Genomic DNA, 56,144 nt, shown 5'->3' on the forward strand with positions numbered 1-56,144 from the left:
CGCGGCGGGCATCATCGTCTCCAACCACGGCGGACGCCAGCTCGACCTCGTCCCCGCCTCCCTCGACGCGCTCCCGGCCGTGCTCGCCGCCGTCGCCGGACGCGTCCCCGTCGTGCTCGACGGCGGCGTCCGCAGCGGAGGCGACATCGCACTGGCCATCGCTCTCGGAGCGTCCGCCGCCGGCATCGGCAGACCCGTCCTGTGGGGGCTCGCGGCCGGCGGCGACCAGGGCGTGCGGCGAGTCCTCGACGTGCTGCGCGACGAGTACCGGCACGTCCTCACGATGTGCGGCGGCGAGCTGACCCCGGACATGGTGGTGGCGAGGTGCTGAACTGGTTGCCCGCACGGGTGGTCGCGTTGCGCGCCAAGGTCTTCGAGAAGGTCAACGGTGACAACGCCATCACGTTCCCCAACTCCCAGGTCGGACCCGACCGCTTCCAGGAGCTCTACGGCCACCCCGCCGCCAACGGCCGCAGCAAGGGCGCCGGGCTCTCCGACCTCTTCTGGTACTGGCTCTCCCCCGGCCCCGAGGTCCACCAGGAACACCTCGAAGCCGGACCGCGCTACGACGACGTCGCCCGTGCGACCCGCACGTTCCTCGCCGGCCCCAGCGACGACCTCGCCGCCGCCGCGACCCGCTGCACCGCCAAGGTCCTCGACGAGGTCCTGCGCGGCCGCGTCACGCACGTCCGGCTGCGCGAACTGATGATGCCCGTGTGGGCCGAGTACTTCTACGAGCTCGTGTTCGGCGAACCCTGCCCTCGCCACGCCCGCGACCTGATCGTCGCCCACGCCACCGACGTCGTCACCTCCTTGAAGTGCACGGGTTTGAGGCATCCCGCCCGCCGCGCCCGCCTCACCCGCTACCTGAAGGTGCGGCTCGCGGACGTCCGGCACCCGTTGCCCGCGACGCTGACCGAGGACGAGCAGGTCCACTACCTGCAGGGCACCTACTTCAACACCGCCGTCGTGCAGATGGCCGAGGCGATGGCCCACCTCCTGCTCGCGCTCGCCCAGCACCCGGCGGCAGCCCGGCGGATCGGCGACGACCGCTACTTCGCCCACGTGCTCGACGAAACGTTCCGGCTCTACCCGCTCTTCGGCATCGCCCACCGCATCACCACCGACGACATCGTGCTCGACGAGCACACCTCGTTCCCGGCCGGATCGGTGCTCTGCTTCAGCTACCCCGCCTACCACGCCACCGGCTACACCGATCCCGAGGCGTTCGACCCGAGCCGCTGGGAGAACACCGCCGCTCGAAACGTTCACCACATCCCGTTCGGCGTCGCCGCCAACCGCCCCTGCCCCGCCTGGCGCCTCTCCCCCCTCGTCATGCGCGCCTCCGCCCGCGAGGTCCTGCGCCGCGTGAGCCTGCACTCCACCGTCACGCACACCCGCTCGTTGCCCAGCCGCGGCCCGTGCCTGCTCGTCCGCGACGGCCCCGCACCCCGGTGGCGCCTGCGGTACCTGCGCCTGCGCGACCGATGGGAAGACCTCTGGCGCAGCGTCGTGCAGCTCGTCCTCGGCACCGCGATGGTGCTGCACGCCCACCACCTCCGGCCCGCGGGCCGCTACTTCGACACGCACGACACACAGGGTTGCCCGGTCCGGCACTGATCCCCAGGAGATCCCGGTGAACCAGATCCACTTCGCGTTGCAGGTCTTCGCCGCACTGGCCGTCGTGCTCGTCGCCACCACCGTGTGCGGGCGCCTCGCCATGCTGATCAAGCAACCCAGGGTCGTCGGCGAGATGATCGCCGGTGTGCTGCTGGGCCCCGCCCTGCTCGGCGCCGTCGCCCCCGGCGTGCAGGCCCAGCTCTTCCCCGCCGACGTCAAGAGCACGCTCTACGTGCTCAGCACCATCGGCCTGACGTTCTACATGTTCCTCGTCGGGTCCTCTTTGGACCACGGCCTCACCACCGGGTCCAACGCCCGCAAGGCAGGCGTGCTCGCCGTCTCCGGCATCGTCCCGACGTTCCTGCTCGGCGCCGGCGCCGCCGTGCTGTTCTTCGACACCCTGAGCCCCGAAGGCTCGAGCCTGTGGGTGTTCATGCTGTTCGTCGGCGGTGCCCTGTCCATCACCGCGTTCCCCATGCTCGCCCGGATCCTGCAGGAACGCGGCATCGCCAACACCCCGATCGGCGGCCTCACCCTCGTCGCCGCCGCCATCGACGACGCCGTGGCGTGGGGGTTCCTCGCCCTGATCATCGCCGTCGGCGCCTCCGGCAGCCCGTCCGGCGCCCTGCGCACCATCATCGGCGCGGCGATCTTCGCGGCGCTCATGCTCACCCTCGGCCGCAAGTGGCTCGCGAAGCTCGGCGAACGGGCCGAACGCGACGGCAAGCTCAGCCGCGACATGATGGCGATCATCCTGCTGGTCGTGCTCGTCGCGGGCTGGTACACCGACTGGATCGGCGTCTTCTCGGTGTTCGGCGGCTTCATCACCGGCCTCGCGATGCCCAAGTCCGCCGTGGTCCGCCACGAGCTCGAAACCAAGCTCACCGACCTCAACTCCATCCTGCTGCTGCCGGTGTTCTTCGCGTTCAGCGGCCTCAACACCCAGGTCTCCGGGTTCGGCTCCGGTGGCGCGCTGTGGTTCCCGCTGGCGGTGATCATGCTGGCCGCGTTCGCCGGCAAGTACCTCGGCTGCGGGCTCGTGGTGCGCGCCCAGGGTTACTCGTGGCGCTACGCGTCCGCGGTGGGCGGCCTGATGAACGCGCGCGGCCTGATGATCCTCATCTTCATCAACATCGGCCTCGCCTACGAACTGGTGACACCCGAGATGTTCGCGATCCTCGTCGCCGTCGCGATCGTCACCACCGCGGCCGCGATGCCCATCTACCGGGCGTCCTTGCCCGATCATCTGGAGGCGGCCGCGGACGTCCGCACCCCGGCGAAGGTTTCTTCTTAGTCTGCACTGAAGCTATAGGGCTTATATTTGCTCGCGGCGGGACCCGGCGTTCCGCCGCGAGGTGTGTGTGGCAGTGATCAAGGACTTGGTGGCTAGGCTCGCCTGATGGACACCAGCCGGCAGACGCGTGTGCGTCAGGCGTTCGACGACTTCTTCCAGCCGAAGGCGCCGGCCGGGGACTGGGTGCTGGACCTGTTCCGGCGCACCGCGGACACCGTGCCGGCGTACAAGAAGCTGTTGCAGGCCAACGACATCGATCCGCAAGAGATTCGGACGCAGCAAGACCTGCAACGTCTGCCGCTGCTCGACAAGGCCACCTACCACGAGCGGTACCCGCTGCCTGAACTGTGCCGCGACGGCGAGCTCACGACGTCGGACATGATCGCCGTGTCGTCCGGATCCAGTGGCAGGCCGACGATCTGGCCGCGGGCTCTGGAAGACGAGTTGCACACGGCCCGCAGGTTCGAGCAGGTGCTGGTCGACGGGTTCAAGGCCGACGTGCGCACAACGCTGGCCGTGGTGTGCTTCCCGCTCGGCACGTGGGTCGGCGGGTTGTTCACGCAGGCGTGCGTGCGGCACCTGGCGGCCAAGGGGTGTCCGATCACGGTCGTGGCGCCCGGCAACAACAAGGCCGAGATCCTGCGCGTGCTGCCGGAGTTGGCGCCTCACTTCGAGCAGGTGGTGTTGCTCGGGTACCCGCCGTTCGTCAAGGACGTCATCGACAGCGGCGAGAACTGGGCGGCGCACCGGGTCAAGCTGGTGCTGGCCGGCGAGGTGTTCAGCGAGCAGTGGCGGGACCTGGTGGCGCGGCGAGCCGGCATCGCGGATCCGGTCACGGACGTCGCTTCCCTCTACGGCACGGCGGATTCCGGGGTGCTGGGGAACGAGACGGCTCGGTCGGTGAGCATCCGGCGGTTCTTCGCGGACCACCCGGACGAGGCCCGGGAGGTGTTCGGGGACTCGCGGTTGCCGACGCTCGTGCAGTACGACCCGGGCAGCCGGTTCTTCGAGGTGCACGACGGGACGCTGGTGTTCAGCGCGGACGGCGGGATTCCGCTGCTGCGGTACCGGATCGCCGACGAGGGCGGGGTGATCGGGCACGAGCAGATGCTGGAGATCTGCTCCCGCAACGGCTTCACCCCGCAGGACGGGCCGGAGCTGCCGTTCGTGTTCCTGTTCGGGCGGTCGTTGTTCACGGTGTCGTTCTTCGGCGCGAACGTCTATCCGGAGAACGTGACGGTCGGGTTGGAACAGCCCGGCATCAGCGAGACGGTCACGGGCAAGTTCGTGATCGAGTCCGTCGAGGACGAGGATCGGGACCGGCGGCTCCGGGTCACCGTGGAGACCGCACCGGGCCGGGAAGCCGACGCTCACGAGATCGCCGAGGCGGTGCGGGCCCAGTTGCTGAGGCTCAACAGCGAGTTCGCGCACTACGTGCCGGTCGAACGGCAGTTGCCCGAGGTGGTGCTGCGGCCGCACGGCGATCCGGAGTACTTCCCGGTCGGCGTCAAACACCGGTACACCCGCCGGGCCTGAAATGGTCGGCGAAGTGGCACCCCCGGTAACGTTGTGCGTGGTGACCTGAGCCTGGGGAGGTTGCTGTGTTGCGCATCCACTTTTCCGACGGTGATCTGGAGCGGACGCAGGTAGCGGAAGGGGTGGACCCGCTCTGGGAGATGGTGTTCAGCAGGCTTCGGCTGACCGAGCCGGACAGCGGCTTGTTGTTGCAGCCGTGGCTGCGCGACGTCCGCCGCAACGGCGACCGGCAGGTGATCACGTCGGGCGTCCGGATGCTGTCCGTGCTGGCCCCGAAAGGCCCGTACTTCCCCGACTTCCTCACCCCGCCCGAGGGCGCGAACGGCCTGGGGAGCGCGCTCGCCGCGATCCGGTCGACCCCGCGGCAGCGGTTGCGGCGGGAGTTCGGGCGGCTGGCGGAGGTGCGCCCCACACCGTCGTGGACGCGTCCGCTGGCGGCGGGTGACGGCGAGTCGCTGCTCGGCCTCACCGAGGCGCTCGCCCGCTACCACCGCGCGGTCGTCGAGCCGTACGCGGACGTGATCGACGAGGCCGTCGAGACCGACCGCGTGCACCGCAACGGCACCGCGTCCACCGCGGAGGACCTGCTGAAGGGCATGTGGCCGTTGATGAACTGGCGGCCGCCGGTGCTGGAGGTCCAGTACGCGCACGACCGGGACCTGCACCTGAACGGCCGCGGGCTGCGGCTGGTGCCGTCGTACTTCTGCCGCCGCACGCCGGTCGCGTTCGCCGACCCGGGCCTGCCGCCGACCATCGTGTACCCGCTGCACCACGACTGGACCTGGCAGCGGCAGCTCAGCAGCGGACGGCGCGACGAGCAGGCGCTCTCGGCGTTGCTCGGCAGCACGAGATCGGCGGTGCTCGCGGCCGTCGGCACCGGCGCCACCACGACCGAGCTCGCGGAACGGCTCGGCGCGTCCCCGTCGGCGGTCAGCCGGCACACGTCGGTGCTGCGGGAGGCCGGGCTGCTGACGACCGAACGGCAGGGGTTGTCGGTGCTGCACCAGCGCACACCGCTGGGGTCGGCGCTGCTCGGCCAGAGCTGAGGGCGCCGGGACGTGTCTGGAAGTCGGCTGCGGCACCGGTGTCCACACCGCGCGAGCAGGCGGCACGTTGATGCGCGTCGGAGTGCACCCGTGTTTTGTGGACGGTTCAGCGAGGGTGGGACGCCGACTCCCGTCGTGCTCGCCGTCGCGACCACCAAGCCACCGCGCACGCCCCCACCGCACCCGCGGTGAGCAGCACGTGGAGCGCACCGCCGAACCGCGTCGCGAACGTCAGGTCCGTGCGCAGCGGCACGGTGCCCGTCATCAGGTCCTCGGTGAACATGCCGGTCGACCGCACCACGCTGCCGTCCGGACGCACCACGGCGCTCACGCCGCTGATCGCCGCGACCACGACCGCGCGGCCGTGTTCGATGGCGCGCAGGCGGGCCATGCCGAGCTGCTGGTAGGTCATCTCGCCGCGGCCGTACCAGGCGTTGTTCGTCGGCACCACCAGCACCTGGGCACCTTCGGCGGTGCTTTCGCGCAGCACGTAGTCGTAGGCGACCTCGTAGCAGATGCCGACGCCCACGCGGGTTCCGGCGACGTCCAGCACGCCCGGTGAGCTGCCCGCGTCGAGGTCGGGCTGGTCGGCGAACGGGGTGAAGATCCGGGCCAGCGGGCGCAGCGGGATGTGCTCGGCGAACGGCACGAGCTCCTGCTTCGCGTACGACTGGCCGGGGCCGCTCACCGGGTCCCAGGTGATGACGGAGTTCTGACCGTTGCGCAGCGCGCTGACGAGGGTGGGGACGCCCAGGTCGGCGATGGCGGCGTCGATCACCGGGTCGCGGTCGCGGGTGCGGGTCGCGCTTTCCGGCCACACCACCAGGTCCGGGCGCGGTGCGGCGCCGCCGCGGATCTGGGCGGAGAGTTCGGCGGTCCCGCGCAGGTGGTTGGCGCGCAGGGTGGCGTTCTCGGAGAGCAGGCCGAGGCCCAGGTCCGGGGCGTTGCCCTGCACGACGGTGATGGTGCGCTGGCCCGTCTGGGCCTCCACGGAGATCAACGGCGTCACGGCCAGGGCGGCGACGACCGGAACGAGGGCCCACGCGCGGGTCCAGCGCGGCAGCCAGGCGGCGAGGCCGAAGCCGGTGAACACCACGGCGAACGTCACCAGCGGCGCGCCCCCGAGCACGGCCAGGCGCGCGAACGGGCTGTCCACCTGACCGAACGCGACGCGGCCCCACGGGAAGCCGTTGAACGGGATCAGCCCGCGCAGGGTCTCCTGCAACACGAACAACAACGTCGCCCACACGGGTGCGGCGGGCAGCGTGGAGACCAACGGGAAGAGCGCGCACACCCCGCTGATGAACAACGCCATCAAAGCGCTGAGCACCAGCCACGGCCACGGCCCGAAGTCGTCGCCCAGGAAGTGCTGGATCCACCACAGGTGCGGTAGGAAGAACGCCAGCCCGAACGCGAACCCGAGTCCGGCCGACCGGCGCGCGCGAACGCCGCGCAGCACCAGCCACAGCACCACGAACGCCGGCACGGCGAGCCACCACACCACCCGCGGCGGGAAGCTCAGGGCAAGTGCGCCACCGGCGAGCAGAGCGGCGCCGTAGCGCCCGAGATCATGCTTGCTCAACGGAGACCCGAGACACCCGGCGCAGCACCAGGTACGCGCCACCGACCAGGGCGATCCCGACGACGTAGGCGGCCACCAGCTCCGGCACGCGCCCGCTGAAGTTGCCCGCGAGCGGCGGCACCAGCAGCGCGAACACCCCGGCGAGCACGGCCACGCGCGTCCGCCACGCGCCGGAGGGCAGGCAGGCTGCGAGCGGCACCAGCGCCCACAGCAGGTACCAGGGCTGGACGACCGGCCCCAGCGCCACGATCACGCTCATCATCAACCCCAGCGACGTCACCTCGGAGATCCGTCCGCGCAGCTGGCGGCCGACCAGCACCACCACCGCGCCGAGGATCAGCACGAGCCCCGCGATCCGTGCCGAGGAAATCATGACCTGACCGGTCTGCGGGCCGAACACCGCACCCGCCAGATAACCGGGCCAGTTCGTCGGCGCCATCCAGCTGTTCACCTTCGAGGGCGTGCCGAGCGCCTGCACCCAGCCGAAACCGGTCTGCCCGGCCAGGGACGTCACGACCGACACGACCACGAACGCCGCCAGCATCGCGAGCCCGGAGGCCACGAGCCGCACCCATCCCCCGCCGAGCCGGCGGGCCAGCGCCGTGCCGACGACCGCGAGCGCCACCAACGCCGGCAACTTGACCTGCGCGCCCAGTCCGATGAGGACGACCCCGGCCGCGTACTGCCACCAGCGAATTTCGGGCAACGCGTGCAACGCCACGACAGTGCCCGACAGCATGAGGCCGAGCATCAACGCGTCGTTGTGGACACCACCGATGAGGTGCCACAGCACCAACGGGTTCATCACGCCCAGCCACAGCGCCGTGTTCTCCCGCACCCCGGCCATCTCGGCCAGCCGCGGCACCGCCCAGACCACGAGCAGCAGTCCGGCCACCGCCGCGAGCCGGTACAACCCGATGCCCGCCACGGGGTGGCCGCCGGTCACCCCGGTGATCGCCCGTTCGATCGTGCTGAACAGCGGCCCGTACGGCGACGGCGTCTCCCGCCAGTACACGCCGACGCGTGCGACCGCCTCCGCACTCGCGCCCACGGCGGGGCTGACCACGTTCGGGTCGAAGCCGTTGCGCGCCACCTCGCCCTGCGCCAGGTAGCTGAAGACGTCCTGACTGAACAGCGGTGGCGCGACCAGCAACGGGCCGCACCACCACGCCAGCGTGCGCCGCAGCCAGGACGCGTCCGGCCGGGAGCGGCCGAGCAGCGCCCACGTCAGCACGACCAGCCCGGCACCCGCGATCGCCACGCCCAGTGCCACCGCGCCCGCTCTCGCGCTGACCGCCCAGGCACCGGCGGTGAGCAGCAGCGCACCGCCGAACCCCGCCCAGCGCAACAGCTCCGGGGTGTCGGTGGTGGTGGGACGGAGGGTGACGGTCTGCACGGGGTAGACAGTGCTTTCCGGACGGATCGTCACGCGTCCGGCTGTGGTCGCGTCCCGGGTACTACTTCAGGATGATCTTTTTTCAACCCGCGTCCTCGCTCAACTTCCGGCGAAGTCGTGCGTCATCCACACGGTGCCTTTCGCGTCGCGGACGACGACGATGCCGATGCGCGTGGACGACCTGCTGAGGATGTTCTTGCGGTGGCCGTCGTTCGGCGGCTTCTCGTCGATCATGCCCTGGGTGAGGCCGAGCGCCATCTTGGAGATCGACTCGACGTCGTCCTTGACCGGACCGCCCATGCCGACGTTCTCCGCGACGGAACTCCACTTCACGCCGGCCGCGCTGCTGCGTTCACCCAGGCCGCTCTCGCCGGGGCACTGGTGTGACAGGCCGCAGTCGTTGCTCATCATCGCCCTGGTGTGCCGATCGGCGGCCACGACCAGTGCCGGATCGACCGACAACGGGGGCAGGCCGGCCGCGGCACGGGTGTCGTTGATCAAAGCCAGGACGCGTTCCTCGGCTGTCGCGACCTTGACCTGCTGCGGGGCCTGCGTGGTCGTGGTCGTCGTCGTAGTGGTCGTTGCAGTCGTGGTGCCGGCCGACGACGACGTGGGTGCCGCGCTCGACAGTTCCGTGGAGGACACGAGAGTCGTCGGCGGCGGGGTGTTCGGCACGGCGATAGCCGCCGGTGGGTCGGACGGGAACAGCACGATCGTGCCGACCACACCGACGAGCGCGCACACTGCGGCCGCGCCCGCCACCGCGAGCACCGGCTTTCCGGCGAGCTTCGCGAACACGCCCACCGGTTCGGCGAGGTGCGCCGGCGCCTCGACGGCGTGCGCCACGAGTTCGGGCGTCACGTCGCCGAGGTTCTCCAGCAGGCGCGGCAGGTAGGCGGCAGGGACGACGAGCAGCGCCGCACCGGTGAGGATCCGCTCGACCGGCATCGCGTCGTCGACGCCGCGGCCGCACCGCCCGCAGTCGTCCACGTGCCGCAGGAGTCGCTTGCGCCACAACGGGGTGGGTTCGCCGTTCCAGCCCTGCGCAGCCCGGTCGAGGCCGGCGCAGCGCGGTTCCACCGACAGGGCGCGCACCAGGTGCCGGATCGTTTCGAGGCGGCCCTTGAGCCTGCTGACCCGCACGGTGACGGCGTGCGCGCCCAGGTCGAGCGCGTCGGTGACCTCGGCCCTGGTGAGCTGACCGACGCGTTCGAGCGTCCACAGCGCCAGCAGTTCGCGGTCGGCCGGGTCGAGCCACCGCGCGGCCTCGTCGACCTCGCGGCGTTGCTGGGCGAAGTGCAGGCGGGACAACGCGGTCTCCACGAACTCGGCGCCGGGGTCGGCCCGGTCGTACTCCTCCAGCGGCGCGGGGGCGAGGTCGCGGCGGCGGTGGTGCTCGCGGACCTGGTTGATCGTGACGGCCACCAGCCAGGACCGGAACCGGTCCGGTTCCCGCAGCGCGTCGATGCCGCGGATCACGCGGACCATCGTCTCCTGCACCACGTCGTCGACCTCGGCGTCGGCGTGCAACGCCCGGCCGGCGACGTTGTAGACCAGCGGCAGGCACCCCGCGACCACGGCGTCGAGCGCCGTCCGATCACCGGTCCGCGCGGCCTCCACCTGCTCCGCGTCCACCTGCCCCAGCCACTCCCGACCCGTCACTTCCGCACCCTTCGCCGACCGAGTTCCTCTACGCCATGGGAGACCGGCGAGTCTCACCTCAGGTCACAGAAACAGGGGCGATAGGTGATCCAGGTCACACAGCGACGACCGCCACTCCGGTCCGCCCGCCGTCGACGTCCAGCACGATGCCGTGCACGAACTCCGCGTCGTCGGAGGCCAGGTAGACCGCCGCTCGCGCGATCGCGTCCGGCCGTCCCGCCTCCCCCGCGGGCGTGCCGCGCATCATCACGTTCGAGACGCCGCGGATCTCGTCGTCCCACTCGTCCGAGGCGATGACGCCCGGCGAGATGGCGTTGACCCGGACGCCCCGCGAGCCGAACTCCGACGCCCACGCGCGGGTCAGCGTCTCCATCGCACCCTTGGTCGAGCTGTACACGGAGCCGCGGTGCACGCCGAGGCGGGTGATCCACGAGCCGAGGTTGACGATCGTGCCGCCACCCGCGTCGATCATGCCGGGGACCAGGGCCTGCGTCAGGAAGAAAGGCGCCTTCACGTTGACGTCGTAGATGCGGTCGTACGTGTCCTCGTCGGTGTCGAGAGTGCCCGGCGACGGGTAGATGCCGGCGTTGTTCACGAGGACGTCGACACGGCCGCCGAGCAGCGACCGCGCCTCTTCGGCGAGCGCCCTGCTCGCGGCGAGGGAGCCGTCGAGGTCGGCGCGGGCGAAGTCGGCCTTGCCGCCGTCGGCGCGGATCTGCGCGACGACCTCCGCGCCGCGCGCCTCGTTGCGGCCGGAGACGACGACGTGCGCGCCTTCCTGGGCGAAGGCGATCGCGATCGCGCGGCCGATGTTGCTGGTGGAACCGGTGATGAGGGCGGTCCTGCCCTGCAGTCGTTGTGCCATGCGTTCGAAGCTAGGAGCACAATTTTGGACCCGCAAGTCCAGAACTTCAGCTGCGGAGGTGGTCGACGAGCACGTCGAGAACGGCCTCGAGGTGGGCGGCGCTGCCGGTCGAGCGGAGCACCTGCACGCCGCCCTGGATGCCCGCGATCAGCGCCGCCGACATGCGGTCGGCGTCCACCCCGGCCCGCACCAGGCCGGCCTCCTGCATGTCCAGCACTCCTCGGCGCAGCTCGGCCTGCCACCGGGCGAGCAACGTGCTGATCACCTCGTGGGCGCCCGGCGTGCCGCCCAGTTCGTTCATCAGGACCCCCAGCGGGCAGCTGCGGCCCTGGGCCCGGTAGCGCGCCACCACGGCGTCCCGCCAGCGTTCCCACGCGGTCCACGAGGTCAGCGCGCCGAGGTGCGGGCGCTGGTCGGCGAGCACCCGGTCGGCCTCGAACCGCGCGACGGCGAGGAAGAGCTCCTCCTTGCCGTCCGGGAAGTAGTGGAAGATCTGCCCCTTGCTGGTGCCCGTGATCGCCCTGATGTCGTCCAGGGTCACGCCGCCTGCGTCGTCGCTGCGCAGGTGCGCGGCCGCGCCCTCGATGATGCGTTGCCGGGTCGCCTGGCCCTTCGCGGTGAGCTTCACGAACCTCAAGGTAAGGCTTTCTAGACCAGCCGGTCCACTCCTACAATCGATCTCATGATCATCCAACCGGGGCATCCGTGCTGGGTCGAGCTCGCCACGAACGACACCGAACGCAGCACGCGGTTCTACGAGACCGTGTTCGGCTGGAAGCACCACTGGACGCGGGACGACGCGGGGCGGGACTACGCGGTCGCGCTGCTGGACGGCGAGCCCGTCGCCGGTGTCCGCCCGCTGGACCGCGCCACCCTGGACTGGACGCCCTACCTGGCCGTCGCCGACCTGGCCAGGACGAGCGACCGGGTGCGCGCGCTCGGCGGCAAGGTGCTGGAGTCCGACCCGCGGACCGTCCCCGGTCTCGTGGCCAAGGTCCTGGTCGACGACCCGAGCGGGGCGACCGTCGGGATCGCCCAGCCCGTCGACGGCGGAGGGTTCACCGCGGGCGTTCCCGGCGCGCTCGTGTGGCTCGAGTTCGTCACCCGCGGCCCGCGCCAGGCCGACCCGTTCTACCGCGCGCTCTTCGGCTACCGGCAGCAGCAGGTGGGCGACGGCAAGGCAGTCGACCACGTCGTCTACTCCACCGGCGGCGACACCGTGATCGGCCGCGTCCGGATGGCACCGGACACCCCCGCCACCGTGCCCCCGCGCTGGATCGCACACTTCGCCGTCCCGGCCGGCCTGGACTTCACCGAGACGCTCAACCGGGCCCGCACCGCGGGCGCGCGCCTGCGGTTCCAGCCCTACCCCTCTCCCCTGGGCCAGGTGGCGGTGCTCGCCGATCCCACCGGCACCCGGTTCGCGATCATCGACCCGGACCTGGCCTCGGACTGGGACACCGCCTCACCGGCCGACGACCCCTACGACGACTAAACACTGCCCGGAAGCCCCAACCACTTCCACCCGAGCCGACTTCACGTTTTCCTGCCGCACGCGGGGCCCTCGCGTGCGCTCAGCGCGAACGAAAGCTCCCCGCGTGCACTCCGGCAACGTGAAACGCGCTCGCGAAGCGAGCGTGACCACGGGCAGGACTGCTGGCCGTGTGCATGGGTGTGCTGACAGTTTCGTTTGGTGAGAGGCGCGGGCGGGCGATCCGCGGACGGTGCCGCCTCGACGGCCTCGTTCCGGGCGTGTTCGGGCGTTGCGGCGGCGCCGTCCGCGGATCCCTCGCCCGCCACCGTCTCCCGACGGAATCGTCAGGCACCGCCTCACCGGCGAGCGACCTGCGGACATGCTCTGCCAGGCCGCGATCACCGCCTCGCACGTCGGGCGCGGCCGCCAGCCGAGCACGTGGCGAGCTCTGTCGCTCGACACGACCTTGACGAACCCGAGGCGGAGGCCACCGGCTCGCTGCGGCCGGCGCACGGCGCGTGACGGCGCTCAGGTCACGGTCGTGACCACCGCGGCGGCCGTGACCGCGGCGGTCGCCGCGGCGATCCCCGCCGCCGTCCTGGTCACCGCGGCGCTCACGGCCTCCGCGCCCCAGTTGCCCTTCTCCAGCTCCTTCGCGCGCCTGCTGACCTCGCCGGACCACGCGAGCGGCGGCCGCAGGACCGGGAGAGCGCCGCTCGCGGACAGCAGTGCGGTCAGCGCGGCCGTGCGCGGGTCCGGCGCCTCACCGTCGACGAGCACCGCACGAATGCGCTGGCGGACCTCCTGCTCGTGGGTGGCGTCGAGGGCGGGCGGCGCTCAGCGAGTACGACGGACGCCCCGGCGCGGTCCGCGACGCCGTGGTCGAGGCGTGGTCGGGCGGGCAGGGGCAACTCCGCGCCGAGCACGACGCCGCCGTGGACAACGACGAGCTCCCCCAGCCGTTCGACGTCGGCCAGGCGCTCTTCGAGATCCTGGCCGCGGGCTTCGCGCTCAATTCGGCCGTGCAACTGGGGCACGACCCGGCGGCCGCGGTCCACGCCCGCCGCGCGATGGAACGGGCCCTGACCCAGACCTGAAGCCTGCGACACAGCGCCGCCCACCCGTTGTGCGGCACGGTGACACCGATGCTTGGCTTGATCCATGCGCAGCGTCTCCGTCTCCGCCGTCGTGCCCGCGCCCGCCGCCGGCATCTTCGACCTGCTGGCCGCCCCGGCGAAGCACCCGCTCATCGACGGCTCCGGCACCGTCCTCGCGCCGCGCGAGGGCGCGCCAGAACGGCTCGCGGTCGGCAGCACGTTCGGCATGGACATGAAGATCGGGGTCGGCTACCGCATCGAGAACACCGTGGTGGAGTTCGAGGAGGACAGGCTGATCGCGTGGCGGCACTTCAACGGCCACCGCTGGCGCTGGCGGCTCACCCCGCTGGCCGACGGCGGCACGGAGGTGACCGAGACGTTCGACTGGTCGACGGCGCGCGTACCGCTGCTGCTGGACCTGTCGCCGATCCCCCGCCGCAACAAGGCTTCGATGCGCCGGTCGCTCGAGAGGCTGGCGGCGCTGTTCGCCTGATGCCGGACTTGGGCGCGTCGTGACGCACGACGCCGAGGGCGACGAGTTCCTCGCCGCCTGACCGCCAGGGTCGTCCGGCGGGGTCTGCGCGGGCAGTTTCCTGGGAGCGTTCCCACTTCCGACACCTCACTCCCAGGACAGCGCCACACCTGGGCGAACACCGTTCTCTTTGCCGCCTAACAACTAGAGCACCGCGTCTCACGGTCCCCGCGATGACACTTGACACTCCTCCACGCGGTATTCACACTCCCGTAACCTGGGAACGCTCCCAGGATCCGCCGCCGTCGCCCGAGGAGTCATCCGTGTTTTCCCGCCGCTGGGTCACCGCGGCGGTCTGGGTCGTCCTGTCCGCCACCGTCGCTTCCTGCGGCGCGGACAGATCCGCGAACCGGACCGCCGATGGCAGGACCGAACTGACCATCGCCACGTTCAACGAGTTCGGCTACGAGGAGCTGTTCGCCGAGTACGAGGCGGCCCACCCGGACGTCAAGATCGTCCAGCGCAAGACGGGTCAGGGCGCTCCGCACCACCAGAACCTGTTCACGAAGCTCGGCGCGGGGGCCGGGCTCGCCGACGTCGAGGCGGTCGAGGAGGGCTACCTCAGCCAGGTCATGGCGAAGGCGGACCAGTTCCACGACCTGCTGAAAACCGGCCCGCGGGACGTCACGCCGGACCGCTGGCTCAAGTGGAAGGCCGACGCCGCGACGACGAGAGACGGCAGGCTGATCGGCTACGGCACGGACATCGGCCCGCTCGCCATGTGCTACCGCAAGGACCTCTTCGCCGAGGCCGGCCTGCCGTCCGATCCCGACGAGGTCAAGCGGCTGTTCTCCAGCTGGGACACCTACTTCGCCGCGGGTGACCGGTTCGTGGCCGCGGTGTCCGGTGTCGCCTGGTTCGACAGCGCCGCGCAGATCTTCAACGCCATGCACAACCAGCACGACGTCGGCTACTTCGACACCTCCGACACGCTCGTCGTCGAGTCCAACCAGGACATCCGCGACGACTGGGCCGCCGTCACGAACGCCGTGGCGAGGGGGCAGTCGGCGAAGCTGCCCGCGTTCAGCGCCGAGTGGAACACCGGCTTCAAGCTGGGCAGGTTCGCCACGAAGACGTGCCCGTCGTGGATGCTCGGCGTCATCGAGGCCCAGGCAGGACCGGAGAACGCCGGGAAGTGGGCCGTCACCGACGCGTTCCCCGACGGCGGCGGCAACTGGGGCGGCTCCTACCTGACCGTGCCGAAGCAGAGCGAGAACCCGGACAAGGCGGCGGAGCTCGCGGCGTGGCTCACGGCCCCGGAGCAGCAGATCAAGGCGTTCCAGGCCAGGGGAACCTTCCCCAGCCAGGTCGACGCCCTGGAGAACAGGACGCTGCTGGAGCAGGTCAACACCTACTTCGACAACGTGAAGGCGGGCGCGCTGTTCGCCGCGCAGGTGCAGAAGGTCAAGGCCGCGCAGTACAAGGGGCCCGCCGACGGGCAGATCCAGGAGAACGTGTTCGGCCCGGCCCTGCAGTCGGTCGAGCAGGGCAAGAACCCGGCCGAGGCCTGGAACACCGCGGTGAAGGAGGCGAAGAAAGCGGCCGAATGACGGGTTCGAGTCGAATCGACCGTCGAAAGTGGACTGAGTTCCGGCCGCCGAGTTGACCCCCGCCCCGGCCCCTCGGATTCTGGGAGCGCTCCCAGAATCCGAGGGGTGCGAGTCGGCGGAGGAGACCAGATGAGGCGGCGGCAGAGAGTCCTGGGCGCGGTGGTCGCGGCCGTGGTGGCGGCGAGCGGGGTGGTCGCGCTGGGAACGGTGGGCCACTCCACCGCGCTCGCCGCGGGCGGCACCGGCACCGGGTACCTGCACACCAGCGGGAACAAGATCCTCGACAGCACGAACGCGACGGTCCGGCTGACGGGGATCAACTGGTTCGGCATGGAGACCGACAACAAGACCTTCCACGGCCTGTGGTCCAGCCGGACGTGGCGCCAGCAGCTCGACCAGATGGCCCAGCTCGGCTACAACACGTTGCGCGTGCCGTTCTCCAACGACGCCCTGAAACCCGACGCCAAGGCCACCGGGATCAACGACTACACCAATCCCGACCTGGTCGGCCTGTCGCCGTTGCAGATCCTCGACAGGGTGATCGAGTACGCCGGCCAGAAGGGGATGCGCGTCATCCTCGACCGCCACCGGCCGACCAGCGCGGGCCAGACCGCCCTCTGGTACACGGCGGGCGTGCCGGAGACCACGTGGATCAACGACTGGAAGGCGCTCGCCCAGCGCTACGCGGGCAACACCACGGTCATCGGCGCCGACCTGCACAACGAGCCGCACGCCGAGGGCACCAACCCCGCGGCGACCGGGTCGTGCTGGGGCTGTGGCGACACCGCCCGCGACTGGCGCCTGGCCGCCGAACGCGCCGGCAACGCGATCCTGGGCGTGCAGCCGAACTGGCTGATCTTCGTCGAGGGCGTGAGCTGCCCGAGCGGCGGCCTGTCGAACGTGTGGGACGGCGACCCGTCCAACGACGAGGACTGCGGCTGGTGGGGCGGCAACCTGTCGAGGGCGGGCCAGTTCCCGGTGCGGCTGTCCGTGCCGAACCGCCTCGTCTACTCCCCGCACGAGTACGCCACGTCGGTCTACGCCCAGCCGTGGTTCAGCGCCCCCGACTACCCCGCCAACATGCCGGCGATCTGGGACAGGTACTGGGGTTACCTGCACCGGCAGAACATCGCGCCGCTGATGATGGGCGAGTTCGGCACCACGCTCGCCAACCCGGTCGACAAGGTGTGGCTGGAGAACCTCATGGCCTACACCGGCACCGGCGTCAACGGGATCTCGTTCACCTACTGGTCGTGGAACCCCAACAGCGGCGACACCGGCGGCATCGTCGGTGACGACTGGACGACCGTCAACCAGGCCAAGCAGTCGATCCTGCAGCCGTACCTCATCCCGCCCACCGGCGGCGGCCCCGGCCCCACGACGACCACGACCGGTGGCGGCAACGGTGCCTGCAGGTCCGCCTGGAGGCTCGACAACTCCTGGCAGGGCGGCTTCCAGGGTTCTCTGACCGTCACCAACACCGCGACGAGCGCCGCGAGCCCGTGGCAGGTCGTGTTCACCCTGCCCGGCGGAGCAACCGTGGCCAGCGGCTGGAACGGCACCTTCACCCAGTCCGGCACGACGGTCACGGTGACGGCGCCGACCCACAGCCCGTCCCTGGGCGCGGGAGCGTCGGTGTCGCTCGGCTTCACCGCCAACGGTGCGGCGGGTGCTCCCTCCGCTGTCACGCTCAACCAGGCGGCCTGCACCACCTGACGCCCACCAGGGGTGTTGACTGGGGATCATGCTGCCCTGGGACGCACCCCTGGCCGGTCGGCTCGACCGGCACACGATCTCCTCCGAGCTGCTGCGCGGCAACCCGCTCGGCGACCCGCACGAGCGCCCGTTGTGGGTGTACGTGCCGCCGGGCTACGACGAGAGCGCGGAACGGTATCCGGCCGTGTACATGATCCAGGGTTACACGGGCCATCTGTCCATGTGGGAGAACCGCATGCCGTTCCGCCAGCCGTTCGTGGAGACGGCTGACGCGGTGTTCGCCGAGGGAGCTCCGGGCTGCGTAGTCGTGTACGTCGACGCGTGGACGTCGTACGGCGGTTCGCAGTTCGTCGACTCCCCCGGCACCGGCCGCTACCACTCCTACCTGTGCGACGAGGTCGTGCCGTGGGTGGACGCGCACTACCGCACGATCGCCGACCGCGAGTCGCGGGCGATCGCGGGCAAGTCGTCGGGCGGGTTCGGCGCGATGATCACGCCGATGCTGCGGCCCGACCTGTTCGGCGCGCTCGCCACGCACGCCGGTGACTCGCTCTACGAGCTCTGCTACCTCGCGGACTTCGGCAAGGCGGCGCGGTCGCTGCGCGGCTACGACCACGACATCCAGCGGTGGTGGGCGGACTTCCGCTCGCGCCCCGCCTTCACCCAGCCCGCGGACATGGACCTGCTCGGCGTCCTCGGGGTGGCCGCGTGCTTCTCCGCCGACGACGACGGAACGCCGCGGCTGCCGTTCGACCCGGTGACCGGCGCGCCGGTTCCCGAGGTGTGGCAACGCTGGCTCGACTGGGACCCGGTGCGGATGGTGTCGGGGCACCAGGACGCGATCCGGTCGTTGCGGGCGGTGTGGATCGACGCCGGGACGCGCGACGAGTACTACCTCGACCTGGGCGCCGAGGCGTTCCGGCGGGAGATCGCCGCGGCGGGCCTGCCGGACGAGCGCGTCCACTTCGAACTGTTCGACGCGGGCCACGGCGGGATCGACTACCGCTATCCGCTTTCCCTGGCGTGGCTGGCGGACAGGCTCGCCCGATGATCCGAGACGTGACGTTGCGCCCGGTCGAGGAAGCCGACTTCGACGCCCTGTTCGAGTTCATGCGCGATCCCGAGTCGGTGGCGATGGCCGCGTTCACCGCCGAGGACCCCGACGACCGCGCGGCGTTCGACGCCCGCACCCGCCGCAACCTCGCGAACCCCGGGACCACGAACCGCGTCATCGTGGGCGACGGCCGGGTGGTGGGCTCGATCGCGAGCTTCGTGATCGAGGGCGACACCGAGGTCACCTACTGGATCGACCGCTCGGTGTGGGGCCAGGGCGTCGCCGGACGGGCACTCGCGTTGCTGCTGCGGGAGGTCACGGTCCGGCCGATCCACGGCCGGTGCGCGAGCGACAACGAGGCCTCGAAGCGCGTGCTGCTGAAGGCCGGCTTCGAGGTCGTCGGCACGGACACCGGGTTCGCCCCGGCCCGCGGCGCCGAGATCGAGGAGACGATCCTCAGGCTGAGCTGAACTTCTCCGTCCCCAGCACGCCGAGCAGCTGGATCTTCTCGAACGACTCGGTGCGCGGCGGGGCCGTGAGCACCAGCAACGCCTGCGACTGGTCCTCGGTGAACAACGCCTGGCAGTCCACCTCGATCTCGCCGAGCTGGGGGTGGAGGAGCACCTTGTGGTCCTCGTACCGCTTGGCGACCTCGTGCCGGTCCCACAGCTCGGCGAACTCCGCGCTTTCCTTGCACAGCACGCGAACCAGCTCACCGGCGCGGGACTTCGGGCCCATCGAGGCGTAGGCGGCGCGCAGGTTCGCGACCTGGGTGCGGCCCTGCCGGTCGCGGTCGTGCTCGGGGTAGATCAGGCGTTCGTCGGGGTCGGTGAACCAGCGGTAGACACCGCTGCGGGCGTGGCCGGTGAAGCGCGACGAGTCGCCGTACAGGGCTTCGGCGAAGCGGTTCTGCACCAGGACCTCGCCGAGGTTGGACAGGATCAGGGCAGGCGTGTCGTCGAGGCGGTCCAGCACCCGCTGCAACGCGGGCGCGACGTGCGTGGCGGTGGCGCGGGGCGACGGGGCGTTGCGGCCACTGACGCGGAACAGGTAGTCGCGTTCGTCGTCGCTCAGCCGCAACGCGCGGGCGAGCGCGGTGAGCATCTGCTCGCTGGGCTGAGGGCCGCGTTGCTGTTCCAGGCGCGTGTAGTAGTCGGTGGACATCGCCGCGAGGGCGGCCACCTCCTCGCGGCGCAGGCCCGGTGCCCGCCGGCGCGCGCCCACCGGCAGGCCGACGTCCTCCGGCCTCAGCTCCTCGCGGCGGCGGCGCAGGAAGGCGGCGAGTTCCTCACGGTCCATGCCTTCCAGTATCCGGGGTGCGGCCGGCTGAACCAGGGATCGCCGATCCCCCGACAAGGGCTCTCTGCCGCGGGTTCCGGAATCACCAGAAGCTCAGTGCCATGGACATCACCGGAAACACCGTCTTCATCCCCGGCGCCACCAGCGGCATCGGCCTGGCGCTCGCCCTCGCCCTGCGGGAGCGCGGCAACACCGTGATCGTGGGCGGCCGGCGCACCGAACTGCTCGAGCGGATCGCGGCCGAGCACCCCGGTGTCGAGACCGTCCGCATCGACACGGCCGACGCCACGAGCATCGCGGAGGCCTCGAAGGACGTCCTCGCACGCTACCCGCAGACCAACGTGCTGATCACCATGGCCGGCGTCATGCGGGCCGAGGACTGGCACCGCCCCGAGTCGTTCCTGGCGTCCGCCGAGGACACCGTCACGACCAACGTCCTCGGCCCGATCCGCCTGATCGCCGCGTTCGTCGAGCACTTCCAGACGCTGCCGGACGCCACGATCATGACCGTCTCGTCCGGACTCGCCTTCACCCCTCTCAAGATCACGCCGAGCTACAACTCGTCCAAGGCCGCGATCCACATGCTCAGCGAGACCCTGCGGCTCCAGCTCGCGGACACGTCCGTCCAGGTCCTGGAGCTGGAACCGCCGTCGGTGCAGACCGATCTCATGCCAGGCCAGGCGGAGAACGAGCACGCCATGCCGCTGGCCGAGTACGTCGCCGAGGTCATGAGCATCATCGAGACCCAGCCGGACGCGCGCGAGATCCAGGTCGAGCGGGTGAAGTTCCTGCGTTACGGCGAGGCACGCGGCGACTACGACCAGGTCGTCGCGATGCTCAACGCCGAAGACCCGCACGGCAAGTGATCACTGCGCGCCGGGGCAGGCGCCGGTCGAGGTCTGCCCCGTGCGGAGGAACCGCACCGCCTTGTCAGCGCAGTCGATGCCCCACAACGAACCGTGCGTGGCGTCGTCCACGGTCAGCAGCTCTCCGCCGATGCGCTGCCGCATCTGCACAGCCCAGAAGTGCGGGGTGACTGTCTCGTGGCGGTGCCCGACGAGCTGCACCGGGCTGGTCGCGCGCTTCAGGTTCCACGGCGTGGCGGGCAACGGCCAGCCGGCGCACCAGTTGCCGTAGCCCGCGCCGTGGCGGAAGAACGGGTAGGTCTGAGCGCGGTGCTGCTCCTGGCGCCACGCCTGGTCGACGGTCGGCGCCTGGCCCTGGTCGTTGCACAGGACGGCGCGTTGCATCAGCAGCCCGCCGTACCAGACCGGGGTGAGGCCGAAGCCCTCCAACTCCGGTTCCTCGCCGGTCAGCGGCGGCACCCCGCCGTCGCGCAGGGCGACGAGCGACTCGGCGACCTGCGGCCACGCCGTGCGCTTGTAGGTGAGCATCGAGCGGACGCTCCCGCCGGTGTAGGTGCGCGGCTTGCCGCCTGGTGGGGTGATCGTGACGGGACTCGCGTCGAGCTTCGCCACCAGGCCGGCGATCGACTTCGTGACCTCTTCGCGCGACCTGCCGAGGCGGACGGTCCCGTCCCGGTCGGCGAGCCAGCCCGCGAGCACCTCGTAGTTGGCCTGCTTGGCCCCGGCCGCGCCGAGGTTCAGGGTCTCCAGCGTGAAGTCGGCGGGCATGACGGAGTCCAGCAGCATGCGGTCGACGCGGTGGTCGTGGTGGCTGCGGTAGACGGCGCCGAGCGCGGTGCCCCAGGAGATGCCGAAGAAGCTGATCTTCCGTTCGCCCAGGGCGGCCCGGATCAGGTCCATGTCGTCGGCGACGGCCCTGGTGGAGAGGTTGGCCAGCAGTTCGCGGTCGTAGCCGACACAGCGGGCGTTGGTGTTGGCGTTGCGGGCGTGGTCCTGCCGGAACCGTTCTTCGGGGCTCGCCTTCGGGTCCGGCTCCGGGCCGTCCTGCGGGGTGGCCTCGCACTCGACGCCACCGCTCGACCCGACCGCGCGCGGGTCGAAGCCGATGAGGTCGTGGTCGGTGTTCAGGTCGGCGAACTTCGTCCTGAGCACCGCGGCCGGCATGTCGATGCCCCGGTTGCCGGGACCGCCGGGGTTCATCAGCAGCACGCCACGCCGTTTGTGCCGGTCGGTGGCCTTGATGCGGCTGATGGCGAGGTCGATCTGACGGCCGTGCGGGCGGGCGTGGTCGACCGGCACGCGCACCGTGGCGCACTCGGAGCGGGTGTCCTCCGGATCCCAGTGCTGCTGGACCTCGCGGCACGGCTTCCAGTCCAGTGTGGACGATGCCTGGGCCGGTGGGGCGGCGAGCAGTGGAGCGGCGAGCACGACCACGGCCGCGACCTTCAGTGCGTTCGACATGGTTCGAACGTAGACAGCGGACGGGGGTGCCCGGATCATGCGAACGAATGAGCCGCGCACCCCTCGGGCCAGCTGATCAGATGAGGCGCACGTACTCGCGGAACGTCATGGGCTCGCGACCGATCAGGGCCCTGAGCGCCTGCGCGTCCGCGGCCGTGGTCGAGCCGTGCCGCGCCACCCTCGCGGCCACCTCGGTGATGTGAGCAGCCATGTCCGGGTTGACCACGTCCTCCACGGTGGACAACGCGACCAGCTCCCGCCGCCACTGCTCCGGCTCGACCGGCTCGAACCGGACGGGCTTGCCGAGGTGGTCCGCGAGGATCGCCGCGATCTCGTGGTGGCTCAACTCCTCCGCGCCCCGCGGGTAGCAGATCGGGCCCGCGAACCGTTCGGGGTGCAGGAGCGCGGCCACGGCGAGTTCCGCCGCGTCCCGGCCGTTGATCCAGGACACGCCGCCGTCACCGAAGCAGTTGCGGAGCACGCCCTCCCGCGCGACGGACCTCCCGTGCAGCGCCGGCACGTTCTCGTGGAACGCGGCCGCGATCCGCAGCACGAGCACGTCGAGCCCCGCCCACTGGAGGACCTCCTCGGCGAGCCACTGGTCCCGGCCGCGATCACTGGGGTGGGCGGGGTGCGCCGGGCCCATCGACATCACGACCACACGCGTGCCGCTTCCCCGTGCGGCGGCGGCGAAGTTGGCCGCAGCCGGGATCACGCCGGCGTCGATCGGATACGTGAAGTAGGCCTGGTCGACCCCTTCGAGCGCGGGCGCGATGCTGCGGCGGTCCCGCAGGTCGCCGATGACGACCTCCACGCCCAGTTCTTCCAGCGCTTCGGTGCGTTCGCTGCGGGTGCGGGCGAGGACGCGCACGTCCCTGCCCTCTTCCTGGAGCCGGCGCACCACGTGGGCGCCCGTGCCGCCGTGCCGTCCGGTGGCTCCCGTGACGAGGATCAACTCTTCGCCTCCTGGATCAGGCACGTGCTCGTGGCGGTGGCGAGCAGCCTGCCCGCGCCGTCGACCAGCCGTGCCTCGGCGATCGCGGTGCGCCTGCCCCGGTGCACCACGGTTCCGACGCAGGTGATCGTGCCGGTGTCCGTCGTGATCGGACGGACGAACCGCACGGCGAGGTCGAGGCTCGTGCAGCCGGTGCCGGCCGGGAGCGTGGAGTGCACGGCGCACCCCGCCGCGGAGTCGAGCAGCGTCGCGTGGACGCCGCCGTGCACCGAGCCGATCGGGTTGTAGTGGAACTCGGCGGGGTCCAGCGTGAACGCCACCGAGCCGCTGTCCACCGACACCAGCCGCATCCCGAGCGCGTCGGCGATCGGCGGCGCCGGAAGTTCCCCCGCGGCCACGGCTTCGAGGAAGTCCAGCCCGGCCCGTTCGCGCGCCTTGCTCGCCGTCTGCCCGGGATCGGACCACGTGAACGTTCTGCTGCGCTCCGTCACGCGACGTTTCCCCTCATCAGCCACGCCGGGCCCTCGGCGTACGCGCTCGCCTCGGCGAAGAACGCCCCGAAGTACGGGCCGCCCGCGTGCGCCTGGAACGCCTCGACGTCGGCGTAGACCTCGTTGAGGTAGAAGAGGTCCGGGTTCTCCTCGTCCGCGATGACCTCGAACCGCAGCGAACCGGGCTCGTTGGCGAGCGAGTCCTCGGCGGTCGTCTTCGCGACCTTCACGAAGTCCTCGCGGTGTGCGGGCTGGACGGTGAACGACACCAGGAACTGGTACATGGCGGCCTTTCGGGGGTTCTCATCGAGTTCATTCACTGAACTAGCCGAACCGTAGCACGATAGTTCAGTGAATGAACTACAGTGGGATGCATGGCACTGCCCAGCACCTACGCGGACCGCAACTGCTCACTGGCGCGAGCGCTGGAGATCGTGGGCGAGCGGTGGACGTTGCTGATCGTGCGCGACGCCTTCTTCGGTGTGAGCCGGTTCGGCGACTTCGCGACCCAGCTCGGCATCCCGCGCGCCGTCCTGACCAACCGGCTGAAGTTCCTGGTGCAGGAGGACGTCCTGGCGCACGTCGGCGGCGAGTACCGCCTCACCGCCAAGGGCCTGCGGCTCTGGCCGGTCCTGCGCGCGATGATGGCGTGGGGCGACGCCCATTACTCCCCCGGCGGCGCCAAGCGCACGTTCCGGCACGAGGCCGACGGCGGCACGCTCGACCCCCAGAACCGCTGCTCGGCGTGCGGCGGCGTGGTCCCGATCGCCGAGACGAGCGTCGAACCCGGCCCCGGCTACACCGCCCCCGACACCGACCCGGACCCCGTGTCGGCCGTCCTCACCCAGCCCCGCCGCCTCCTGGAGCCCCTCACGTGACACCGCTCGACAACGCCCCGTTCGCGGCCCTGACCGGCCCGCACGCCCACTTCGCCGAGTCCAGGGGCGCCGCGGTGCGCTATCCGGCGGACATGTCCCCGTTCACGGGCCTGCCTTCGACCCCGTCACCCGCCGACTGGGCCGACCTCGCCGCCCTGGCGCCGCACGCCGTCGTGACCGGCCACGAACCACCGCCCGACTGGCACGTCGACACCCGACTGCCCCTGTTGCAGTTCGTGGACGACGGCATCGCGGCCGCACCGGAACCCGAAGCGGTCGTGCTCGGCGCCGCCGACGTCCCGGAGATGCTGGCGCTGGCCTCGTTGACCAAGCCTGGCCCGTTCCTGCCGCGCACCGTCGAGATGGGCACCTACCTCGGCATCCGCCGCGACGGGCGGTTGGTGGCGATGGCGGGCGAACGACTGCGCGTGCCCGGCTACACGGAGGTGAGCGCGGTCTGCACGCACCCGGAAGCCCGCGGCCAGTCCCTCGGCACCCGGCTGTTGCTGGCGGTGGCTGATGGCATTCGTGCTCGCGGCGAGACGACGTTCCTGCACGTGCTGGCGTCCAACACCGGCGCGATCCGGCTGTACGAGCGGCTCGGGTTCCGGCAGCGGCTCAGCACGGAACTCCTGATCCTCACGCACACCGGCCAGGCCCTGTTGTAGCGTGCAGAGCACATGATCGCTCTTCAGCGGTCCTCTCTGAAAAGAAGTCGCCTGGATGATCCAGGATTCTCTTGTTCTCCTCGCCGATTCCGGCGATCAAGACGCGTTCCGCGAACTGACCAGCGAACTGCAGCACCGGGGCGGGGCCATCGCCGCCGACGTTCCGCCGCTCCTGCCCCACCTCGTGCGGTGGGCCGTGGATCCCGACCACCCGTTCCGGGTCGAGGCGATCCGGCTCGTCGCACAACTCGCACGCACGGCCCACAGAGCACGTCCCGAGTTCGTCGACCCGGCCTGGGCCGAGGAGTGGCAGGGCGCCGTGTCGCGGCTGCCCGGCCTGCTGGACGATCCCGATCCCGTCGTCCGCCGGGCGGCCGCGTTCGCCCTGGAGCACGCCCCTGCGGCGACGGCCTCGCTCCTGCTCGCCCGGTTCCGGGTCGAGCCCGACGCGGCGGCCCGCCTCAACCACGTGACAGCGGCCGGACGGCTGCTGCGCGACACGGACGGCGAGTGGCCGGCGGACGTGATCGACTGGCTGTCGTCGTTGCCGCACCACGAGGACAGCACGCTGCGGTTCGCCGGCGTGCTCGCCGCGCGGAGGTGCGGGCTGGGCGGCCGGGACCCGCGACACGTCGACGAGGTCGTCTCTTATCTGTCCACATCGGACTTCGCGGTGTGGCAGGACATCGGACCCGGACGGCGGAGCTTCGCCGTGATGACGGCGATGACCGAGGAGGTGTTCGACGACGACCGGGACGGCCGCACCCGGTTGACCGCCGCACTGGTGGACCACCCCGATCCGGTACGACGCCGGTGGGCGGTGAACGCCGCGGCGGCGGTGATGAACCGCTGGCGCTCCCCCGTTCCCGCGCTGCTCCCGCTCATCGCCCACCGTCTGTCCGATGAGGACTCCCGGCTGCGGGGTTCGGCCGCGAGGATCCTCGCCTCCGCGGGCCAGGCCGCCGCGCCGTGGCAGCCCGAACTCGTCGCCGCCTGCGAGGACGAGCCCGAGGTGGCACGGCCCGCACACATCGCGCTGGCCAGGACCGGAGCCCCCGAGGCCGCGGACCTGGTGGCCGATCTCCTCGACTCGCCGGGCGACCTCGGGGTCGCCCGCGACTTCGGCGCGCCGGTCTCGTGGGTGATCGAGGTGCTCCTCCTGTTGCCGCCCACCACGCTGCTGCCGGCGGTGCGGCGACGGCTGAGGGAGGCGGTACCGCACGTGGAACAGGGCGACTACCTGCGGGTGCTGGCGAACTGGGGCCCGGCCGCCAGGGAGGCGTTGCCGGACATCGCGTCGTTCCTCGGCACGAGAGCGGAGCGCTACGCGGTCGACGCCCTCCTTGCGCTGGACTGCGAGGAAGCCCTCGAACTCGTGCGGCCGATCGCGCTGAAGAGCCCGCCGGCGCACGCCGCGGAAGCGCTGCTGCGGTGGCGGCTGACCGGAGAAGTGCACGACCTGCTGCACGACCCGGCCGTTGTCGGCTGGGAACGCGTCGAGGCGCGGCACGCGTTGTGGCGCATCACCGGCTCCGAAGAGGACGGGCGCTCGTTCGCCACGGCCGTGCGCCGTGCGGTCGAGGTGACGCCGGTACTCGGCACGTACCACATCGGGCAGATCGCGAACCTCGCGTCACTCGGCCCGCTCGCCCGCCGAGTGGTGCCCGCGCTGCGGCCGTTGCTCGCGACGGACGTGCGGCCCACCCGGTCGATCCCAGATGATGATCTGCTGTGCGCGACGGTCCGAGACGTCTTGGCCGCCGCCGGTAGCGTGGGCGCATGCCACAGATCACCGTCGAGTACTCCCCCGAACTGAGCGAGGCTTTCGACCGCCGCGCCTTCGCCCTCGCGCTGCACCGGACCGTCGGGCCGCTGGTGAGCGCGGAGGTGGCGGCGTTCAAGACGCGGTTCCGCGCCATCGAGGAGTCCGTGATCGGGGACGGGTCGCCGGCAGCGATGATCCACGTCCGGGTCGGGTTGCTGACGGGGCGGTCGGTCGAGCTCAAGCAGGAGGTCGGGCGGGTGAGCATCGGGCTCGCACGTGATCACCTCAAGCCCGTCGAGGGGTTGCCGACGCAGGTGACGCTGGAGGTCTACGACCTCGATCGCGAGCCGTACCAGAAGATCGTGCTCTAAGGCAGGATCCCGGCCGCGCTCGTGCAGTACTGCCAGAAGGCGACGACGTCCTCGGACCGGGTCGTGGGCAGCAGGTGGGTCGGGCGCTCGCGGCGGTCGTGCCAGAAGCGTCCGGCCGGCTGGGCCGTCGCGGCCAGCCAGAGGATCGTGTCGGCGCCTTCTTCCGGGGTGCGCAGGAACGTCTTCGTCAGGCGGTGGAAGCCCGGCAACGAGCTCGCGACGCCCGGCGTGTCGGCCCAGCCGGGGTGCATGGCGTGGACCGCGATCTCGTCCTGGGCGTAGCGGGACGTCAGCAGCGGCGCGAGGGTGACCTGCATGCGTTTCGTGCGGGCGTAGGCGGTCGCGCCCCGGTAGGTGCCGGAGCGGTACTCGGGGTCGTCGACCGGCAGGCGCTGGGTGTACATGCCGCCGGACGACACGAAGATGACGCGGCCGCCGGCCAGCTTGGGACGGAGCAGGTCGGTCAGCAGCAGTGGACCGACCACGTGCGTGGCGAACGTCAGCTCGTGGCCGTCAGAAGTCTCCGTGCGTTCCGACGGAAGCACGCCGGCGTTGTGCACCAGCACGTCCACGCGGTCGAACTCCAGCGAGGACGCGAACTCGCGCACGGAGGCCAGGTTCGACAGGTCGCAGTGGCGGACCACGACGGTCGCGCCGGGGACGGCGGCGAGGACGTCGGCTCGGGCGGTCGCGCCTTTCAGCTCGTCGCGCACCACCAGGACCACGTCGGCGCCGAGGCGCGCGAGACCCAGGGCGGTGGCCTTGCCGATGCCCGACGCGGCGCCCGTCACGACGGCGCGCCTGCCCCGCAACGACGGCAGGTCGTCCCAGCCCCGGCGGCGGAGCAGCAGGCCCCACCTCGAGTAGCCGGGGACCACGAGGCGGTCCGCGACAGTGTCGAGCACGCCGAGCAGTGCGCTCACCGCTGTGTCTCCTCGCCTTGAACTCAGCTGTACCGCAGGGGTTTCCTCGCCGGGGCCGCCAGCACACGTGACGCCAGCCACGCGAGGCCGTCGGCGGTGGCGGCCGGGGTGCCGGTCGGCTGCACGACGTGGCTGAGGACGGTGCGGGTCATGAGGTCGATCAACACCTCGACCTGCTCGGTGCCCAGGCCGGTGTCGTAGGACTCGACCCGCGCGACCAGCACCGCCTTCACATCAGCCAGCAACGTGTCGGAGTGCGTGGTGAGCAGCGGGACGAGTTCGGTGTCGGCGCCGTGGGTCGCGGAGGCGATGGCGCGGACCAGCAGGTTGCCGCGGGCGAGGTCGAGGACGTCGCGGACGGCGTCGTGGACCGCCTCGACCAGGTCGGCAGGGTGGCGGTCGAACGCGGCGCCGATGGCGGTCAGGAACCGGTCGAGCTCGTGCGCCAGCATCGCGTCGGCCAGCGAGTTCTTCGAGCCGATCTCGTTGTAGACGGTCTGCCTGCTGACGCCGACCTGCTCGGCGAGCCGCGTCATGGTGACCGCGGCCCAGCCGTCGCGGGCGGTCAGGTCGATCGCCGCCTCGATGATCGGGCGCCTGCGACCGGCGGCCGCGGGAGAAGCCATGAGACTGATCCTAGGCGGCGGTCGCCCGGCCCGGCGCCACGAAGTCGATCTTCTCGCGGACTCCGCAGTCCGGGCAGCACCAGCTGTCGGGGATGTCGGCCCACGGCGTGCCCGCCGGGAAGCCCTCCCGGGGGTCGCCCGTCTTCTCGTCGTAGACGTAGCCGCAACCCGGGCACATGCCGCCCGCCGTCGCGTCGCCGCGCGTGTCGTCGGCGACCGCCTCGCCGGCATCGGTGCCTCCGTAGCGGGCGAGGACCTTCGAGCGCTTGCCCGGCTGGATGTTGGCGCGGCCGATGTCACCGCCGAAGTGCGCCTGCACGCGCGGGTCCATCACGCGCCGCCACACCGGTGGCACGAGGGCCAGCAGGATCATGCCCGCGTAGCCGGTCGGCAGCACCGGGGACTCCGCGAAGTCGCGCAACGTCTGGTAGCGGCGGGTCGGGTTCGCGTGGTGGTCGCTGTGCCTCTGCAGGTGGTACAGCAGGACGTTGGTGGCGATGTTGTTGGAGTTCCAGCTGTGGCTGGGGTCGACCCGCTCGTAGCGGCGGCGGCCGGGTGCGCCGACCACCTGCCGCAGCATGCCGTAGTGCTCCATGTAGTTCACGACCTCGAGCAGTGAGAACCCGATCACGGCCTGGACCAGCAGGTACGGCACGATGCCCGGCCCGAGCCACACGATCATCGCCGCCCACAGCACCGCCGACATCAGCCACGCGTTCAGCACGTCGTTGCCCAGCCGGTACGGGTGCCGGTCACGACGGCCGTAGCGCTTCACCTCGAGCCGCCACGCCGACCTGACCGACCCGAACACCGTGCGCGGCCAGAACCGGTAGAAGCTCTCGCCGACGCGGCTGCTCGCCGGGTCCTCCGGCGTCGCGACCCGGACGTGGTGGCCGCGGTTGTGCTCGATGTAGAAGTGGCCGTAGAAGCTCTGCGCGAGCGCGATCTTCGACAGCCACCGCTCGTGGCTCTCCTTCTTGTGCCCCAGTTCGTGCGCGGTGTTGATGCCGATGCCGCCGATGCAGCCGATCGACACCGCGAGCCCGATCTTGTCGACGACGCTCAGGTCACCGCGCGCGATCAGCCAGAACGCGAACACGAACCCGACGTACTGGATCGGCAGGAACAGGTACGTGATCCAGCGGTAGTAGCGGTCGTTCTCCAGCCGTTCGATCACGTCGTCCGGCGGGTTGCTGCGGTCGAGCCCGGCGAAGAGGTCGATCGCCGGGACGATCAGCAGCACCACGATCGGGCCGATCCAGAACCACACGCCCCAGCCCGTGACCGCGTGCATCCCGATCGCGAGGAACGCCAGGGACGGCACGACCAGTCCCAGCAGCCACAGGTACCGCTTGCCGTCCGTCCACTGCTCGGTCGAGCCGACGGGCACCGTTGCCTTCGTGTCGCTCATGCCACACTCCTCAGGAGGTTGACAGAACGGTAGGGCACGTAAAGCTGGTTTGACAATAGACGCCTATTTGTAAACCGCGAACAGCGTGGTGGAGCGGCGCCGGTACGCGACGGCCGTGATGCCGACCGACACGGACACCCCCGTCAGCACGGCGTTGAGCGCGGCGGCGAGGTCGTGCGCGGTCCGTTCGGGAGAACTCCCCCGCCACACGACCACCTCGGCACGGATCTCCTCACCGGACGTCAGCTCGACGCTGTGCACGGCCGGGTGACACAGGACGGTCTGCTCGACGAGCGACAGCCGCTGGTCCTCGGACAGCGGCGTGCGCAACGGGACCACTCGGCTGGGGCAGCTGGACAACGGAACTCCTCGGGCTGGTGCGGGGGGGTCTGCACCGGTGCAGACCACGGCAACCGCCGTTTCGTCACGCCCATTCACCGGATCGGGGTACGGCGCGGGTCGGGGTGCCGTCCGGAAGGGGCTCCACGCCGAGCAGCCGCAGGTAGGCGAGCACCGGCTGGGAGTGGCTGTGCAGGTTCGCGACCGGATAGGCCTGCATCGCGAGGCCCGACTCCGGCAACGCCCACGTCTCGCCCGGCCGGTCGCTCTCCGGCGCCAGGTAGCAGTCCGGACCGGACAGCGTGCCCGTCCACACGTCCGGATAGGCCGCCGTGTGTGCGTGCAGCGTCATGCGGTGCCACTCGTCCCACGCCAGCTCCGGGTCGTACCGGGAAGCCGCCCAGATCAGGGTCATGTTGACCGACGCCCACACCTGTCCCTGCGTGCCAACGGCTACCGGCCAGCGGTGCCGGGCGCCCAGCGGCGAACCGGCCCGGCAGGTGTCGTCGATGGTCGCGAGCAGGCCGCGTGCCTGGTCCGGAGTCGCTGCGCCGCACAGGATCGCCCACGGCTGCACCTCCAGCCACAGGTCGCCGTCACCCACGACGCTGCCGGGGCCGTGCGCGCGCCGGAACCACCTGCCGTTCCACTCCCCCGTGACCAGGGTGCGCAGGGCCTCTGCACGTTCGCGTGCCTCCTGAGCGGTCGCGGTGTCGCCCAGCCGATCGGCGAGGCCCGCGTAGACCGGCAGCACCCAGGCGGCCATCGCGGAGTTCAGCACCGACCCACCGCGCTCGACCATCACCTCTCTGTCCACTCCGGACTCCCGGATGGCGAGGTCGTTCCAGTCGGCGTTGAGGATCCGGACGTGGCCGTGCTCGCCCGTGCCCACGACGTCGGCGAAGAACCTGAACTGGCGCCGGAGGTTCTCGGCCAGCGGCACGGGTTCGGCGTCGTGGCCCGGGTGGTACCGGACGGGCCGGCCGAACGCTTCGAGGTCACCGGTCGCGGCGGCGTACTCGGCGGCGAGCCAGAGCGCCCAGAGGTTCAGGTCGGACGGCCGGAAGACCTGCGTCCACGGTTGTTTGCGGCCGTCGAGGGCGTACGGGAGGTCGCCGTCCGGGCTGCCCCAGGCGCAGGTGTTGCGCAGCACGGACAACGCGAGGTCCGGTTCGCAGTGCACCAACGGCAGCGCGTGCTGCAACGGATCCCTTGCGGCGCCGTTGAAACCGTGCCGGAACGAGTACGCACCGCCCTGGTTCAGCGTGTGCCCGCCGAGCACGCCGTCAGCACACGCGCCCCCCGTCAGCAACGCCACGTGCCAGCTGATCTCGGGCGTCCGCCCGGTGGGGAGCCGCTCGCGCAACGCGGCGAGGCTGTTGGTGTACAACGGTTCCGGGTCGATCGGGCCGTCGAGGAGGCCGAAGCGGAACCACGCGGTGGTCCCCGAGCCGACCGCCACGGTGATCTTCAGCGGCCCGTCGGTGGTGTCCACCCGCTCGCCGCCGATGTGTTCCAGCGCCACGACGGCCAGTTCCGGCGGGGCGTCGCCGTGCACGGGGCCGAACTCCAGGTCGACCTCGCGCTGGCGCACCAGCCATTCCTCGGTCACGTCGGTGCCGGCGGACACGTCGACCCTGATCAGCACCCACGGCACGTCGCCTTCCGGGCACAGCACCGTGCGCGTGCCGTGCTCGCTCGTGAGCCGGGCGAAAGTGGGGCCGAGCAACGGTTTCCCGTACCCGCCGCCGGTGCGTTCCGCGAGCCAGCGGCCGCCGAGGTGCTCGTCCCACAGCCCGAGGAGCCCGTCTCCGTCGGCGGCGAGGGTGATCCGGCGGTTGCCGAGGTGCACCCGGTGCGTGGCCGACGGCGGGTCGATGATCGGGTCCCACGGCGTCGGGCCCGCCCGGTAGTCGAACGCGGGCAGGCCCTCGGCTGTCGTCCACTCCCCGAACGCGCTCACGCGTCCGAGCGTTCCGCCGTCACCCCGGCGCGGGCAATCGGCCGATCAGCGCCAGAACCTGCGCCGGCGCTCCGGTTCGGCCTTCTCCGCCCCTGCGAACTCGCGCAGCACGCGCACCGCCCGTGTCCACAGCTCGTCGGTGTCGCCACCGGCCGTGATCGCGGCGATCAGGTCGTGCACCGGCTGGAACTCCGCGCCCTTGCGGGACGCGAAGAGCGTGCCGAGGCGGCTGGCCAGATCGGCGAGCAGGTCACGCCGTTCCCACGCGGGCAACGCCACGTCACTCTCCAGCCGCTGCACTTCCCGCGCTACGACGTCACCCAGGTCGTCCTGCGGAGGCGGCGGCGGAATGCTCGCCGGAGCCGCCATCTTCGGCATGGCGGGCCGGGCGGCCGCACGGGCCATCGGCGCGCCACCGGGACTCATCCCGTCCATCATCATCGGAGCCGCCGCGAACGGGGCCGGTGCCGCCGCGAACGGAGCGGGCATGGCGCCGCCGAAGCTGCGCACCGGCATCGGCGTCTCCCAGCCGGCGGGCTGTTCGACCGGCTGGGTCACCCGGTGCACCGTCCCGTCCGACACCACCCGCTCGTCGACCGCGACGAACGCGGTGAAGCGGCACAGCACGCCGTACTTCAACGACGTCGCGATGATCTGCGGTTCCACCGTGCTGTCACCGGTCGCGTACCGGTCCTCCAGGTCGCGCAGCGCCGCACGGGCCCACTGCGACCGGACGGCCTCCGCCGTGTGCTCGGTGACCGCGACCGTCTCGTGCCACTCCGAACCGTCCCGCGTCCTGCCGCGCACGTTGAACTCGGCCGGCTTCCCGGAGTACCGCCCGAACGCCACCAGCGGCACGCCGGGGTAGATCGCCGTGGGCGGCTTCGGCAGGTCGGAACCGGGCTCGACCACGACGTCGGTGACGACCGGCGCGCCGATCCGCCGCTGGATGTGCGTCATCGCCTCGTCGAGCCGGTCCTCGCTCTCGACCAGCTCGCACCGTCCGGCGCCGACCGCGGCGAGCCTGCCGAGGAACCCGGCGTTGACGGCCGTGTCGATGCCGACGGCGTGGATGCGCGTCCGGTTGATCAACGACGAGATGTCGCGCAGCATCTGGTCCTCGTTGCCGACCTGGCCGTCCGTCACGAGCACGAGCACCGGGTCGCGGCCCTGCGCCACGTCGGACAGCAGGGTCAGCCCCTGCCGGAGCGGCTCGAACATCTCCGTGCCGCCGCGCGCGTGCACCTTCGCGAGGTGCTCGACCGCGCGGAACCGGTGCCGATCGGTGGCCGTGACGAGGCCGTCCCCCAGCTCGGCGCGTTCGATCTCGTGGTCGAACGTCAGCACGGCGAACGTGTCGTCGTTCGTGAGCGTGTCGACGATCCGCGCGGCCGCCCTGCGCGCCGCGACCATCTTCCAGCCGCCCATGCTGCCGGACCGGTCGAGCAGCAACACGACGTCACGCGGCCTGGTCCTCGTCCCGGACTCGGGTGGCAGCACCGTCAGCTGGTACGTCCCCTCGTCGCCCTCGGCGTCCGGCACGCACACGACGGCGGAGCTGTTGCCCCGGTAGGTGAGCCTCAGGACGAAGTCGCGGTCGACCTTCTCCCCCGGCCGCACGGACACGGTGCTGCCCTCGGTGACGACGGTGTGCAGGCTGGACCGCACCTCGCCCAGTTCCAGTCCACCCGCGTCGACGTCGACGTCGATGCTGAGCCGCACGGGGTTCGGGAAGCCCGGCAGCAACACGGGAGGCGAGATCCGGGACGCGTCCGGCACCAGATCGGTGTCCTGCGCGTGCCCGTCCCCGACCGACGGCACCGGCAACGGCTGCCCCGGCACGTACCGCGGCGCCACCACCAGCGGGAACCGGAACGTGCCCGCGCCGTCCTCGAACACCAGCGGCCCGGTCATCGTCAGCTCGACGGTGACCCGCTCGCCCGCCGGGATGTTGCCGACGCGCATGGTGAAGACGTCCGGCCGTTCCTCCTCCACGATCGACGCCCGCTTACCGGCCGCGATCGCGTCGTCGTAGGTCTGCCGTGCCTGGGCGCGTTCCTGCAGGTCGGCCACGACCGTGCGGTCTCCGGCGGTCATCTTCATGCCGGTCACGGCGGCGCGGTCGGGCAACGGGAACACGTAGGTCGCCTCGAGCGCGGTGTCGTAGGTGTTCACGAACCCGGTCGTCAGCACCGTGCGGCCGATCAGGCCGGTGATCCGCGTGCGCACGTCGAGGCGTTCGAGCGGCAGGTTGCCGCGGTCGGTGCGCAGCGCGCCGAGACCCGCGTCCTCGGTCGTCCTGCCGATGCGATCGGCTTCCGCTTCCTTCATCGGGGCGACGGAGATGGTCATGGCAGGTCCCTTTCGGTGAGCAGGCCGCGGGCGGCGAGGAGGTCGAGCAGTGGCTGGGCGGCTTCAGCGATGGCGGCGCGGTCGGCTTCGGTCGGGGTCGCGGGCAGGAGCAGGACGGCACCTCCGGGGAGGGGAACGCCGGTCAGGAGGGGCGGGTGGGCGGGGTCGGCAGGAGCGGGCGGGGGTGCTGTGGCGGGCACAGCGGCGGCAGGCGCGGGAGCAGGCAGGTCAGCGGCGGGAGCGGGCGGGGGTGGCGTGGCGGGACCGGACCCGGGAGGTGCGGGGGCGGGGGCGGGCAAGCCTGCAGCGGCGGGAGCGGGCGGGGGTGGTGCGACGGGAGCAGGCGCAGGTGCTGCGGGTGCTGCGGGTGCTGCCCAGAACCGCGGCCTGACCTCCGCCGCCGGTGCCGTGTCGCCTGCGGCGTCTGAACCACCCGCGCCACCCGCGTCGAGCAGGTGCGCCGGCACGCGGGCGATCGCCATCAGCGTCGTCTCGGTGGCGCCCGTCAGTTCCAGCTGGATGTCCGCCAGCGTCCTCCCCTCCGACTGCAGTCGCTTCACCGCCACCAGCTGGAGCAGGTGGCGCTTCTCGTACAGCGCCGTGCGGCCGCGCATCGCCGACGGTCTGTCGACCAGGCCCGTCGTCGCGTACCAGCGGACGGCCCGCCGGTCGGGAACGTCCCGGACGCGGCCGTTGGGCGCGCCCGAGTACTCCGCCGACAGTGCGGCGGAGACGCGGTCCAGCAACTCGTCGAGCGTCCACACCCCTCGATAGTGACACTGTCATCGTGACAGTGTCAACGAGAAAACCTGATGATGTTCACGGCCGGTAGCCGGGTAGGGTCCGGCGGGTCCGCGTGCCCCTGCAAGCCCATCGACGAGGACGGAGAGCACGAGTGACCACGGACGAGGTCGGCACCCTGACCGACCACAGCGCCGCGTTAGGCCCGTTGAAGACTCAGAAGGCCCAGATCCAGTACGCGCTCGAGCACATGCCGCGCGGCTGCACGGTCGATGACGTCCGGCGGTGGCTCAGCCGCCAGGGTCAGAAAGTTCCAACCAGGCCGTACGCGACGCCGATCGTGAACGAGTGGCGTGCGCGCAACGGTGTCACCGACACGGCCGGTCAGGTCGTGCTGACGCCGGAACTGATCGCGCAGCTGGACCAGCAGCCCTCCCCCGAACCCGAACCCGAGCCCGAGCCCGAACCCGCTCCCGCGCCGGAACCCGGACCGGCGAAGCCCGCCGGCGCCAAGGGGTTCTACCTCGTGGCGCTCATGAGCATCGGCGTCAGCGTCGACACCTCGTGGCGGTTCTTCGAGCAGCGGCTCGGCATCACCGACGTCGTGGAACGGGTCCTGCTCTTCTCCGTCATGGAAGCGGCGCTCATCGCGTGCGGCTGGGCGATGCGCGGCGGCGTGCGGCAGAACGGACGACCGGGGCCGGCCAGGCTCGTGGCGTGGGCGCTGACGGCGTTCGCCGCGTTCGCCGCCTTCAGCCTGTCGGGGCCGATCGCCGGTGCGGCACGGGTGTTGCTCGGGCCGGTGCTGGGGCTCGTGATGCTGCACCTCGCGCTCGGCATCGAGATCCGGGCCGCCCGGCGGCGCACGACGACGTGGACGCGCATCGGCCGTGAGGTGCGGGAGCGTTTCCTCTCGCTGCTGGGTCTCGGCGACGACGGCCGCGACGCCCTCGCGCGCACCAGGGACAAGGCCGCGCTGCGGGCCGCGAAGCTCGCGCTGGCCGGCAAGGGCACGCCGTGGCGCAAGGCCCGGCTGCGCAAGGCGTTGCACGCGTCGAACGTGGCGCACGACCCGCGGCAGAAGGACAAGATGCTGCGTGAACTCGGCGTCCTCCAGCACGCCGACAAGCTCGCTCGGACGAACCAGCCCGCGCCGTGGTGACGTTCACCGACGACACGACGCAGGCCGCGGAGATCGCCGCGTTGATCAACCGCGTGTACGCCGACGCCGAGAAGGGCATCTGGCTCGACGGCGCCGAGCGCACCAGCGAACAGGAGGTCGCCGGGCTCGTCGCGGCCGGTGAGATCGCGGTCGTGCGCGAGCAGGGCAGGCTCGTCGGGTCGGTCCGGATCCACGAACTGGAGGACGGCGCGGGCGAGTTCGGCATGCTCGTCGCCGCCCCCGAGGAACGCGGCACCGGCATCGGCCGCCGCCTCGTCGAGTTCGCCGAGAGCTGGGCGCGCGAGCGGCAGCTGGCCGAGATGCAGCTGGAACTGCTCGTCCCGCAGGACTGGCAGCACCCGGTCAAGGAGTTCCTGCGCGCCTGGTACACCCGCCTCGGCTACCGAGTGCGACGCCGCGACGACCTGGCGCAGGCGTACCCGTTCCTGGTGCCGCAGCTCGCCACCCCGTGCGACTTCCTGGTGTTCCGCAAGGATCTCACTGGGTGAACGCTCAACGAGAACGACACAGCCGCGAGGTACCGTCCCGCTCCTGAGCCGAGAGCCAAGAGGGGGACCTGTGCGCCGTCGTATCCGTGGCACCGCCGTTGCCGCGATCGCGCTGACCATGGTGGTGAGCGCGTGTGCCAAGGACAACGGTGGTACGAACGCCACCACGCGAACCGGGAGCGCCTGCGAGTTCGCGACGCCGCCCGCCGCGCCCACCACGTCGCAGGCCGCCGCCACCGACAGCAAGAAGGTCGACGGCAGCGCGTTGAAGATCGGCCTGGCCTACGACATCGGCGGCCGGGGTGACGCGTCGTTCAACGACCTCGCCGCCGCCGGGTTCGACAAGGCGATCGCCGACATGGGCGTGAAGAAGGAGAACACCCGCGAGCTGTCCGCCGCTCCCAACGAGGACGAGACGGCGAAGCAGACCCGTCTGCGCCAGTTGGCGAGCGAGGGCTTCAACCCGATCGTCGGCGTCGGCTTCGCCTACACCGAGTCGCTCAAGGTCGTGGCGCCGGAGTTCCCGAACGTCCAGTTCGGCCTGGTCGACTCCGCCGTGGAGGGCGTCTCGAACGTCACGCCGCTGGTGTTCGCCGAGCAGGAGGGCGCGTTCCTCGCGGGCGTCATCGCCGCCTACCAGAGCAAGAAGTGCCACATCGGCTTCATCGGCGGGGTCGACATCCCGCTGATCCAGAAGTTCGAGGCGGGCTACGTCCAGGGCGCGAAGACCGCGGCGCCGAAGATCGCGTTCGACAAGAAGTACATCACCCCGGCCGGTGACTTCACCGGTTTCCAGGACCCGCCCAAGGGCCAGGAGGCCGCGAAGGGCCTGATCGACAAGGGTGCCGACGTCGTCTACCCGGCGGCGGGCGCGTCCGGCATCGGGGTGTTCGCCGCGGTCAAGCAGGCGGGTGTGCTGGCGATCGGCTGCGACGCCGACCAGTACAACCAGCCCTCGCTCGCCGCGAACCGCGACGTCATCGCGGCGTCCAGCCTCAAGCGCGTGGACGTGGCCGTCTACGACTTCTTCCACGCGGCGGCGGGCAACGACCTCGCGTCGCTGCCGAAGGTGTTCGACCTGAAGTCGAACGGCATGGGCTACGCGACGTCCGGCGGCAAGGTCGACGCGACGTTGCAGGGCATCGTCGAGGGCTACAAGGCGCAGATCATCGAGGGCAAGATCAAGGTCAACGACAAGGTCTGACGCCTACCGCGCCCGCCCGGCCGCCACCGCGACGCCGACCTGGGCCACGCCGAGCACACCGACCAGGACGAGGGACATCGTCCACGTCCCGGTGTGCTCGGCGAAGTACCCGGCCAGCACCGGGCCGAGCGCGGCGAGCAGGTACCCGAGCGACTGGGCCATGCCGGACAACTGCGTGGTCCCGTGCTGTCCCCGGCCGCGCAGGCTGATCAGCGTGAGGGCGACGACCAGCGCCGCACCGGAACCGAGTCCCGCGACCACCGCCCACACGACGCTCCACGCCGGGAACGCCAGCAGCCCGGCCACGCCGATCACCATGGGGACGCTGGCCGTGACCGCGGCCCTGACCAGGTCGTCCCCGCGCCGCATCAGCCGGGGGATGACGAGGCCCGACCCGACGCCGACCAGCTGGTAGACGAACAGGTGCAGCCCGGCCCGCTCGGCCGGCACGCCTGCGGAGATCTCGATGGTGGGCAGCCACGTGACCATGACGTAGAACGTCGTGGACTGCAGCCCCATGAACGCCGTGACCAGCCATGCGTTCGGCTGCTTCCACACGCTCACCGCCGCGTGCCCCGTGACGGCGGCCTCGGCCGGACCGCGCCGCCACGCGCGCACCACCCAGATCCCGGCGACGACGAGCGCGGGCACCGCCCAGAACGCCAGCGCACCGCGCCAGCCCGCGGCGTGCGAGAGCGGGACGGCGACGGCGGACGCGATCGAGGCCCCGACGGTGATGCAGGCCGAGTACACACCGGTGGCCAGCGACACGTGCTCGCGGTAGTCGCGCTTGACGATCGTCGGCACCAGCACGTTGCCCACCGCGATCGCACAGCCCGCGACCGCCGTTCCCACCCACAGCCCGACGTCACCGGCGACCGCGCGCGACGCCGCACCGATCGCCAGCACGAGGAGCGCCACCAGCAGCGTGCGCTCGGCCCCGAACCGCCGCGCGGGGTGCTGCACCAGCGGCGAGACCACCGCGAACGCCAGCAGCGGCAACGCTCCCAGCAACCCCTGCGCCCCTTCGGAGAGCCCCGTCTCTCCCCCGATCTGCGGCAGCAGCGGCCCGAGGGACGTCAGCGCGGGCCGGAGGTTGAGCGCGACCAGGAACACCAGCGCGACCAGCACCGCCGCCGGCACACCCGCCCGCACGGCCGACGTGCGCGCGTTCATCGAGCACCCTCCGCAGAACGTGACAACGCCTCATGACGCCGATCAGCCGATTCTCATTCGAACAGCGGCCACGGTCTACATGACACGAACAACAACCCGCGGATGTAGACGTGGCGCGACCCGCTCCGACGTCCCGGGCGAGGATGGGTCACGCGGACGCATCCACGACGTCGTTCGAGAAGGAGCCGAGGGTGAAGTACGTGATCATGATCCACTCGAATCCGCAGCCGTGGGGGCACCCGACCTCCGACTACCTGCCGGACTACCAGGACATGCCGCGAGAGCAACGGGAGCGGCTGAACTCGGAGTTCGAGAAGATGCTCGGCGAGCTGCACGAGCGGGGCGAACTCCTCACCGGCGAGGCGCTGGGGGCGCCGGAGTCGTCGCGGCTGTACCGGTGGGACGACGGCAAGCCGCTGGCCACCGACGGCCCGTACTCCGAGGCGAAGGAGCACCTCGCGGGGTTCTTCCTGATCGACGTGGACAGCCACGCCCGTGCCGAGGAGATCGCGGCGTGCTTCGCCGGTCCGGGCGAGACCGTCGAGCTGCGGCCCACGATGTGGCCCGGCGGTGGCGAGCAGTGACCTCACGGGTGGTCGAGGACGTGTGGCGGCGCGAGTCGCCGCACGTCCTCGCCGCTCTGCTGCGCAGGCACGGCGACCTGGGCGACTGCGAGGACGCGGCGCAGGAGGCGGCCGAGGCGGCGGCGCGGCAGTGGGACCGCGACGGCGTTCCCGGCAACCCGCGTGGCTGGCTGATCCGGGTGGCCTCGCGGCGGTTGATCGACAAGGTGCGCTCGGACGGCGCCAGAGCGGTCCGGGAGGACGCGGTGGCCGCGCGGGAGCCCACCCCGCTCGCGCCGGCGGCCGACCAGGAGCCCCACGACGGGGACGACACCCTGCGGCTGTTGCTGCTGTGCTGCCACCCCAGCCTGAGTCGGTCCTCGCAGGTCGCACTGACCCTGCACGCCGTCGCGGGCCTGAGCACCGCGCAGATCGCCGCCGGGTACCTGGTTCCCGAGCGCACCATGACCCAGCGCCTGACCAGGGCGCGGGCCACGTTGCGCGCGGCCGGTGCGGAGTTCGGGCTCCCCACCGACGCCGCACTGCCGGCCCGCGTCGCCGCGGTGCTCGACGTCTGCCACCTCCTGTTCACCGAGGGGCACACCCGCTCCAGCGGTGACGCGCTCGTGGACTCGACGCTCGCCGCCGAGGCCATCCGCCTCACCCGCCTGCTGCACGCGGTGATCCCCGACCACGACGAGGTCGCGGGTGCCCTGGCGCTGATGCTGCTCACCCACGCCCGCACCCCCGCGCGCACCGACGGCGGCCGCCTCGTGCCGCTCGCCGAGCAGGACCGCTCACGGTGGGACCGCGACCAGATCGCGGAAGGGGTGCGCCTGCTCGAACGCGTGCTCCCCCGCGGCCACGTCGGGAGGTTCCAGCTCCAGGCCGCGGTCGCCGCCGTGCACGCCGAGGCCACGACGTGGGAAGGCACCGACTGGCGCCAGATCTGCCTGCTCTACGCCATGCTCGCGCGGGTCGCGCCCGGCCCGGTCGTGACGCTCAACCAGGCGGTCGCGGTCGGCATGGCGATCGGCCCCGAGGACGGCCTGGCACTCCTCCAGCCGCTGCTCGACGACCCGGCGATGCGGCGGCACCACCGCACCCACGCCGTGCGCGCCCACCTGCTGGAGATGGCGGGCGACCTCGCCGCCGCCCTCGACGGCTACCGCCGGGCCGCCGCGCTCGCGACCGGCCTGCCCGAACAGCGCTACCTCAACTCGCGGATCAGCCGCCTGGCCGAAAAATGCCGGGCTGACGCGGTGAACGATCGATAACCTGGCGGCCCACCTCCTTCCTCCCGGAGAGGCACGATGGCCCGCCGCTACCTCACGACCGCCATTCCGTACGTCAACTCCAAGCCGCACCTGGGTTTCGCGCTGGAGCTGGTGCAGACGGACGTCATGGCGCGGCACTGGCGGCACCGGGGTCACGAGGTCCGCTTCCTCACGGGCACCGACGACAACTCGCTGAAGAACGCCATCGCCGCCGCGGCGGAAGGCGTGCCGACCCAGGACTTGGTGGACCGCAACGCCGCCGCGTTCGAAGGCCTGCGCGAGCCGTTGCAGATCAGTTTCGACGACTTCATCCGCACCAGCGGCGAGCCCCGGCACCAGGCGGGTGTCGAGCGCCTGTGGCGGGCCGCCGAGGCGAAGGGCGACCTGTACCGCAAGGACTTCCAGGGCCTGTACTGCGTCGGCTGCGAGCAGTTCTGCACCGAGGCCGAACTCGTCGACGGCACCTGTCCCGAACACTTCACGCCGCCGGTCCCGGTGAGCGAGGAGAACTGGTTCTTCGCGCTGTCGCGGTACGAGGACGACCTGCGCGAGCTGATCGAGTCGGGCAGGCTGCGGATCGAGCCGGAGAGCCGCCGCAACGAGGTCCTGGGCTTCATCGGGACCGGTCTGCAGGACTTCTCGATCTCGCGGTCGACCGAACGCGCGCGCGGCTGGGGCATCGAGGTCCCGGGTGATCCCGGCCAGGTCGTCTACGTGTGGTGGGACGCGCTGGGCAACTACGTCACCGCGCTCGACTACGGGACGGACGGGGAGAACTACCGCCATTGGTGGGTGGAGTCCGACGAACGCACCCACGTCATCGGCAAGGGCATCATCCGGTTCCACGCCGTGTACTGGCCGGCGATGCTGCTCAGCGCGGGCGAACCACTGCCGACGACGATCTTCGTGCACGACTACCTGACCGTCGGCGGCCGCAAACTGGGCAAGAGCCTCGGCAACTCCATCGACCCGGTCGCGATCGTGGACCGGTTCGGCGCCGACGCCTTGCGCTGGTGGCTGGTGCGCGACGTGCCCAGGGTCGGCGACGCCGACTACACGACCGGCAGGCTCGTCGGGCGCTACCACGAGGACCTGGCGAACGGCCTCGGCAACCTGGTCAACCGCACCGTCAGCATGGTGCACAAGTACCGCGGCGGCACCGTTGCGCCGTTGCCCGCGCTGCCGGAGATCCCGCTGACCGCCGCCATCGCCGCGGCCCCGGCCGCGGTGGACGCCGCGCTGGCCCGGTTCGACTTCCGCACGGCCGCGGCCGCGATCTGGAAGATCGTCGAGGACGCCAACCGGTACGTCGTCGAGGTCGAGCCGTGGACCCTCGCGAAGGCGGAGAAGGCGGGCGACGCGGAGGCCGGGCACCGCCTCAGCGACGTGCTGGCGCTGCTGGTCCACGCCTGCAGGGTGGTCGCCGCCGAGCTGACGCCGTTCCTGCCGGTCGCGGCGGTGCGCATCGCCGCACAACTGGGCGATGGCGGGAACGAACTCGATCCGCCGCGACCGTTGTTCCCGCGTCTGGAGGTCGACGAGGGCTGACCGTCAGCCCGGAGTCGTCAGGCGATCGCCGTCCACCCGCGTGCCCGCCTGCTTGAGCTGCCGCAGCACCGGACTCACCTCCATGGTCTCCACCCCCGGCAGGCCGCCGAGCCGGCCGGTGGTGAACTCGAAGAGGGTGTCGAGGTCGCGGCACTGCACGACGGCGTGCAGGTTGTGCGGCCCGGTGACGGCGGCGGCGAACCCCACCTCGGGCATCTCCGCCGTGGCCCGCCCGACCTCCTTGATCCGGCTGGGGTGCACCCGCAGCCACAGGTTCGCCCGCGTGCGGTACCCCAGCGCCTCCGGGGCGATCTCCACGTCGACGTGCACGACCCCGCTGGACACCAGGGCGTGCACCCGCCGGGTCGCGCGGCCGGGGGTCAGGCCGGACGCGGCGGCCAGGTCCACGAAACTGGCCCTGCCGTCCGCCGCGAGGGCGGCGAGCAGCTTCTCGTCCTCGAGGCCCAGCTGCTGCGGTTCCCGCACGACGGGGCGTTCCGCGAACGGGCTGCCGGCGGATCCCAGCGCGGCTTCCTGTTCGGGCGTCAGGGCTCCGGTGAGCGCGGCCCAGTAGTGCGCGCGGCCGCCGACGAACTGGTGCAGGATCGCCGAGGCCTGCAGGTCGAGCACGGCCGCTGCCCGCGGCAGCCGGTGGCCGAGCAGGTCGTCGCGCTGTTGCTGGGAACGCGAGCGCACCGCGAACGTGACCTCGGCACCGGCGGCGCTCAGCGCCACCCAGCTCACGTCTTCCCGCTGGGCCAGCGATTCGGCCATCGCCGTGGCGCTGCCCGGCCGGCAGCGCAGGCGCACCATCCACCTGCTCTGCCCCAGCGCTCCGGGGTCGACCACGCCGATCACCCTGATCGTCCCGGCCCGCACCATCCGCCGGTAGCGACGCGCGACGGTGAGCTCGGACAGGCCCAGCACGGCCCCGGCCGTCGCGAAGCCGATCCTCGGATCGATCTGCAAAGCGCGAAGGATTCGCACGTCGTCCGGTTCCAGGATGGTGGAATCAGCGATTGGCGGCCCGTTCATGGTGGCGATCTTACGAAGGGGCGGGGTTGAAGGCAGTGACGAACACGTCCGCGGAGCACCCTGGAGCGCACCCGAACGAAGGAGCCCGATCTTGTCTCTCGCACCCACCTCTCCCACGATCCTGATCGTCGCCGCCGGACGCGGCCTGGGGCACGCCATCGCGGAGCAGTTCCACCTCAGGGGGTGGCACGTCATCGGCACGGTCCGGCCGGGCAGCGGACGGACCCGGCTGCACGAGCTCGCCGAGAACGGCGGCGTCGAGGTCGAGACGCTGGACATCGGTGACCCCGGCCAGATCGCCGCCCTCCGCCGCCGCCTCGACGGCCGCGAGTTGGACGCCGTGTTCGTCAACGCGGGGATCTCGACGGAGGACCAGAACGTCACCGTCAGCGAGGTCACGGACGACGAGTTCACCGAGGTCATGCTCACCAACGCGCTGAACCCCATGCGCGTGCTCGAGTCCCTGCAGGACCTCGTCACCCCGACCGGCCTGCTCGGCGTCATGTCGTCCGGCCAGGGCAGCATCACGAACAACGAACGCGGGCAGCGCGAGATCTACCGCAGCAGCAAGGCGGCCCTCAACCAGCTCATGCGCAGCTACGCGGCCCGCCAGCCGGAACCGAAGCGCACGCTGCTGCTGATGGCACCCGGCTGGATCCGCACCGATCTCGGCGGGCCGGACGCCCCGCTCGCCATCGAGGACAGCATCCCGCTGCTCGTGAACGTCGTGCTGGAGCAGCTCGGCACCCCGGGCCTGCGCTTCCTCGACTACCGCAACCAGGTCGTGCCCTGGTGACCGTCAGCAGTGCTGGAAGACGTGGTCCGGGTGGTCGGGCCCGACCAGCTTCCGATCGCGCAACGTCGTCGTCCTCGGCCTCGCCGGGTCCGCACACACGTCGGCGAACGTGCCGCGCAGGTTGTCGGTGTACTCGACGTCCATCACATGCTCGCCGTACACGTCCGTGTAGGACGAGCACTCCTTGAAGGCGTGGCACTCCTCGGTGACGGCGAAGTCGAAGCCGACCTCGTCGTGCGCGCGCCTGCTGACCTCCGCCGAGTTCTTCTGCCCGATCGGCAGGCCGCGCTCGTGGGCCCGCGCGCTGAGCAGCGCCGCGTACGCGAGGTTGTGCTCGACCGTCAGCCGGTCGCCCGACCGCGAGTAAGAGTCGAGGTTGTCGATCTCCACGGCCCCGAACCCCCGCTCGGCGCACCGCGTGATCGACTCGCCGGTGATCCGCGCCAGTTCGTCCCGGTTGGACGGTGACGAGGTGTCCACCAGGAACTCGTCCGGCCACTCCGGATCGATCACCGGCTCGCCGCCGGCGTCCTTGAGGACCAGGTGCCGGCGCTGGTCCAGCCACAGCTCGCGGTCCTGCGGCTGGGTCTGGAAACCGTTGACGTAGCAGACGTTGTACGCGCCGGGAGCGGGTGACGCCGTGCTGTCGCGCGCCACCAGCGTGACGCCGGCGGGCGGCGGGTACGCGGTGCCCAGCTGGTAGTCGAGCACGGCGGGCGACGGCGGCAGCTCCACCCCCGCCCGCGGCACGGTGGACGCCGGAGGCGAGGTGTCCTGCCCTTCCGCGCATCCGGCGAGCAGCGCGACCAGCGTGATGACAGTCCACAAAGGACGAACGGGCGTGCGCACCACCTCATTCGACCACACCGCGGCGGTCGCTTCAGCGGCTGTACCGGCACCCGTCGAGGAGCAGCCCGATGGTGATCCTCGGGTCGTAGCCGGCGTCGACCCGCTCGGCCCCCGCGCACACGTCACCGATCGCGCGCAGCAGCTGCAAAGCGGGCACGTCCACCGTGATCTGCCCCGCTTCGCGGGCTGCGGCGAGGATCTCGTCGAGCACCGGCAGCAACCGGTCGAGGAAGAGCCCGTGCAGGGCGCCGAACCCCTCGGGGTCGTTGCGCGTCGCGGCGGCCAGCCCGTGCTTGGTCACCAGGAAGTCCACGAAGAGGTCCACCCACCGCCGCAGCGCCTCGAACGGCGACTCCTCCGACGCGAGCAGCGCGGGCCCGGCCTCGGCGCACGCGTCGACCTGGTGCCGGTAGACGGCCACGACCAGGTCCGCGCGCGTCGGGAAGTGCCGGTAGATCGTTCCCATGCCGACGCCCGCCTCGGCGGCGATGCGGCGCACCGGCGCGTCCACACCGTCGGTCACGAACACCGCGGCAGCCGCGTCGAGCAGCGCCTTCTCGTTGCGCCGCGCGTCCGCCCGCTTCGCGGTCGACTCCCCCGCACCCACCTGGGCACCCCTCTCCACCAGCACGGTTGACAATCGGAACAGCGCTCCATATATTCGGAACGTCGCTCCGATTAGGAGCCTACCAGCCCCACTCCTCGCCCGTTCAGGAGCAATTCGCCATGCCCGGAACCATCAGCGTCAAGCCCGTCGTCCTGCCCGCACCCGGTCGCGGTGACGACCTCCAGGTGCGCGTGTCCGCCCCCGTCACGGGGTCCGACCTCCCGATCGTCGTGCTGGCACACGGTTTCGGCGGTTCGATGACCTACTACGACCCGCTGGTGGACTTCTGGACCGCCAACGGCGTCGTGGTCGTCCAGCCGACGTTCCTCGACTCCCGGACCCTCGGCGTCACGCCGGAGGATCCCCGGTACGCGGACATCTGGCGGTTCCGCGTCCAGGACGTCCAGCGCGTCCTCGACGACCTGGACGTGCTGCTCGCCGCCGTGCCGGGCCTGTCCGGCCGCGCGTCGCTCGACCGCATCGCCGTCGCGGGTCACTCGTGGGGCGCGCAGACCGTCGGCATGCTGCTCGGCGCACGGGTCCTCGACGCGGACGGGCGGCCCGGCCCCGACCTGACCGACCCACGCGTGAAGGCCGGAGTGCTCCTCGCGGCGACCGGGTTCGGCGGCGACGACCTGACGCCGTTCGCCCAGGAGCACTTCGGCTCCTTCATGTCACCGGACTTCGCGCAGCTCGCCACGCCGTTCCTGGCCGTCGCCGGTGACGCCGACCAGTCGCTGCTCGGCAAGCGCGGACCGGACTGGTTCACCGACGTGTTCCGCCACGGCCCCGGCGCGCGGGCCCTGCTCACGCTGTTCGGCGGCGAACACTCCCTCGGCGGGATCCACGGCCACAACGCCGCGGACACCACCGACGAGAACCCCGGCCGCGTCGCGGTGATCCGCCGCGTCGCCCTGGCGTTCCTGCTCGACGCGCTCGGCGTGGACGACCTCGCGTGGAAGCAGGTGCGGACCGAGGACCTCTCCCCCGAGGGCAGGCTCGACCTCAGGTGAGTTCCCGCACGTGCTCGCGGGTGTCGTAACGCCAGAACGACCGCGCGCTCACCGCCGCGACCAGCACGACCACGACGCAGAGCACGGCCGCGCCGGACCACGCCAGGGTGAACGTGGTGGCCGCCGCCATGAAACCGGCCCGCAGGTCACCCAGGCGCGGTCCCCCGTTCACGACCACGGTGAACACCCCCTGCAGACGTCCGCGCAGGCGGTCCGGCACGAACGTCTGCAGGATCGCCTGCCGGTAGACCGCGCTGACGAAGTCCGCCGCGCCCGCGACGACCAGCAGCAGCACCACGGCCCACAGGGTGTGCAGGAACCCCGCGACGGCGATGGCGGCCGACCAGACCACGACGGCGAGCGTGAGCGCGACGCCCTGCCGCCGCACGCCCCCGATCCACCCGCTGAGCAGTCCGGCGAGGATCGACCCGGCCGCGATCGCCGAGTACAGCGGGCCGACTCCCCCGTCGAACCTCGTGGCGGCGGCCTGCGGGAACAGCGCCTCCGGCGTCGCCAGCACCATCGCGGCGATGTCGAGGGCGAACGACATCATCAGCACCGGGTTGCCACCCAAGTACCTCAGACCCTCCACTATGGACTTCAACCCCGGCCTGCCGAGCCCGTCGGCCACGCCGAACGACGGCAGCCGGACCGTGGCGTACAGCGAGGCCGTGAACAGCACGGCGTCTGCGGCGTAGGCGAGCCCGAACCCTCCCGGCAGTCCGATCAGGACACCGGCCACGAGCGGTCCCAGCACCTGCCCGAGCGTGGACGCCGTGTAGCTCAGCGCGGTGGCGGCCGGCACGAGGTCGGCCGGCACCAGCAACGGCAGGATCGCGCCCCGCCCGGACGCCGACACCGCGAAACTCCCCGACTGCACGGCCACCAGCCCGAGGACCAGTACCGGCGACCGCACCTCCGCGAGGGTCTGCGCGAGCAGTGCGAGCGTCACGACCCACGACACCGAGGACGACACCAGGACCAGCTTCCGGCGGTCGACCGCGTCCGCGATCGCCCCTCCGTAGAGGCCGAAGACGACGACCGGCAGCAGCCCCACCACACCGCTGAGCCCGACGACGAGGGACGACCGCGTCAGGTCGTAGATCTGCACCGGCACCGTGACGGCCGTGATCATCATGCCGACGACCGCGGTGCCCTGCCCCAGGAACACCCGCCGGTAGGCGGGGATCGCGAGCGGCCGGGTGTCGGCGAAGAACCTTCTCATGCGTCCACGGTGATCCACTCGCCGCCGGAAAACTTCCGATAAACTGCCCGCTCGTGTCGCAATACCGCCACGAGGTCGAGGCAGGCACCGTCATCGAGCCGCACCGGCACGACGGCGACCACCAGCTGCTCTACGTCAGCAACGGGATCTTCGCGACGAAGACCGAGCACGGCACGTGGGTCGCGAGCGCCCAGCGCGCGATCTGGACGCCGGCCGAGACCTGGCACGAACACCGCGTCTACGGCCGCACCCTGGTGCACCTGCTGCGTTTCCCCGCGCCCGAGGAACTGTTCCCCGGCGACCGCCCGACCGTGATCGCCGTGTCGCCGCTCCTGCGTGAACTGCTGATGGCCTGCACCGAGGACGGTCTGCCCGAGGACGAGGCGCACCGGCTGCGCGCGGTGATCCGCGACCGCGTCCGGCACGCGGACCTGGCACCGCTGTCCCTCCCCGCGGCCAGGGATCCCCGTCTCGCCGACGCCTGCCGCCTGGTCACCAGCGACCTCGGCACCCCGCGCACGATCACATGGCTGGCGGCCAGGACGGGCACCAGCGACCGGCACCTGGCGCGCCTGTTCCGCGCCGAGTTCGGCACCACCTATCCCCAGTGGCGCACCAACGTCCGGGTGTTCCAGGCCATGGTCGAACTCAGCGACGGCGCCACCGTCACCGAGACCGCGCACCGGTGCGGCTGGGCCACCACGAGCGCCTTCGTGGACACGTTCGCCCGCACGATGGGCCAGACGCCCGGCGCCTACCGGGCCGCGGCACTGCCCTGAGACCTCAGTCCGGCACGGCGATGGCGAACGCGTCGGATCGTCGCCTTCGAATCCGGATACGCGGACGACATGGCCGCTGTCCTAGGGTCGGGGCGGTGGACAGGGCACCGGGGTTGAGCGTCCGCCTCAAACTCACCATCAGCTACGCCGGCTTCCTCCTGATCGCGGGCACCCTGCTGATGGCGGCCGTGCTCACCTACTACACCTACTTCCTGCCCAACGGCTGGATCGTCACCCCCACCGGCGACTTCCTCATCGACCGGACCCGCCTGGCCACGTCGTTCGCGCCGTTCGTCGCCGGGGTGCTGTGCTTCCTGCTGGTGTTCGGGCTGCTGGGCGGCTGGTTCCTGGCCGGGCGGATGCTCGCGCCGCTGCACCGGATCACGCACGCCACGCGCGTCGCGGCCGGTGGGGCGTTGTCGCACCGGATCGCCTTGCCCGGCCGGTCGGACGAGTTCCACGAGCTGGCGGACGCGTTCGACGCCATGCTGGCTCGGCTGGAGACGCACGTGGCCGCGCAGCAGCGGTTCGCGGCCAACGCGTCGCACGAGTTGCGCACGCCGTTGGCCGTCACGCGCACGCTGCTGGACGTCGCGCGCAGCAGCCGGGACCCGGACGAGCTGGTGGAGCGGTTGCACTTCGTGAACGCCCGCGCGATCGACCTCACCGAGGCGTTGCTGGTGCTGAGCCGGGCCGACCAACGGTCGTTCGCGCGGGAGCGGGTCGATCTGTCGCTGATCGCCGAGGAGGCGACGGAGACGCTGGTCCCGTTGGCGGAGAAGCACGGCGTCGCGGTCGAGACGGGCGGGGAGCGGGCGTTCGCGACCGGGTCGCCCGCGTTGTTGTTGCAGGTCACCACGAACCTGCTGCACAACGCGATCGTCCACAACGTGCTGGACGGGACGGTGCGGGTCACGACCGCGGCGGGGCCCGCGTTCGCCGCGCTGACCGTCGAGAACACCGGGCCGCGGCTCACGCACCAGCTGGTGGAGACGTTGACCGAGCCGTTCCAGCGCGGCACCACGCGGGTGCGCGGGGACCAGGCCGGGGTGGGGCTCGGGCTGGCGATCGTCAAGAGCATCACGCAGGCGCACGACGGCACGCTCACGCTGACTCCCCTGGCCGAGGGCGGACTGCGGGTCACGGTGCGGTTGCCCGCACCGTGACCGTTCAGGCGATCGGGAAGTCGAAGTAGGTGTCCGGGTAGGGCTCCTCGACCAGGGTGTAGTGCCACCACTCGTTGTCGTAGCGCCGGAACCCGCAGGCCTCCATGATCGAACACAGGTGCTGCCGGTTCCCGGCCTCCGCGACGGGGGCGCCGTGGTGCGAGATCGGGTCCATCAGGTCGTGGGCGCCGCCCATCGCGACGAGGGCTCCGGTGTCGAGGTGGTAGAGGGTCAGGTCGGTGGTGCTGCCGCGGCTGTGGCCGGATCTCGTTGCGACGTAACCCTGTTCGAACATCTCGGCCCGGCTGATGTTCGGGTGGAACCGGGCCTTGGTCGCCGGGTCGTCGGGCTCCTCGGCCCAGCGCAGGAAGCGGTCCACGGCGCGTTGCGGGCGGTAGCAGTCCCACAGCAGCAGGCCGAAGCCGAGCGATTCCGCCTTCTGCTGGGCCAGGTCCAGGGCCGCGCACAACTCGGTCGTGCCCACGACCCGGTTGACGAGGTAGCCGTCGACGGGTGTGCCGGTGAAGTTGTCCCAGGTGGCGTACTTGGCGTCCCAGCGCACGCCCGGCACGACCTCGTCCACGAACGCGAAGCCGGGGTTCACCGCTGCTTTCCCGTCAGCGCCAGCGACACCAGCCGGTCGATCACGTCACCGAGCGGCAGGCCCGCCGCCGCCATCATCCGCGGGTACCGGCTGTAGGAGGTGAGGCCGGGCATCGTGTTGACCTCGTTCAGCACGACCTCCCCCGCCGGCGTCAGGAACAGGTCGACCCGCGCGAGACCCGAGCAGCCCAGCGCGCGGTAGACGACCTGGGCCGTCTCCCGCACCAGGGCGCGCGACCGGGCGGAGATGTCGGCGGGGACGACGAACGTCGAGTTCTCCGACCCGGTCTCCGGCGCGTCCTCCTGGTGGATGCGGAAGAACCCGTGCGTCAGGGCCACGCGGTCGAGTTCGCCGAGGACGAGGTCGTCGCCGGTGCCGAGGATCGCGCAGCCGATCTCCTGGCCCTCCACCGCCTCCTCGATGACGACCTTCGCGTCGTACTGCCGGGCGACGTCCAGCGCGACGGCGAGTTCGTCCTCGGTGGACACCTTGGTGACGCCGAACGACGAGCCCGACCGCGCGGGCTTCACGAACACCGGCCAGGCGGGCTCGGGCGCCTCGGTCCAGAACCTGGGCGTCGCGACCCCCGCGCTCCGCGCGACGACGTAGGTGAGCGTCTTGTCCATGCACAGCGCGGAACTCTGCACGTCGCACCCGACGTACGGGATGCCCGCGAGTTCCAGCAGCCCCTGCACCGAGCCGTCCTCCCCCTGCCTGCCGTGCAGCACGGGGAACACGACGTCGAGGCCGATCACCTCGAACACCCCGTCGCCCAGCACGACCAGCCCGGCGGAGCACAACACCACCGGACGCCCGTCGGCGGCGTCCGGGCCGTCGCACAGCAGCCAGTCACCGCCACGGGTGATCTTGATCCAGAACGGCTCGTACCGCGCCGGGTCGAGGCCGCGCGCCACCTCCCCCGCGGACTTCACCGAGACGGGGTGCTCCTCGAACGCCCCGCCGAAGAGCACGCCGATCCTGACCCTGCTCATGCCGTTCCCCCGAAGTCCAGACACGTGACGAGTGTGTTCTCCACGGTGTCGCTCAGCGCGTGGTCCGTGTAATAGGCGGTGTGCGGGGTGATGACCACGTTCGGCATTCCCCGCAGCCGCACCAGTGTTTCCAGGTCGATTTCCCGGGCGCGGCAGTCGGTGTAGAAGATCCCTTCCTCGCCTTCCAGCACGTCCAGCGCCGCGCCACCCAGATGCCCGCTTTCCAACGCCTCGACCAACGCTTTCGTGTCGATCAGCGGACCACGTCCGGTGTTGATGACGAACGCACCGGGTTTCATCGACGCGATCCGGTGGCGGTCGAGCAGGTGATGGGTTCCGGTGTTCAACGGCGTGTGCAACGTGACGACGTCACTCACCCGCAGGAGTTCGTCCAGCGGCAGGTAGTCCGCCGAATTGCGCGGCCTGCTGTCGTGCGCCACCACGCACCCGCCGAACCCGCGCAGCCGGTCCGTCACCGCCACGCCGATCCGCCCGGTGCCGATCACCCCGACGGTCAGGTCGCGCAGCTCGCGGCCCCGCGCGCCGAGCCGGTAGTCGTGCAGGTCAGCTCGCCGGAGCACGGACCGGACGTCGCGCAGCAGCACGAGCACGAGCATCACCGTGAAGTCGGCGACGCTGTCCGGCGAATAGGCGATGCCGCCGACCTCGATGCCCAGGCTCGCGGCGAAATCGACGTCGATGTGGTCGACCCCGATGCTTCGCGTCGACACATGACGAACTCCGGCACGACTCAACGCCGAAAGCACGGACCGGGTCACCCGCGTTTTGTGCCCGACGCTGATGCAGCGATCACCTAACGCCAGCGCGGCGTTCTCCGCGGAAACCGGTTCCTCGACGAACGTCGGTATCACGCCGCACCGAGGTGCCATTTCCCGGAACAGGTCGGCCTCGTCGGGCTCACACCCGTAAATCGTGATGCCTGTTGCCATGCGACTCAGTCAAGAGCGCACGGCGTTGCCACCCCGTATGCGGTTCTCGATATGCCGGCGATACGCCGCTAAACCTTCACCAGCAGGTCCATCGTCACCGGCAGCTCCGCCCGCAACGACTCCACCACGCCGGCGTTGCCGGACAGCTGGTGCAGCAACGCGCGCTGGAACAGCCCGTCGAGCGTCACGTAGATGAGCGCGGACGACGCCGCGGGCGTGCCGCCGAGCAGTTCGGCGTAGCGGTGGACCACCCGCCACACCATGGCCTCGCGGTGGCTGTCGATCTCCAGCACGTCCGCGCGGAACGACTCGTCGAACAGGCTCTGGTTGCGCAGGTCGTACCAGAGGCGGTGCAGCGTCGCGTCCTGGTCGAGGGTGTCGAAGAACATCGCCACGAACTCGTCCCGCAGTTGCCGAGCGGTGGTGGACGTCGCCACGACCTCGTCGTAGCGCGTCACGCAGACGACCTCGTACTGGCGGACCGCCTCGGTGATCAGGTCGCGCTTGTCCGCGAAGTAGTAGTGCAGGACGCCGTGCGAGAACTCGGAGTTCTGCGCGATCTCCCGCAGGCTGGTGCGCGCGTAGCCCAGCTCGGCCAGCGTGTGCAGGGTGGCCACGGCGAGCTCCGTCCGCCGGGCGTCGAACTTGTCGACCTGCCGGCGGGCGATGCGGTCCTGCTTGCGCGAAGCGACTTCTGTCACGCCTCGGAGCCTACCGCTCACTGCTACAAACCTTGACCAGTCGTCCAAAAAATCTTGGACAGTCGTCAAGGAAAATCTTGACGACTGTCCAGGAATAACTAGTGTGTGAGCCATCTCACCGAGGAGGCGACTCAATGACGAGTTATCAGCTGAACGGACGGAAAGCGCTGGTCACGGGCGGTGCGCGAGGGCTCGGCGCGGGCATGGCCCAGGCTCTGGCGCAGGCCGGCGCGGCGGTCCTGATCGGCGACGTCCTGGAGGAGGAGGGCAAGCAGACGGCCCAAGCGCTCCGGGACCAAGGCGCCGTAGCGGAGTTCGTCCCCTTGGACGTCACCGACGACGAAAGCTGGGCCTCCGCGGTGAGCACGGCCGTCGACACCATCGGCGGGCTCGACGTCCTGGTCAACAACGCGGGCATCGAGATCACCAGCCTGATCACCGAGCTCGACCCGGCCGACGTCCGCAAGATGCTCGACGTCAACGTGCTCGGCACCGCGCTCGGCATGAAGCACGGCCTGCGCGCCATGCGCCCCGGCGGGGCGGCGGGCAACGGCGGGTCGATCATCAGCATCGCCTCGGTCGCGGCCACCATCGCGTTCCCCGGCATCAGCGTCTACTCGGCGACGAAGTCCGCGATCGACCGGCTCACCAGGGTCGCCGCCATGGAGTCCGGCAAGCTCGGCTACGGCGTGCGGGTCAACTGCATCTACCCCGGCCTCACCCCGACCGCGATGGGCAACCAGCTCGCGGTCGACTGCGCCGAACTCGGCCTCTTCCCGTCGGTCGAGGAAGCGGTGGGCGCGGTCGTGGGACTGACGCCGCTCGGCCGCCTCGGGCAGGTCGACGACATGGCGGACGCCGTGGTGTTCCTCGCGTCCGACGCCTCGAAGTTCATCACCGGCGCGGGTCTGCCGGTCGACGGCGGAATGGGGATGTGACGCGATGCCCACCGACAAGCCCGTCGTCGTCTACGGCGCCTCCGGCTACACCGGCCGGCTGATCTGCGAGTACCTCCGCGAGTACGGCATCCCGTTCCTCGCGGCCGGCCGGGACGGCAAGCGCGTCAAGGAGGCCGTCGACGCCGTGCCCGGCATCGACACGGTCTCCTACGACGTGGCCGAGGTCGAGCACTCCACCGAGGCGCTGACCGAGGCGTTCACCGGCGCCAAGGTCGTGCTCAACACGGTCGGCCCGTTCTCCCGCTACGGTCACGAAGCCGTTCAGGCCAGCCTGAACGTCGGCGCGCACTACACCGACACCAACGGCGAGCAAGACTGGATGATCGATGCCGACGCCCAGTACGGCGCCGAGTTCGCCAAGCAGGGACTGCTGCTCTCCCCCGGCATCGCGCAGATGTACACGGTCGGCGAGATCGCCGCGCAGATCTGCCTGGAGCAGCCCGGACTGGACACTTTGGACATCGGGGTGTTCTGGAAGGGTTATCCGACAGTCGCTTCCACCAACACCATCCTCACGAACGCGGCGTTCGCCAAGGCGTACTACCTGGAGCAGAACGAGTACGTGGAATGGCCGCCGGACGCGGGCCTCTACGAACTCGTCGTGCCCGGCCAGCACGAACTCGGCCTCGCGCTGCCGTGGGGCGGGACCGCGCACCCGGTGTGGTTCAAGCGTGATCCACGGGTGGCGACCGTGCGGGCGCTCGGCGGCGTGTTCAACCGGCCGCTGATGCTGGGTGTGCCGCAGATCGTGGCGGCCGCGCTGGAGCAGATGGAGGGCAAGTCGGACGCGGAGAAGTACGAGATCGTCGACGCGTTCTCCGCGCAGGTGCGCAGCGAGATGCCGCCGCGCGAGAACCCGCGGATCAACATCTCGCTCGACTCCGTGCACGCGTCCGGGCCGCTGGGCCGGGCCAGCTGCGTGATCCACGGCAACTGCAACTACAAGCAGACGGCGTTGCTGAACGTCCACGCCGCCGTGCACCTGCTGCAGGACGCGCCGCGCCGGGTCGGGTTCGCGTCGGGCTGCCAGGCGTTCGGGCACCGGGAACTGCTCGGCGCGCTGCGGTCGTTCGGCCTGGTGCTCGACCCGATCGTCGAAACGCACCGCTGATGCGCCTCAGCGACTACCTGGACAAGGGCGCGTCGCTCGGGGGCGACGCGCCCTGTCTCACCGTCGGCGGGGTCTCCCAGACCTACGCCGAGGTCCAGCAACGCTCCCGGGACATCGCGGGAGCGTTGCAGGGCAGCGGGATCGAGGCCGGTGACCGGGTCGCCGTGCTGTCCGCGAACGACCCGCTGGCGCTCACCTGCGTGTTCGGCATCTCGCGGGCCGGGGCGGTGTGGTGCCCGGTCAACCCCCGCAACGAGGCGGCGGAGAACCGCGAGCTGCTCGACCTGTTCGGCTGCCGCTGCCTGTTCTTCCAGGCGAAGTTCGCGCCGCTGGTCGAACGGATCCGCGGCGACCTGCCCGCGTTGACGGTCCTGGTGTGCCTGGA

57 protein-coding genes (2 of these 57 only partly in view) are annotated in these 56,144 nt (G+C 71.2%); 30 read left to right on the forward strand and 27 right to left on the reverse strand.

The window, feature by feature from the left end:
- The 5 genes from QSK25_RS19350 to QSK25_RS19370 form a co-directional block, all read left to right on the forward strand.
- Positions 1–331, forward strand: partial view of an alpha-hydroxy acid oxidase gene (locus tag QSK25_RS19350; RefSeq protein WP_285640018.1) — the end only. 665 nt of this gene lie to the left of the window's left edge; the window shows 331 of its 996 coding nt (coding positions 666–996); its start codon lies beyond the left edge, outside the window; it ends in the stop codon at positions 329–331.
- Positions 325–1,620: a cytochrome P450 gene (locus QSK25_RS19355; protein ID WP_285640019.1), complete on the forward strand. Its 1,296-nt coding sequence runs from the start codon at positions 325–327 to the stop codon at positions 1,618–1,620. The genes QSK25_RS19350 and QSK25_RS19355 overlap by 7 nt, the downstream gene beginning before the upstream one ends.
- Positions 1,621–1,636: 16 nt before the next feature.
- Complete coding sequence (locus QSK25_RS19360) at positions 1,637–2,914, forward strand: cation:proton antiporter domain-containing protein (protein WP_285640020.1); 1,278 nt, start codon at positions 1,637–1,639, stop codon at positions 2,912–2,914.
- 105 nt (positions 2,915–3,019) lie between these two features.
- A complete protein-coding gene (locus QSK25_RS19365) occupies positions 3,020–4,450 on the forward strand; it encodes a phenylacetate--CoA ligase family protein (RefSeq protein WP_285640021.1) in 1,431 nt (476 codons plus the stop codon).
- A gap of 65 nt (positions 4,451–4,515) precedes the next feature.
- Complete coding sequence (locus QSK25_RS19370; RefSeq protein ID WP_285640023.1) at positions 4,516–5,496, forward strand: ArsR/SmtB family transcription factor; 981 nt, start codon at positions 4,516–4,518, stop codon at positions 5,494–5,496.
- Positions 5,497–5,602: 106 nt separating this feature from the next.
- On the opposite strand, the gene lnt is transcribed toward QSK25_RS19370, so the two are convergent.
- The 5 genes from lnt to QSK25_RS19395 form a co-directional block, all read right to left on the reverse strand.
- On the reverse strand, positions 5,603–7,078 hold the full coding sequence (gene lnt, locus QSK25_RS19375; RefSeq protein WP_285640027.1) for an apolipoprotein N-acyltransferase: 1,476 nt from the start codon (positions 7,076–7,078) through the stop codon (positions 5,603–5,605).
- Entirely contained in the window at positions 7,065–8,474 is a 1,410-nt protein-coding gene (mptB, locus tag QSK25_RS19380; protein WP_285640029.1) for a polyprenol phosphomannose-dependent alpha 1,6 mannosyltransferase MptB, read from the reverse strand. Before mptB ends, lnt begins: the two co-directional genes overlap by 14 nt.
- 99 nt (positions 8,475–8,573) lie before the next feature.
- The gene (locus QSK25_RS19385; RefSeq protein ID WP_285640031.1) at positions 8,574–10,136 is read right to left on the reverse strand and encodes a sigma-70 family RNA polymerase sigma factor; all 1,563 of its coding nucleotides are present in this window, start codon (positions 10,134–10,136) and stop codon (positions 8,574–8,576) included.
- A 94-nt stretch (positions 10,137–10,230) separates the two neighbouring features.
- The gene (locus QSK25_RS19390) at positions 10,231–11,001 is read right to left on the reverse strand and encodes an SDR family NAD(P)-dependent oxidoreductase (RefSeq protein WP_285640034.1); all 771 of its coding nucleotides are present in this window, start codon (positions 10,999–11,001) and stop codon (positions 10,231–10,233) included.
- Positions 11,002–11,047: 46 nt separating this feature from the next.
- Positions 11,048–11,629, reverse strand: a complete 582-nt coding sequence (locus tag QSK25_RS19395; protein ID WP_285640036.1) for a TetR/AcrR family transcriptional regulator — start codon at positions 11,627–11,629, stop codon at positions 11,048–11,050.
- A 54-nt stretch (positions 11,630–11,683) separates the two neighbouring features.
- Here QSK25_RS19395 and QSK25_RS19400 point away from each other — a divergent pair, with 54 nt between their 5' ends.
- Complete coding sequence (locus QSK25_RS19400; protein WP_285640038.1) at positions 11,684–12,496, forward strand: VOC family protein; 813 nt, start codon at positions 11,684–11,686, stop codon at positions 12,494–12,496.
- A 507-nt stretch (positions 12,497–13,003) separates the two neighbouring features.
- Here the strand turns inward: QSK25_RS19400 and QSK25_RS19405 are convergent.
- Positions 13,004–13,255, reverse strand: coding sequence for a GPP34 family phosphoprotein (locus QSK25_RS19405; protein WP_285640039.1), 252 nt, complete (start codon positions 13,253–13,255; stop codon positions 13,004–13,006).
- A 98-nt stretch (positions 13,256–13,353) separates the two neighbouring features.
- On the opposite strand from QSK25_RS19405, the gene QSK25_RS19410 reads away from it, so the two are divergent.
- From QSK25_RS19410 to QSK25_RS19435, 6 genes are all read left to right on the forward strand, one after another.
- The gene (locus tag QSK25_RS19410; protein WP_285640040.1) at positions 13,354–13,572 is read left to right on the forward strand and encodes a TetR family transcriptional regulator C-terminal domain-containing protein; all 219 of its coding nucleotides are present in this window, start codon (positions 13,354–13,356) and stop codon (positions 13,570–13,572) included.
- A gap of 64 nt (positions 13,573–13,636) precedes the next feature.
- Positions 13,637–14,065 carry an SRPBCC family protein gene (locus QSK25_RS19415; RefSeq protein ID WP_285640041.1) on the forward strand — a complete coding sequence of 143 codons (429 nt, stop codon included), beginning with the start codon at positions 13,637–13,639 and terminating at the stop codon, positions 14,063–14,065.
- 302 nt (positions 14,066–14,367) lie between these two features.
- The gene (locus QSK25_RS19420; RefSeq protein ID WP_285640043.1) at positions 14,368–15,654 is read left to right on the forward strand and encodes an ABC transporter substrate-binding protein; all 1,287 of its coding nucleotides are present in this window, start codon (positions 14,368–14,370) and stop codon (positions 15,652–15,654) included.
- A 129-nt stretch (positions 15,655–15,783) separates the two neighbouring features.
- On the forward strand, positions 15,784–17,370 hold the full coding sequence (locus QSK25_RS19425; RefSeq protein WP_285640045.1) for a cellulase family glycosylhydrolase: 1,587 nt from the start codon (positions 15,784–15,786) through the stop codon (positions 17,368–17,370).
- 28 nt (positions 17,371–17,398) lie between these two features.
- Positions 17,399–18,421, forward strand: a complete 1,023-nt coding sequence (locus QSK25_RS19430; protein WP_285640047.1) for an alpha/beta hydrolase-fold protein — start codon at positions 17,399–17,401, stop codon at positions 18,419–18,421.
- Positions 18,418–18,894 (forward strand): GNAT family N-acetyltransferase, encoded by a 477-nt coding sequence (locus QSK25_RS19435; protein WP_352236082.1) that lies wholly within the window; start codon positions 18,418–18,420, stop codon positions 18,892–18,894. Before QSK25_RS19430 ends, QSK25_RS19435 begins: the two co-directional genes overlap by 4 nt.
- Here the strand turns inward: QSK25_RS19435 and QSK25_RS19440 are convergent.
- The gene (locus QSK25_RS19440; RefSeq protein ID WP_285640048.1) at positions 18,881–19,723 is read right to left on the reverse strand and encodes a helix-turn-helix transcriptional regulator; all 843 of its coding nucleotides are present in this window, start codon (positions 19,721–19,723) and stop codon (positions 18,881–18,883) included. The genes QSK25_RS19435 and QSK25_RS19440 overlap by 14 nt on opposite strands.
- 101 nt (positions 19,724–19,824) lie before the next feature.
- Here QSK25_RS19440 and QSK25_RS19445 point away from each other — a divergent pair, with 101 nt between their 5' ends.
- The gene (locus QSK25_RS19445; protein WP_285640050.1) at positions 19,825–20,589 is read left to right on the forward strand and encodes an SDR family oxidoreductase; all 765 of its coding nucleotides are present in this window, start codon (positions 19,825–19,827) and stop codon (positions 20,587–20,589) included.
- On the opposite strand, the gene QSK25_RS19450 is transcribed toward QSK25_RS19445, so the two are convergent.
- From QSK25_RS19450 to QSK25_RS19465, 4 genes are all read right to left on the reverse strand, one after another.
- On the reverse strand, positions 20,590–22,050 hold the full coding sequence (locus QSK25_RS19450; protein WP_285640052.1) for an alpha/beta fold hydrolase: 1,461 nt from the start codon (positions 22,048–22,050) through the stop codon (positions 20,590–20,592).
- A 76-nt stretch (positions 22,051–22,126) separates the two neighbouring features.
- A complete protein-coding gene (locus tag QSK25_RS19455) occupies positions 22,127–23,005 on the reverse strand; it encodes an NmrA family NAD(P)-binding protein (RefSeq protein ID WP_285640054.1) in 879 nt (292 codons plus the stop codon).
- Positions 23,002–23,496 carry a PaaI family thioesterase gene (locus QSK25_RS19460; protein WP_285640057.1) on the reverse strand — a complete coding sequence of 165 codons (495 nt, stop codon included), beginning with the start codon at positions 23,494–23,496 and terminating at the stop codon, positions 23,002–23,004. The genes QSK25_RS19455 and QSK25_RS19460 overlap by 4 nt, the downstream gene beginning before the upstream one ends.
- A complete protein-coding gene (locus QSK25_RS19465) occupies positions 23,493–23,816 on the reverse strand; it encodes a putative quinol monooxygenase (protein WP_285640059.1) in 324 nt (107 codons plus the stop codon). Before QSK25_RS19465 ends, QSK25_RS19460 begins: the two co-directional genes overlap by 4 nt.
- A 54-nt stretch (positions 23,817–23,870) precedes the next feature.
- Here QSK25_RS19465 and QSK25_RS19470 point away from each other — a divergent pair, with 54 nt between their 5' ends.
- Genes QSK25_RS19470 through QSK25_RS19485 form a run of 4 tightly spaced genes read left to right on the forward strand, consistent with a single transcriptional unit; the run spans position 23,871 to position 27,178 of the window.
- On the forward strand, positions 23,871–24,374 hold the full coding sequence (locus QSK25_RS19470; protein ID WP_285640062.1) for a winged helix-turn-helix transcriptional regulator: 504 nt from the start codon (positions 23,871–23,873) through the stop codon (positions 24,372–24,374).
- Positions 24,371–25,042: a GNAT family N-acetyltransferase gene (locus QSK25_RS19475; protein WP_285640064.1), complete on the forward strand. Its 672-nt coding sequence runs from the start codon at positions 24,371–24,373 to the stop codon at positions 25,040–25,042. The genes QSK25_RS19470 and QSK25_RS19475 overlap by 4 nt, the downstream gene beginning before the upstream one ends.
- Positions 25,043–25,097: 55 nt before the next feature.
- Complete coding sequence (locus QSK25_RS19480; RefSeq protein WP_285640066.1) at positions 25,098–26,858, forward strand: hypothetical protein; 1,761 nt, start codon at positions 25,098–25,100, stop codon at positions 26,856–26,858.
- Positions 26,822–27,178 carry a 5-carboxymethyl-2-hydroxymuconate Delta-isomerase gene (locus QSK25_RS19485; RefSeq protein WP_285640067.1) on the forward strand — a complete coding sequence of 119 codons (357 nt, stop codon included), beginning with the start codon at positions 26,822–26,824 and terminating at the stop codon, positions 27,176–27,178. Before QSK25_RS19480 ends, QSK25_RS19485 begins: the two co-directional genes overlap by 37 nt.
- On the opposite strand, the gene QSK25_RS19490 is transcribed toward QSK25_RS19485, so the two are convergent.
- The 7 genes from QSK25_RS19490 to QSK25_RS19520 form a co-directional block, all read right to left on the reverse strand.
- A complete protein-coding gene (locus QSK25_RS19490; RefSeq protein ID WP_285640068.1) occupies positions 27,175–28,101 on the reverse strand; it encodes an SDR family NAD(P)-dependent oxidoreductase in 927 nt (308 codons plus the stop codon). The two genes, QSK25_RS19485 and QSK25_RS19490, sit on opposite strands and share 4 nt — an antisense overlap.
- Before the next feature lie 23 nt (positions 28,102–28,124).
- The gene (locus QSK25_RS19495) at positions 28,125–28,727 is read right to left on the reverse strand and encodes a TetR/AcrR family transcriptional regulator (protein WP_502881870.1); all 603 of its coding nucleotides are present in this window, start codon (positions 28,725–28,727) and stop codon (positions 28,125–28,127) included.
- A gap of 10 nt (positions 28,728–28,737) precedes the next feature.
- Positions 28,738–30,138, reverse strand: a complete 1,401-nt coding sequence (locus QSK25_RS19500; protein WP_285640069.1) for a fatty acid desaturase — start codon at positions 30,136–30,138, stop codon at positions 28,738–28,740.
- Positions 30,139–30,201: 63 nt separating this feature from the next.
- Entirely contained in the window at positions 30,202–30,498 is a 297-nt protein-coding gene (locus tag QSK25_RS19505; RefSeq protein WP_285640070.1) for a hypothetical protein, read from the reverse strand.
- A 64-nt stretch (positions 30,499–30,562) separates the two neighbouring features.
- The gene (locus QSK25_RS19510; protein ID WP_285640071.1) at positions 30,563–32,440 is read right to left on the reverse strand and encodes a GH36-type glycosyl hydrolase domain-containing protein; all 1,878 of its coding nucleotides are present in this window, start codon (positions 32,438–32,440) and stop codon (positions 30,563–30,565) included.
- Between the two features lie 45 nt (positions 32,441–32,485).
- Positions 32,486–34,792, reverse strand: a complete 2,307-nt coding sequence (locus QSK25_RS19515) for a VIT domain-containing protein (RefSeq protein WP_285640073.1) — start codon at positions 34,790–34,792, stop codon at positions 32,486–32,488.
- The gene (locus QSK25_RS19520; protein ID WP_285640075.1) at positions 34,789–35,556 is read right to left on the reverse strand and encodes a MerR family transcriptional regulator; all 768 of its coding nucleotides are present in this window, start codon (positions 35,554–35,556) and stop codon (positions 34,789–34,791) included. The genes QSK25_RS19515 and QSK25_RS19520 overlap by 4 nt, the downstream gene beginning before the upstream one ends.
- Before the next feature lie 131 nt (positions 35,557–35,687).
- On the opposite strand from QSK25_RS19520, the gene QSK25_RS19525 reads away from it, so the two are divergent.
- From QSK25_RS19525 to QSK25_RS19535, 3 genes are all read left to right on the forward strand, one after another.
- Positions 35,688–36,695, forward strand: coding sequence for a hypothetical protein (locus QSK25_RS19525; RefSeq protein ID WP_285640076.1), 1,008 nt, complete (start codon positions 35,688–35,690; stop codon positions 36,693–36,695).
- The gene (locus QSK25_RS19530; protein WP_285640077.1) at positions 36,689–37,204 is read left to right on the forward strand and encodes a GNAT family N-acetyltransferase; all 516 of its coding nucleotides are present in this window, start codon (positions 36,689–36,691) and stop codon (positions 37,202–37,204) included. The genes QSK25_RS19525 and QSK25_RS19530 overlap by 7 nt, the downstream gene beginning before the upstream one ends.
- 82 nt (positions 37,205–37,286) lie before the next feature.
- Complete coding sequence (locus QSK25_RS19535; RefSeq protein ID WP_285640137.1) at positions 37,287–38,408, forward strand: BMP family lipoprotein; 1,122 nt, start codon at positions 37,287–37,289, stop codon at positions 38,406–38,408.
- Between the two features lie 3 nt (positions 38,409–38,411).
- Here the strand turns inward: QSK25_RS19535 and QSK25_RS19540 are convergent, their stop codons facing one another.
- Positions 38,412–39,584, reverse strand: coding sequence for an MFS transporter (locus tag QSK25_RS19540; protein ID WP_285640078.1), 1,173 nt, complete (start codon positions 39,582–39,584; stop codon positions 38,412–38,414).
- Positions 39,585–39,775: 191 nt separating this feature from the next.
- Between QSK25_RS19540 and QSK25_RS19545 the strand changes: the two genes are divergently transcribed.
- Genes QSK25_RS19545 through QSK25_RS19555 form a run of 3 tightly spaced genes read left to right on the forward strand, consistent with a single transcriptional unit; the run spans position 39,776 to position 42,972 of the window.
- Positions 39,776–40,168, forward strand: a complete 393-nt coding sequence (locus tag QSK25_RS19545; protein ID WP_285640079.1) for a YciI family protein — start codon at positions 39,776–39,778, stop codon at positions 40,166–40,168.
- Complete coding sequence (locus QSK25_RS19550; RefSeq protein ID WP_285640080.1) at positions 40,165–41,424, forward strand: RNA polymerase sigma factor; 1,260 nt, start codon at positions 40,165–40,167, stop codon at positions 41,422–41,424. Before QSK25_RS19545 ends, QSK25_RS19550 begins: the two co-directional genes overlap by 4 nt.
- A 36-nt stretch (positions 41,425–41,460) precedes the next feature.
- Positions 41,461–42,972 carry a methionine--tRNA ligase gene (locus QSK25_RS19555; protein ID WP_285640082.1) on the forward strand — a complete coding sequence of 504 codons (1,512 nt, stop codon included), beginning with the start codon at positions 41,461–41,463 and terminating at the stop codon, positions 42,970–42,972.
- 3 nt (positions 42,973–42,975) lie between these two features.
- On the opposite strand, the gene QSK25_RS19560 is transcribed toward QSK25_RS19555, so the two are convergent.
- Positions 42,976–44,007 carry an Lrp/AsnC family transcriptional regulator gene (locus QSK25_RS19560; protein ID WP_285640084.1) on the reverse strand — a complete coding sequence of 344 codons (1,032 nt, stop codon included), beginning with the start codon at positions 44,005–44,007 and terminating at the stop codon, positions 42,976–42,978.
- Between the two features lie 91 nt (positions 44,008–44,098).
- Here QSK25_RS19560 and QSK25_RS19565 point away from each other — a divergent pair, with 91 nt between their 5' ends.
- Positions 44,099–44,803 (forward strand): SDR family oxidoreductase, encoded by a 705-nt coding sequence (locus tag QSK25_RS19565; protein ID WP_285640085.1) that lies wholly within the window; start codon positions 44,099–44,101, stop codon positions 44,801–44,803.
- Between the two features lie 3 nt (positions 44,804–44,806).
- Here QSK25_RS19565 and QSK25_RS19570 read toward each other — a convergent pair whose 3' ends face one another.
- Both QSK25_RS19570 and QSK25_RS19575 read right to left on the reverse strand, forming a co-directional pair.
- Complete coding sequence (locus QSK25_RS19570) at positions 44,807–45,631, reverse strand: endo alpha-1,4 polygalactosaminidase (protein ID WP_285640086.1); 825 nt, start codon at positions 45,629–45,631, stop codon at positions 44,807–44,809.
- A 52-nt stretch (positions 45,632–45,683) separates the two neighbouring features.
- Complete coding sequence (locus QSK25_RS19575) at positions 45,684–46,283, reverse strand: TetR/AcrR family transcriptional regulator (protein ID WP_285640087.1); 600 nt, start codon at positions 46,281–46,283, stop codon at positions 45,684–45,686.
- Positions 46,284–46,378: 95 nt separating this feature from the next.
- Here QSK25_RS19575 and QSK25_RS19580 point away from each other — a divergent pair, with 95 nt between their 5' ends.
- Complete coding sequence (locus tag QSK25_RS19580; protein WP_352236089.1) at positions 46,379–47,272, forward strand: alpha/beta hydrolase family protein; 894 nt, start codon at positions 46,379–46,381, stop codon at positions 47,270–47,272.
- On the opposite strand, the gene QSK25_RS19585 is transcribed toward QSK25_RS19580, so the two are convergent.
- On the reverse strand, positions 47,265–48,497 hold the full coding sequence (locus QSK25_RS19585) for an MFS transporter (RefSeq protein ID WP_285640089.1): 1,233 nt from the start codon (positions 48,495–48,497) through the stop codon (positions 47,265–47,267). The two genes, QSK25_RS19580 and QSK25_RS19585, sit on opposite strands and share 8 nt — an antisense overlap.
- A gap of 53 nt (positions 48,498–48,550) precedes the next feature.
- Here QSK25_RS19585 and QSK25_RS19590 point away from each other — a divergent pair, with 53 nt between their 5' ends.
- Entirely contained in the window at positions 48,551–49,276 is a 726-nt protein-coding gene (locus QSK25_RS19590; RefSeq protein ID WP_285640090.1) for a helix-turn-helix transcriptional regulator, read from the forward strand.
- Between the two features lie 95 nt (positions 49,277–49,371).
- The gene (locus QSK25_RS19595) at positions 49,372–50,442 is read left to right on the forward strand and encodes a sensor histidine kinase (protein ID WP_285640092.1); all 1,071 of its coding nucleotides are present in this window, start codon (positions 49,372–49,374) and stop codon (positions 50,440–50,442) included.
- A 4-nt stretch (positions 50,443–50,446) separates the two neighbouring features.
- Here QSK25_RS19595 and vanX read toward each other — a convergent pair whose 3' ends face one another.
- The 4 genes from vanX to QSK25_RS19615 all read right to left on the reverse strand — a co-directional run bounded on the left by vanX (position 50,447) and on the right by QSK25_RS19615 (position 53,689).
- The gene (gene vanX / locus QSK25_RS19600; protein WP_285640093.1) at positions 50,447–51,046 is read right to left on the reverse strand and encodes a D-Ala-D-Ala dipeptidase VanX; all 600 of its coding nucleotides are present in this window, start codon (positions 51,044–51,046) and stop codon (positions 50,447–50,449) included.
- Positions 51,043–52,038 carry a D-alanine--D-alanine ligase family protein gene (locus QSK25_RS19605; RefSeq protein WP_285640095.1) on the reverse strand — a complete coding sequence of 332 codons (996 nt, stop codon included), beginning with the start codon at positions 52,036–52,038 and terminating at the stop codon, positions 51,043–51,045. Before QSK25_RS19605 ends, vanX begins: the two co-directional genes overlap by 4 nt.
- The gene (locus tag QSK25_RS19610; protein ID WP_285640096.1) at positions 52,035–52,988 is read right to left on the reverse strand and encodes an NAD(P)-dependent oxidoreductase; all 954 of its coding nucleotides are present in this window, start codon (positions 52,986–52,988) and stop codon (positions 52,035–52,037) included. The genes QSK25_RS19605 and QSK25_RS19610 overlap by 4 nt, the downstream gene beginning before the upstream one ends.
- Positions 52,989–53,056: 68 nt before the next feature.
- Positions 53,057–53,689 carry a TetR/AcrR family transcriptional regulator gene (locus QSK25_RS19615; RefSeq protein WP_285640097.1) on the reverse strand — a complete coding sequence of 211 codons (633 nt, stop codon included), beginning with the start codon at positions 53,687–53,689 and terminating at the stop codon, positions 53,057–53,059.
- A 134-nt stretch (positions 53,690–53,823) separates the two neighbouring features.
- Between QSK25_RS19615 and QSK25_RS19620 the strand changes: the two genes are divergently transcribed.
- The 3 genes in view from QSK25_RS19620 to QSK25_RS19630 are tightly spaced (at most 4 nt apart) and all read left to right on the forward strand, a layout consistent with a single transcriptional unit that may run on beyond the window.
- Complete coding sequence (locus QSK25_RS19620; RefSeq protein WP_285640098.1) at positions 53,824–54,627, forward strand: SDR family NAD(P)-dependent oxidoreductase; 804 nt, start codon at positions 53,824–53,826, stop codon at positions 54,625–54,627.
- A gap of 4 nt (positions 54,628–54,631) precedes the next feature.
- Complete coding sequence (locus QSK25_RS19625) at positions 54,632–55,759, forward strand: DUF5938 domain-containing protein (protein ID WP_285640101.1); 1,128 nt, start codon at positions 54,632–54,634, stop codon at positions 55,757–55,759.
- A protein-coding gene (locus tag QSK25_RS19630) for an acyl-CoA synthetase (protein ID WP_285640102.1) crosses the window boundary here: on the forward strand, positions 55,759–56,144 show its start. It continues 1,150 nt past the right edge of the window; the window shows 386 of its 1,536 coding nt (coding positions 1–386); the start codon lies at positions 55,759–55,761; its stop codon lies beyond the right edge, outside the window. Before QSK25_RS19625 ends, QSK25_RS19630 begins: the two co-directional genes overlap by 1 nt.

This window comes from Lentzea sp. NBRC 102530 (genome assembly GCF_030269365.1).
Taxonomy (GTDB): Bacteria; Actinomycetota; Actinomycetes; order Mycobacteriales; family Pseudonocardiaceae; genus Lentzea.

Excerpts from the sequence above, each read along its gene's own strand:
- QSK25_RS19495 (WP_502881870.1), bottom strand. The coding sequence starts at position 28,727 with ATGGCTTCTCCCGCGGCCGCCGGTCGCAGGCGCCCGATCATCGAGGCG.
- QSK25_RS19620 (WP_285640098.1), top strand. The coding sequence starts at position 53,824 with ATGACGAGTTATCAGCTGAACGGACGGAAAGCGCTGGTCACGGGCGGT.
- QSK25_RS19555 (WP_285640082.1), top strand. The coding sequence starts at position 41,461 with ATGGCCCGCCGCTACCTCACGACCGCCATTCCGTACGTCAACTCCAAG.
- QSK25_RS19450 (WP_285640052.1), bottom strand. The coding sequence starts at position 22,050 with ATGTCGAACGCACTGAAGGTCGCGGCCGTGGTCGTGCTCGCCGCTCCA.
- QSK25_RS19540 (WP_285640078.1), bottom strand. The coding sequence starts at position 39,584 with ATGAACGCGCGCACGTCGGCCGTGCGGGCGGGTGTGCCGGCGGCGGTG.
- QSK25_RS19625 (WP_285640101.1), top strand. The coding sequence starts at position 54,632 with ATGCCCACCGACAAGCCCGTCGTCGTCTACGGCGCCTCCGGCTACACC.
- QSK25_RS19400 (WP_285640038.1), top strand. The coding sequence starts at position 11,684 with ATGATCATCCAACCGGGGCATCCGTGCTGGGTCGAGCTCGCCACGAAC.
- QSK25_RS19585 (WP_285640089.1), bottom strand. The coding sequence starts at position 48,497 with ATGAGAAGGTTCTTCGCCGACACCCGGCCGCTCGCGATCCCCGCCTAC.
- QSK25_RS19425 (WP_285640045.1), top strand. The coding sequence starts at position 15,784 with ATGAGGCGGCGGCAGAGAGTCCTGGGCGCGGTGGTCGCGGCCGTGGTG.
- QSK25_RS19560 (WP_285640084.1), bottom strand. The coding sequence starts at position 44,007 with ATGAACGGGCCGCCAATCGCTGATTCCACCATCCTGGAACCGGACGAC.
- QSK25_RS19580 (WP_352236089.1), top strand. The coding sequence starts at position 46,379 with ATGCCCGGAACCATCAGCGTCAAGCCCGTCGTCCTGCCCGCACCCGGT.
- QSK25_RS19605 (WP_285640095.1), bottom strand. The coding sequence starts at position 52,038 with ATGAGCAGGGTCAGGATCGGCGTGCTCTTCGGCGGGGCGTTCGAGGAG.
- QSK25_RS19440 (WP_285640048.1), bottom strand. The coding sequence starts at position 19,723 with ATGGACCGTGAGGAACTCGCCGCCTTCCTGCGCCGCCGCCGCGAGGAG.
- QSK25_RS19470 (WP_285640062.1), top strand. The coding sequence starts at position 23,871 with ATGGCACTGCCCAGCACCTACGCGGACCGCAACTGCTCACTGGCGCGA.
- QSK25_RS19415 (WP_285640041.1), top strand. The coding sequence starts at position 13,637 with ATGCGCAGCGTCTCCGTCTCCGCCGTCGTGCCCGCGCCCGCCGCCGGC.
- QSK25_RS19485 (WP_285640067.1), top strand. The coding sequence starts at position 26,822 with ATGCCACAGATCACCGTCGAGTACTCCCCCGAACTGAGCGAGGCTTTC.
- QSK25_RS19430 (WP_285640047.1), top strand. The coding sequence starts at position 17,399 with ATGCTGCCCTGGGACGCACCCCTGGCCGGTCGGCTCGACCGGCACACG.
- QSK25_RS19610 (WP_285640096.1), bottom strand. The coding sequence starts at position 52,988 with ATGGCAACAGGCATCACGATTTACGGGTGTGAGCCCGACGAGGCCGAC.
- QSK25_RS19445 (WP_285640050.1), top strand. The coding sequence starts at position 19,825 with ATGGACATCACCGGAAACACCGTCTTCATCCCCGGCGCCACCAGCGGC.
- QSK25_RS19365 (WP_285640021.1), top strand. The coding sequence starts at position 3,020 with ATGGACACCAGCCGGCAGACGCGTGTGCGTCAGGCGTTCGACGACTTC.
- QSK25_RS19390 (WP_285640034.1), bottom strand. The coding sequence starts at position 11,001 with ATGGCACAACGACTGCAGGGCAGGACCGCCCTCATCACCGGTTCCACC.
- QSK25_RS19480 (WP_285640066.1), top strand. The coding sequence starts at position 25,098 with ATGATCCAGGATTCTCTTGTTCTCCTCGCCGATTCCGGCGATCAAGAC.
- QSK25_RS19515 (WP_285640073.1), bottom strand. The coding sequence starts at position 34,792 with ATGACCATCTCCGTCGCCCCGATGAAGGAAGCGGAAGCCGATCGCATC.
- QSK25_RS19500 (WP_285640069.1), bottom strand. The coding sequence starts at position 30,138 with ATGAGCGACACGAAGGCAACGGTGCCCGTCGGCTCGACCGAGCAGTGG.
- QSK25_RS19435 (WP_352236082.1), top strand. The coding sequence starts at position 18,418 with ATGATCCGAGACGTGACGTTGCGCCCGGTCGAGGAAGCCGACTTCGAC.